This window comes from Methylobacterium fujisawaense, assembly GCF_014138435.1.
Lineage (GTDB): Bacteria > Pseudomonadota > Alphaproteobacteria > Rhizobiales > Beijerinckiaceae > Methylobacterium > Methylobacterium fujisawaense.
Genome location: NZ_JACJIM010000004.1, coordinates 563,904 through 620,882, shown reverse-complemented (window position 1 = coordinate 620,882; position 56,979 = coordinate 563,904). Strand labels below are relative to the sequence as shown.

50 protein-coding genes and 1 tRNA gene (2 of these 51 running past the window's edge) are annotated in these 56,979 nt (G+C 70.3%); 32 read left to right on the top strand and 19 right to left on the bottom strand.

Annotated features, from left to right (window positions below; translation table 11 throughout):
• Positions 1-1,840 carry the 3' portion of a bifunctional diguanylate cyclase/phosphodiesterase gene (locus tag GGQ91_RS15475; protein WP_182592322.1) on the top strand. The gene continues 521 nt to the left of window position 1, outside the view, so the window shows 1,840 of its 2,361 coding nt (coding positions 522-2,361); its start codon lies off the left edge, out of view; it ends in the stop codon at positions 1,838-1,840.
• 341 nt (positions 1,841-2,181) lie between these two features.
• Here the strand turns inward: GGQ91_RS15475 and GGQ91_RS15470 are convergent, their stop codons facing one another.
• Positions 2,182-2,448 (bottom strand): GCG_CRPN prefix-to-repeats domain-containing protein, encoded by a 267-nt coding sequence (locus tag GGQ91_RS15470; RefSeq protein WP_051044832.1) that lies wholly within the window; start codon positions 2,446-2,448, stop codon positions 2,182-2,184.
• Between the two features lie 118 nt (positions 2,449-2,566).
• The gene (locus GGQ91_RS15465; protein ID WP_043352274.1) at positions 2,567-3,589 is read right to left on the bottom strand and encodes a P1 family peptidase; all 1,023 of its coding nucleotides are present in this window, start codon (positions 3,587-3,589) and stop codon (positions 2,567-2,569) included.
• Positions 3,590-3,639: 50 nt separating this feature from the next.
• On the opposite strand from GGQ91_RS15465, the gene GGQ91_RS15460 reads away from it, so the two are divergent.
• Positions 3,640-4,566 (top strand): NAD(P)-dependent oxidoreductase, encoded by a 927-nt coding sequence (locus GGQ91_RS15460; protein ID WP_343066798.1) that lies wholly within the window; start codon positions 3,640-3,642, stop codon positions 4,564-4,566.
• Between the two features lie 45 nt (positions 4,567-4,611).
• Here the strand turns inward: GGQ91_RS15460 and GGQ91_RS15455 are convergent, their stop codons facing one another.
• Entirely contained in the window at positions 4,612-5,469 is an 858-nt protein-coding gene (locus GGQ91_RS15455; protein ID WP_182592320.1) for a S49 family peptidase, read from the bottom strand.
• Positions 5,470-5,688: 219 nt separating this feature from the next.
• On the opposite strand from GGQ91_RS15455, the gene GGQ91_RS15450 reads away from it, so the two are divergent.
• The 8 genes from GGQ91_RS15450 to GGQ91_RS15415 all read left to right on the top strand — a co-directional run bounded on the left by GGQ91_RS15450 (position 5,689) and on the right by GGQ91_RS15415 (position 11,888).
• Positions 5,689-6,006, top strand: coding sequence for a hypothetical protein (locus GGQ91_RS15450; protein ID WP_078947154.1), 318 nt, complete (start codon positions 5,689-5,691; stop codon positions 6,004-6,006).
• Positions 6,007-6,193: 187 nt separating this feature from the next.
• Positions 6,194-8,956, top strand: coding sequence for a DNA gyrase subunit A (gyrA, locus tag GGQ91_RS15445; protein ID WP_043384503.1), 2,763 nt, complete (start codon positions 6,194-6,196; stop codon positions 8,954-8,956).
• Positions 8,957-9,017: 61 nt separating this feature from the next.
• Positions 9,018-9,521, top strand: coding sequence for a pantetheine-phosphate adenylyltransferase (gene coaD, locus GGQ91_RS15440; RefSeq protein ID WP_043352282.1), 504 nt, complete (start codon positions 9,018-9,020; stop codon positions 9,519-9,521).
• A gap of 16 nt (positions 9,522-9,537) precedes the next feature.
• The gene (locus GGQ91_RS15435) at positions 9,538-10,086 is read left to right on the top strand and encodes a peptidylprolyl isomerase (RefSeq protein WP_043352284.1); all 549 of its coding nucleotides are present in this window, start codon (positions 9,538-9,540) and stop codon (positions 10,084-10,086) included.
• A 7-nt stretch (positions 10,087-10,093) separates the two neighbouring features.
• A complete protein-coding gene (locus GGQ91_RS15430; protein WP_075380218.1) occupies positions 10,094-10,591 on the top strand; it encodes a hypothetical protein in 498 nt (165 codons plus the stop codon).
• A gap of 77 nt (positions 10,592-10,668) precedes the next feature.
• Positions 10,669-11,127 carry a peptidylprolyl isomerase gene (locus GGQ91_RS15425; protein WP_043352288.1) on the top strand — a complete coding sequence of 153 codons (459 nt, stop codon included), beginning with the start codon at positions 10,669-10,671 and terminating at the stop codon, positions 11,125-11,127.
• A gap of 94 nt (positions 11,128-11,221) precedes the next feature.
• Positions 11,222-11,587, top strand: coding sequence for a type II toxin-antitoxin system RelE/ParE family toxin (locus GGQ91_RS15420; protein WP_170867502.1), 366 nt, complete (start codon positions 11,222-11,224; stop codon positions 11,585-11,587).
• Positions 11,565-11,888 carry a helix-turn-helix domain-containing protein gene (locus GGQ91_RS15415; protein WP_182592319.1) on the top strand — a complete coding sequence of 108 codons (324 nt, stop codon included), beginning with the start codon at positions 11,565-11,567 and terminating at the stop codon, positions 11,886-11,888. Before GGQ91_RS15420 ends, GGQ91_RS15415 begins: the two co-directional genes overlap by 23 nt.
• On the opposite strand, the gene mobA is transcribed toward GGQ91_RS15415, so the two are convergent.
• The 3 genes from mobA to GGQ91_RS15400 form a co-directional block, all read right to left on the bottom strand.
• Entirely contained in the window at positions 11,839-12,483 is a 645-nt protein-coding gene (mobA, locus tag GGQ91_RS15410; RefSeq protein ID WP_182592318.1) for a molybdenum cofactor guanylyltransferase MobA, read from the bottom strand. The two genes, GGQ91_RS15415 and mobA, sit on opposite strands and share 50 nt — an antisense overlap.
• 4 nt (positions 12,484-12,487) lie before the next feature.
• A complete protein-coding gene (gene apbC, locus GGQ91_RS15405) occupies positions 12,488-13,636 on the bottom strand; it encodes an iron-sulfur cluster carrier protein ApbC (RefSeq protein ID WP_043352298.1) in 1,149 nt (382 codons plus the stop codon).
• A 168-nt stretch (positions 13,637-13,804) separates the two neighbouring features.
• Positions 13,805-14,077, bottom strand: coding sequence for a hypothetical protein (locus tag GGQ91_RS15400; RefSeq protein WP_182592351.1), 273 nt, complete (start codon positions 14,075-14,077; stop codon positions 13,805-13,807).
• Positions 14,078-14,220: 143 nt separating this feature from the next.
• Between GGQ91_RS15400 and GGQ91_RS15395 the strand changes: the two genes are divergently transcribed.
• From GGQ91_RS15395 to GGQ91_RS15360, 8 genes are all read left to right on the top strand, one after another.
• Positions 14,221-14,724, top strand: coding sequence for a pyridoxamine 5'-phosphate oxidase family protein (locus tag GGQ91_RS15395; protein WP_043352302.1), 504 nt, complete (start codon positions 14,221-14,223; stop codon positions 14,722-14,724).
• Positions 14,725-14,846: 122 nt separating this feature from the next.
• On the top strand, positions 14,847-16,139 hold the full coding sequence (gene pncB / locus GGQ91_RS15390; RefSeq protein ID WP_043352305.1) for a nicotinate phosphoribosyltransferase: 1,293 nt from the start codon (positions 14,847-14,849) through the stop codon (positions 16,137-16,139).
• Positions 16,140-16,252: 113 nt separating this feature from the next.
• Positions 16,253-17,707, top strand: coding sequence for an MmgE/PrpD family protein (locus GGQ91_RS15385; RefSeq protein ID WP_182592317.1), 1,455 nt, complete (start codon positions 16,253-16,255; stop codon positions 17,705-17,707).
• A 114-nt stretch (positions 17,708-17,821) separates the two neighbouring features.
• Positions 17,822-19,876, top strand: a complete 2,055-nt coding sequence (locus tag GGQ91_RS15380; RefSeq protein ID WP_182592316.1) for an AI-2E family transporter — start codon at positions 17,822-17,824, stop codon at positions 19,874-19,876.
• Positions 19,877-19,982: 106 nt separating this feature from the next.
• On the top strand, positions 19,983-20,771 hold the full coding sequence (gene hisN, locus GGQ91_RS15375; RefSeq protein WP_043384389.1) for a histidinol-phosphatase: 789 nt from the start codon (positions 19,983-19,985) through the stop codon (positions 20,769-20,771).
• Positions 20,772-20,910: 139 nt separating this feature from the next.
• Entirely contained in the window at positions 20,911-22,047 is a 1,137-nt protein-coding gene (locus GGQ91_RS15370) for a hypothetical protein (protein ID WP_182592315.1), read from the top strand.
• Positions 22,048-22,119: 72 nt separating this feature from the next.
• The gene (locus GGQ91_RS15365) at positions 22,120-23,565 is read left to right on the top strand and encodes a YcjX family protein (protein ID WP_182592314.1); all 1,446 of its coding nucleotides are present in this window, start codon (positions 22,120-22,122) and stop codon (positions 23,563-23,565) included.
• Between the two features lie 31 nt (positions 23,566-23,596).
• The gene (locus GGQ91_RS15360; RefSeq protein ID WP_043757359.1) at positions 23,597-24,628 is read left to right on the top strand and encodes a YcjF family protein; all 1,032 of its coding nucleotides are present in this window, start codon (positions 23,597-23,599) and stop codon (positions 24,626-24,628) included.
• Positions 24,629-24,632: 4 nt separating this feature from the next.
• Here GGQ91_RS15360 and GGQ91_RS15355 read toward each other — a convergent pair whose 3' ends face one another.
• From GGQ91_RS15355 to GGQ91_RS15345, 3 genes are all read right to left on the bottom strand, one after another.
• A complete protein-coding gene (locus tag GGQ91_RS15355; protein ID WP_012319110.1) occupies positions 24,633-24,860 on the bottom strand; it encodes a hypothetical protein in 228 nt (75 codons plus the stop codon).
• 149 nt (positions 24,861-25,009) lie between these two features.
• On the bottom strand, positions 25,010-25,567 hold the full coding sequence (locus tag GGQ91_RS15350) for an RBBP9/YdeN family alpha/beta hydrolase (protein ID WP_043384382.1): 558 nt from the start codon (positions 25,565-25,567) through the stop codon (positions 25,010-25,012).
• 46 nt (positions 25,568-25,613) lie between these two features.
• On the bottom strand, positions 25,614-26,687 hold the full coding sequence (locus tag GGQ91_RS15345) for a UV damage endonuclease UvsE (RefSeq protein ID WP_043354434.1): 1,074 nt from the start codon (positions 26,685-26,687) through the stop codon (positions 25,614-25,616).
• Between the two features lie 113 nt (positions 26,688-26,800).
• On the opposite strand from GGQ91_RS15345, the gene GGQ91_RS15340 reads away from it, so the two are divergent.
• From GGQ91_RS15340 to GGQ91_RS15330, 3 genes are all read left to right on the top strand, one after another.
• The gene (locus GGQ91_RS15340; protein WP_043384377.1) at positions 26,801-27,991 is read left to right on the top strand and encodes a YihY/virulence factor BrkB family protein; all 1,191 of its coding nucleotides are present in this window, start codon (positions 26,801-26,803) and stop codon (positions 27,989-27,991) included.
• A 100-nt stretch (positions 27,992-28,091) separates the two neighbouring features.
• Complete coding sequence (msrB, locus tag GGQ91_RS15335; protein WP_043354431.1) at positions 28,092-28,502, top strand: peptide-methionine (R)-S-oxide reductase MsrB; 411 nt, start codon at positions 28,092-28,094, stop codon at positions 28,500-28,502.
• A gap of 319 nt (positions 28,503-28,821) precedes the next feature.
• Positions 28,822-29,796 (top strand): CYTH domain-containing protein, encoded by a 975-nt coding sequence (locus GGQ91_RS15330; protein WP_043757354.1) that lies wholly within the window; start codon positions 28,822-28,824, stop codon positions 29,794-29,796.
• 186 nt (positions 29,797-29,982) lie between these two features.
• Here GGQ91_RS15330 and GGQ91_RS15325 read toward each other — a convergent pair whose 3' ends face one another.
• Positions 29,983-30,411 (bottom strand): L,D-transpeptidase, encoded by a 429-nt coding sequence (locus tag GGQ91_RS15325; RefSeq protein ID WP_236961407.1) that lies wholly within the window; start codon positions 30,409-30,411, stop codon positions 29,983-29,985.
• A gap of 244 nt (positions 30,412-30,655) precedes the next feature.
• Here GGQ91_RS15325 and GGQ91_RS15320 point away from each other — a divergent pair, with 244 nt between their 5' ends.
• The 3 genes from GGQ91_RS15320 to GGQ91_RS15310 all read left to right on the top strand — a co-directional run bounded on the left by GGQ91_RS15320 (position 30,656) and on the right by GGQ91_RS15310 (position 34,078).
• A complete protein-coding gene (locus GGQ91_RS15320; RefSeq protein WP_043354440.1) occupies positions 30,656-32,029 on the top strand; it encodes a dicarboxylate/amino acid:cation symporter in 1,374 nt (457 codons plus the stop codon).
• On the top strand, positions 32,029-32,967 hold the full coding sequence (locus GGQ91_RS15315; protein ID WP_053609806.1) for an ROK family protein: 939 nt from the start codon (positions 32,029-32,031) through the stop codon (positions 32,965-32,967). The genes GGQ91_RS15320 and GGQ91_RS15315 overlap by 1 nt, the downstream gene beginning before the upstream one ends.
• A gap of 214 nt (positions 32,968-33,181) precedes the next feature.
• A complete protein-coding gene (locus GGQ91_RS15310; RefSeq protein WP_043384367.1) occupies positions 33,182-34,078 on the top strand; it encodes a bestrophin family protein in 897 nt (298 codons plus the stop codon).
• A gap of 9 nt (positions 34,079-34,087) precedes the next feature.
• On the opposite strand, the gene GGQ91_RS15305 is transcribed toward GGQ91_RS15310, so the two are convergent.
• A complete protein-coding gene (locus tag GGQ91_RS15305) occupies positions 34,088-34,669 on the bottom strand; it encodes a histidine phosphatase family protein (RefSeq protein WP_111473925.1) in 582 nt (193 codons plus the stop codon).
• A 131-nt stretch (positions 34,670-34,800) separates the two neighbouring features.
• Here GGQ91_RS15305 and GGQ91_RS15300 point away from each other — a divergent pair, with 131 nt between their 5' ends.
• The 3 genes from GGQ91_RS15300 (at position 34,801) to metH (ending at position 40,841) form a co-directional block, all read left to right on the top strand.
• The gene (locus tag GGQ91_RS15300) at positions 34,801-35,808 is read left to right on the top strand and encodes an ArsR/SmtB family transcription factor (protein ID WP_043384360.1); all 1,008 of its coding nucleotides are present in this window, start codon (positions 34,801-34,803) and stop codon (positions 35,806-35,808) included.
• A 57-nt stretch (positions 35,809-35,865) separates the two neighbouring features.
• Complete coding sequence (gene metF, locus GGQ91_RS15295; RefSeq protein WP_043384357.1) at positions 35,866-36,786, top strand: methylenetetrahydrofolate reductase [NAD(P)H]; 921 nt, start codon at positions 35,866-35,868, stop codon at positions 36,784-36,786.
• A 302-nt stretch (positions 36,787-37,088) separates the two neighbouring features.
• Positions 37,089-40,841 (top strand): methionine synthase, encoded by a 3,753-nt coding sequence (metH, locus tag GGQ91_RS15290; RefSeq protein ID WP_182592350.1) that lies wholly within the window; start codon positions 37,089-37,091, stop codon positions 40,839-40,841.
• 227 nt (positions 40,842-41,068) lie between these two features.
• Here metH and GGQ91_RS15285 read toward each other — a convergent pair whose 3' ends face one another.
• The 6 genes from GGQ91_RS15285 to GGQ91_RS15260 form a co-directional block, all read right to left on the bottom strand.
• Complete coding sequence (locus GGQ91_RS15285) at positions 41,069-41,413, bottom strand: HVO_A0114 family putative DNA-binding protein (RefSeq protein ID WP_043346238.1); 345 nt, start codon at positions 41,411-41,413, stop codon at positions 41,069-41,071.
• Positions 41,410-41,697: a toxin-antitoxin system TumE family protein gene (locus GGQ91_RS15280; protein WP_182592349.1), complete on the bottom strand. Its 288-nt coding sequence runs from the start codon at positions 41,695-41,697 to the stop codon at positions 41,410-41,412. Before GGQ91_RS15280 ends, GGQ91_RS15285 begins: the two co-directional genes overlap by 4 nt.
• 202 nt (positions 41,698-41,899) lie before the next feature.
• Positions 41,900-42,904: an SMP-30/gluconolactonase/LRE family protein gene (locus tag GGQ91_RS15275; protein ID WP_244447769.1), complete on the bottom strand. Its 1,005-nt coding sequence runs from the start codon at positions 42,902-42,904 to the stop codon at positions 41,900-41,902.
• Between the two features lie 51 nt (positions 42,905-42,955).
• Complete coding sequence (gene araD / locus GGQ91_RS15270) at positions 42,956-44,686, bottom strand: L-arabinonate dehydratase (protein WP_182592313.1); 1,731 nt, start codon at positions 44,684-44,686, stop codon at positions 42,956-42,958.
• A 16-nt stretch (positions 44,687-44,702) separates the two neighbouring features.
• Entirely contained in the window at positions 44,703-46,061 is a 1,359-nt protein-coding gene (locus GGQ91_RS15265; RefSeq protein WP_182592312.1) for an MFS transporter, read from the bottom strand.
• An 81-nt stretch (positions 46,062-46,142) separates the two neighbouring features.
• On the bottom strand, positions 46,143-46,862 hold the full coding sequence (locus GGQ91_RS15260) for a ribonuclease activity regulator RraA (protein ID WP_043384349.1): 720 nt from the start codon (positions 46,860-46,862) through the stop codon (positions 46,143-46,145).
• Positions 46,863-47,054: 192 nt separating this feature from the next.
• On the opposite strand from GGQ91_RS15260, the gene GGQ91_RS15255 reads away from it, so the two are divergent.
• From GGQ91_RS15255 to GGQ91_RS15240, 4 genes are all read left to right on the top strand, one after another.
• Complete coding sequence (locus GGQ91_RS15255) at positions 47,055-47,756, top strand: GntR family transcriptional regulator (RefSeq protein ID WP_053609809.1); 702 nt, start codon at positions 47,055-47,057, stop codon at positions 47,754-47,756.
• Between the two features lie 129 nt (positions 47,757-47,885).
• Positions 47,886-49,556, top strand: coding sequence for a thiamine pyrophosphate-binding protein (locus GGQ91_RS15250; RefSeq protein WP_182592311.1), 1,671 nt, complete (start codon positions 47,886-47,888; stop codon positions 49,554-49,556).
• Between the two features lie 61 nt (positions 49,557-49,617).
• The gene (locus GGQ91_RS15245; RefSeq protein WP_182592310.1) at positions 49,618-51,195 is read left to right on the top strand and encodes an aldehyde dehydrogenase (NADP(+)); all 1,578 of its coding nucleotides are present in this window, start codon (positions 49,618-49,620) and stop codon (positions 51,193-51,195) included.
• Positions 51,196-51,278: 83 nt separating this feature from the next.
• Positions 51,279-51,353, top strand: a tRNA-Gln gene (locus GGQ91_RS15240).
• A gap of 1,004 nt (positions 51,354-52,357) precedes the next feature.
• On the opposite strand, the gene GGQ91_RS15235 is transcribed toward GGQ91_RS15240, so the two are convergent.
• Positions 52,358-55,558, bottom strand: a complete 3,201-nt coding sequence (locus tag GGQ91_RS15235; protein WP_182592309.1) for a glycosyltransferase family protein — start codon at positions 55,556-55,558, stop codon at positions 52,358-52,360.
• A gap of 32 nt (positions 55,559-55,590) precedes the next feature.
• Positions 55,591-56,586: a glycosyltransferase family protein gene (locus GGQ91_RS15230; RefSeq protein ID WP_182592308.1), complete on the bottom strand. Its 996-nt coding sequence runs from the start codon at positions 56,584-56,586 to the stop codon at positions 55,591-55,593.
• Between the two features lie 218 nt (positions 56,587-56,804).
• Here GGQ91_RS15230 and GGQ91_RS15225 point away from each other — a divergent pair, with 218 nt between their 5' ends.
• Positions 56,805-56,979: the beginning of a class I SAM-dependent methyltransferase gene (locus GGQ91_RS15225; protein WP_246410695.1), read on the top strand. It continues 1,472 nt past the right edge of the window; the window shows 175 of its 1,647 coding nt (coding positions 1-175); it begins with the start codon at positions 56,805-56,807; the stop codon falls past the right edge of the window.

The window sequence follows — 56,979 nt, the reverse complement described above, 5'->3', positions numbered from 1 at the left end:
GTTTCTCATCGTGTCCGCGGTCTGCGGCACGCACTTCATCTCCATCGCCGGCACCACCCTGGTCGGAGCGCGGTCCGATCAGCTCCTGCCGATCATGCAGGTCCAACTCGCTGCCCTCGCCGCGACGGGCGCCGCCATCCTCCTGCTCGGCACATTGCTCGCCCTGCTGGTTGCCAAGCGCTTCGAGGGGCAGGAGGCCACGCACGCGCGAATCCTGGCGACGACATTGCAGAACATGTCGAACGGGATCCTGAAGGTTTCCGGCGCCGAAGTCGTCGAGTTGTACAACGAGAAACTGTGCACGATGCTCAACCTGCCGCCGGGAAGCATGGCCCGAGGCATGAGCTTATCGACGTTTCTGGATGTGACCGGCCGCGCCAATGCCTGGGACGAAACCCGCATCGCGCGGGTGCTGGCGAATCATCGGACCTGGATGGCCCGGAGCGAGGAGACGCTCGTCGAGCATACCTTCGACGACGGCCGGATCCTGTCCATCGCCTGTCAGCCCATCGACGATGGCGCGGTGCTGACCTTCGACGATGTTTCGCGGGAGAAGCAGGCGCAGCGAGAGATCCTGCACCTCGCCTACCGTGATCCCCTCACGGGTCTGGCAAATCGCCGCTCGCTCATCGAACACATGGCGCTCGTCCATGAGACCGGACAGGCCTTCACGCTCCTGCTGATCGATCTCGATCGGTTCAAGGCGGTCAACGACACGTTCGGTCACGGCGTCGGCGATCGCCTGCTCGTCACCGTTGCCGCGCGCCTTCGCGCCCTAGCGGGCGCGTCAGGGTTCGTGGCGCGCCTGGGCGGCGACGAGATGGCCGTGGTCACACAGGCGGATGCCGATGCAGCGAGCCGCCTGGCCGAAGACATCATCGTGGACGTCGAGAAGCCGTACGCCTTCAACGACCTCACGGTCATGGTCGGTTGCAGCATCGGCTTGAGCGACAACGCGGATCGGTCGAGTCCGGAAGAGCTGCTGCAGCGCGCCGACATCGCTCTGTACGAGGCGAAGCGTCACGGACGAGGACGCGCAGCGCATTACGCGTCGGGCATGATGGAGGCCGTCGCCGAGCGCCACACCCTGGAGAACGACATCCGGATCGCCTTGACGGAGGGGCAGTTTCATCTCGCCTACCAGCCCATCATGGCGCTCGCCGATGACGCTGTCGTCGGCTTCGAGGCGCTGATCCGGTGGCAGCATCCGACGCGGGGTCTCGTCGCGCCGGCAAGCTTCATCCCGGTGGCGGAGGAGACGGGGCTGATTGTGCCGATCGGGACCTGGGTGCTGGGCGAGGCGTGCCGCCAAGCCACCCGCTGGCAGCCGCATCAGCATGTCGCCGTGAACGTGTCGGCCGTCCAGTTCCGCTCGCCGATGCTTCTCGCCCACATCACCGCAGCTCTGGCCGAGAGCGGGTTGCCGCCGCACCGGTTGGAGATCGAGTTGACGGAGACGGCGCTGGTCGAGGACGGGCGTCAGATCGCCCACACCCTCTCCGCCCTGCGCCAGCTCGGTCTGAAGATCGCGATGGATGATTTCGGGACCGGCTACTCGTCCCTCGCACACCTGCGCGATCTGCCTCTGGACCGGATCAAGATCGATCGCAGCTTCGTAGCGGCCGCGCTGACGGACAACCACTCGATGGCGGTGATCAAGGCGATCACCCAGATGGGCCGCGACATGAACATCCTCACCCTTGCCGAAGGGGTCGAGGATGCGGATCAGCTGGCGCTTCTCAGACGACTGGGCTGCGATGCCGTCCAGGGCTACCTGATCGGGCGCCCGGAACGACCAGCGTCATCGCCGCCGCCCGCAAGGGCGAGCGGCGCTCTCTAAAGTCGGTCGGACCGTCGGTCCCGCTCGGCTCCTCCGAAGGCGGGCCACCGATCCGCAGAAGATGCCCGAGCCGGCCTCCACGCAGACGCGCCGCCTCGAGACCGAAACGACCGGCCTGAGCGCGGGGACCGGCACCGCCGCCGACATGGCACGCGGGGCGCAAGACACCGGTCCCGCAGTAAGCCCGGGGCTCGGGACCGCGTCCGAGCCGCCACGCGGGTCCGAGCCTCCCGGCGTCTCGCAGCGTGCGGTTCCGTTCAGCTCGCCCCGGGGGCACTCCAGTCGGACCCGACGCTGTCGTGCGTCGGCGCCGCCCCGGCGGGCGGCACCGACGCCATCGCTCAGCGGTGGCAGAAGCCCCGCGGGCCGCGGTAGAGGCCGGGCGGGCAGCCGCGGGGCGCGCCGGTCATGGCGCGGCGCATCGCACCACGCGGACCGCGGTTCAGGCGGCAGCCGCCATACGGCCCGCGATGCGCGCCGAACCCGCACCCGCCGCGCACGAGGGTGACCGAGGCGTCGCCGCCGGACAGCGGCGCCACGGGCATCGCCTGGGCGCCGCCGGCGAACAGTGCGACGGACGCGGCGATGATCAGGCCGGTCATTTTCATGAGGAATCCTCCCGTTTGGCACAGGTCGCGGCCCGGCGCGATCCGAGCCACGACACGGCCTTCGGCCGCGCCCTGTAACCCCGGTCCTGCCGCTTCGTTCCGGAGCGGGCGTGGCGGATCAGGCGCCGTAGAGGTCGCGCCAGGCCGGCGGAAGCCCCGCACCCGCCAGGGGCGGCGACGGCGCGAGCCCCGGCAGGCTCGTCGCGGCGAACACCCCGCGCGCCACGGTCCGGGCCAGGACCCGCGCGGCGACATCTCCGAGGCGAGCGAGGTCCACCACCGGGTCGGCGAGGGGCACGGCGCCGGTCGCCACGGCGAAGACCAGATCGCCGTCGAGCGGCGTATGGGCCGGCACGAGGGCGCGGGCGAGGCCGTCCTGCGCCGCCACCGCGAGGCGCCGGCACTGCGCCTTGGTCAGCGCCGCGTCGGTCGCCACCACGGCGAGCGTCGTGGCGGCGCCGGGCAGCGCGCGCATCGGGAAGGCGTGGGCTTCGGCGGGAACGTGGGCCGGCGCGCCCAGGCCGCCGAACTCGTCACCCTCCTCGAAGGGCGCGGCCCAGAAATGCGGGCCGTCGCCGACGGTCGCGTTGCCGAAGGCGTTCACGGCGGCGAGGGCGCCGACCCGGAAGTCCGTGCCCGGTACCCGCGCCGAGGCGGATCCGATCCCGCCCTTGAGCCGACCCGTGCGCGCGCCGGTCCCGGCCCCGACGGAGCCCAGGGCGAAGTCCGCGGCCGCAGCCGCGGCGGCCGCGAAGCCCAGCTCGCGGTAGGGCGGGTAGCGCCCCCAGGCCTTGTCGCCGCCGTTTGGGAGATCGAACAGGATCGCGCCGGGAACGATCGGCACCCGCATGCCGCCGACCGGGAAGCCGCGCCCGGCCTCGGCGAGCCACGCCGTCACCCCGGCCGCCGCGTCGAGACCGAAGGCCGAGCCCCCGGACAGGACGAGGGCGTCGATCCGTTCCACGGTGCGTTCGGGATCGAGCAGGTCGGTCTCGCGGGTGCCAGGCCCGCCGCCGCGCACGTCGACGGAGGCGACCACCGGATCGTCGAACAGGATCGCCGTGACGCCGCTCGCAAGCCGCAGATCGGTGGCGTGACCGACCCGCAGGCCGGGGATGTCGGTGATGCGATTCTGCAGCATGGGTCGAGCTTGCCACGGCCGGCGATCGGCGCAAATCCGGCCGGGCGCCGTTGACCGCCGCGCGGGGTTACCCAGGTTGGCAGGCGGCAGAGCGCGTCGAGGAGCACGGCATGGACGTTGGATTCATCGGACTGGGGCGGATGGGTCGCGCCATGGCCGCCAACCTCGCGCGGGCGGGTCACACGGTCCGCGCCTGGAACCGCTCGCCCGAGGCCGCGCGCGGCATCGACGGCGTCACCCCGGTGGCGAGCGCCGCCGAGGCCTTCGCCGGCGACGCGGTCATCACCATGCTGGCCGACGACGCGGCACTCGAAGCCGTGATCGTGGCCGGCGGCCTGCTCGACCGGCCGGAGCGCCCGGGCCTGCACATCGGCATGAGCACGATCTCGGTGGCGCTCGCCCGGCAGCTCGCTGCCGTGCACGAGCGGGCGGGCGTCTCCTACATCGCGGCGCCGGTCTTCGGGCGGCCGGACGTGGCGGAGGCCGGCAAGCTCAACATGGTGACGGCGGGGGCGGCGGCCCTGATCGACCGCGCGGGCCCGCTCCTCGACGCCATGGGTGCCAGGACCTGGCGTTTCGGCGACGACCCGGCGCGGGCGAACGCCGTCAAGCTCGCCGGCAACTTCATGCTGATCTCGGCGATCGAGGCCATGGCGGAGGCCTGTGCCCTCACGGAGGGCCACGGCGTCCCGGGCGCCGACTTCCTCGACCTGATGACCAACACGCTGTTCGCCGCGCCGGTCTACAAGGGCTACGGCGCCTCGATCGCGCAGAACCGCTACGAGCCGCCGGGCTTCCTCCTCAAGCTCGGGGCAAAGGACATGCGGCTCGCCCTCCAGGCAGCCGAGGGCGCGGGGGTGCCGATGCCCTTCGCGAGCGTGCTGCGCGACGGCCTCATCGAGGCGATCAGCCACGGCGACGGCGAGAAGGATCTCGCGGCGCTCGCCCGCGTCTCCGCACGGCGTGCCGGGCGGTAGCGGATCTCCGAAGGGCACCGAAGCGCGAAGCCCTCCGGCCCCGTCTCAGAGCCCGTAGCGGGCGAAGGCTGCGCGCTCCGCGACGGCGGCCATCGCCCCCTCGGCGAGTTCGATCCCGCCCGGCGCGCCGCCCCGGCGCAGCAGGCGGGAGACGAGGCCGCCCCGGGCCTCGGCCACGAGGCGCAGGTCGACCGTCTCGCCGAAGCGGGCGCGCATCGCGGTGCGCAGGTCGCCGAGCGCATCGACGAGACCGAGGGGCAGCGCCTGCCGCCCGGTCCAGACCGCGCCGGTGAACAGGTTCTCGGTGCGGGCCAGGGTCGGGCGCCGGGCGGTGACGAGGCCGGTGAACAGGTCCTGCACGTCGGCCTGGATGCGCTTCAGGCGCTCCACGTCGGCGGGATCCTCCGGGCGGAACGGGTCGAGCATCGACTTCGCCTCGCCCTGCGTATGAACGCGACGCTCGACGCCGAGCTTCTCCAGCAGGCCATGGAAGCCGAACCCTGACGAGACGACGCCGATGGAGCCGACGATCGAGGTCGGATCGGCGACGATCTCGTCGGCCGCGCAGGCGATCATGTAGCCGCCGGAGGCCGCGACATCCTCCACGAAGGCGATGACCGGCAGACGCTTCTCCTCGGAGAGGGCCCGGATGCGGCGGTGGATCAGGTGCGACTGCGCCGGTGAACCGCCCGGCGAGTTGATCAGCAGCGCCACCGCCTTGACCCCCGGCATCCCGAAGGCCCGCTCGAGGCTGCCCGCCACGCCGCCGATCGAGAGGCCCGGACGGATCGGAGACACCGCCCCGATGGTGCCGGAGAGCCGGACCACGGCGACCCGCGGACGGCGATCCCTGAAGCGGCGCGGCAGGAGGGCGCGGACGGAGTCGGGGAACGCGAACGCCATGGGAGTCTTACGCGGCTCGTCGAAGGACCGGGCGGGGGACGGCCCGGATGCGCCTGTCCGGAAACTGGGCGCTTTGCCGCCGCACGCAAGGGCGGCGCATCTGCGCAGTCAGAACGGATCGAACCGTTTGCCGACCTTGGCCGTTTCCGGCGACGGCGCGAGCCTCGTGCCGGCCCGGATCCGCTGGACTCGGACGGGTGCTCACACGGGAGAGAAACGATGCGACCCTGGCCAATCCTGGTCCTCCTCGCCGCCCTGCTCGGCGGGCTGGCGAGTGCGCCTGCGCGCGCGGCGCCCCTGCCGGTCCCGGCGAGCGCCGAGGCCGCAGCGCCCGCCCCCGCCGTGCAGCAGGCCCGCTGGCACTACCGGCGCCACTGGCACCGGCACCATCATTGGCGCCGCCACTGGCATCATCGCCGCCACCATTGGCACCGCCGTCACCATTGGCACCGGCACCACCATTTCCGCCGTCACTGGCACCGCCACCACGTCTGGCACGGCCGCCGTTTCGGTCCCCGGCACGTGACGTTCTACTGAGCGAAGCCCCCCGCGTCCCGGCCCGATCCGGCCGGGACGCGGCCTCGCGGGCGACCTTGCGGGCGGCCTCGGAAAACCTTATTTAACCGTCTGATATCACTGCTCTTCCGTAAGGCCGTTGCGGCGCATCGCGCGCCGCCTGGCCGCCGCGAGCACCGCCCGTCCGGGCCTCAGAACGGAAATCGACTTGGCCGAGAACGATCCGACTGGCGCCGCCCCGCCCGCCAGCGACATCCGCCCCGTCTCCATCACCGACGAGATGCGCCGCTCCTACCTCGATTACGCGATGAGCGTGATCGTGAGCCGGGCGCTTCCCGACGCCCGGGACGGTCTCAAGCCGGTCCACCGGCGCATCCTCTACTCCGCCTTCGAATCCGGGCACCTGCCCGAGCGGAAATACGTCAAGTCGGCGCGCATCGTCGGCGACGTGATCGGTCTCTACCACCCGCACGGCGACCAATCGATCTACGACGCCCTCGTGCGGATGGCGCAGGACTTCTCCATGCGCCTCATGCTCATCGACGGGCAGGGCAATTTCGGCTCGGTGGACGGCGATCCGCCGGCCGCCATGCGCTACACCGAATCGCGGCTGGCCAAGCCCGCCACCGCGCTGCTTACCGACATCGACAAGAACACCGTCGATTTCGGACCGAACTACGACGAGTCGCGCGAGGAGCCGACCGTCCTCCCGGCCCGCTTCCCGAATCTCCTCGTCAACGGCGCCGGCGGCATCGCGGTCGGCATGGCCACCAACATCCCGCCGCACAATCTCGGCGAGCTGATCGACGCCTGCGTGGCCCTGATCGACGATCCGGGCCTGACCATCGAGCAGCTCACCGAGATCGTGCCCGGCCCGGACTTCCCCACCGGCGGCATGATCCTCGGCCGCGCCGGCACGCGCCAGGCCTACGCGACGGGGCGCGGCTCGGTGATCATGCGCGCCAAGTCGCATGTCGAGGAGCTGCGCAAGGAGCGCGAGGCGCTGATCTTCACCGAGATCCCGTATCAGGTGAACAAGGCGACCCTCGTCGAGAAGATCGCCGAGCTGGTGAAGGAAAAGCGCGTCGAGGGCATCTCGGACCTGCGCGACGAATCCGACCGGACGGGCATGCGCATCGTCGTCGAGATCAAGCGCGACGCCATGGCCGACGTGGTGCTGAACCAACTCTACCGGTTCACGCCGCTGCAATCCTCCTTCGGCTGCAACATGGTGGCGCTGAATGGCGGCCGCCCCGAGCTGATGAACCTGAAGGACCTGCTCGAGGCCTTCGTGGATTTCCGCGAGGAGGTCGTCTCCCGCCGGACCAAGTTCCTCCTCGGCAAGGCCCGCGAGCGGGCGCACGTCTTGTGCGGCCTCGCCATCGCGGTGGCCAACATCGACGAGGTGATCCGCCTGATCCGGACCTCGCCGGACCCGAACACGGCCCGCGAGGCCCTGATGGGCCGCGACTGGCCGGCCCACGACATCGCGCCGCTGATCGCCCTGGTGGACGATCCGCGCCATCGGGTCGCCGAGGACGGCACCTACCGCCTGTCCGAGACCCAGGCCCGCGCCATCCTCGACCTGCGCCTGCAGCGCCTCACGGCTCTGGGCCGCGACGAGGTCGGCGACGAGTTGAAGACGCTCGCCGACGAGATCGCCGACTATCTCGACATCCTGCGCTCGCGGGTGCGCATCCAGACCATCGTGAAGCAGGAGCTGATCGAGGTCCGCGAGCAATTCGCTACCCCGCGCCGGACCGAGATCGTCGACTTCGACGGCAGCGTCGAGGACGAGGACCTGATCGCCCGCGAGGACATGGTGGTGACCGTGTCGCATGCCGGTTACGTCAAGCGCGTGCCGCTCTCGACCTACCGGGCCCAGCGCCGCGGCGGCAAGGGCCGCTCCGGCATGGCGACCCGCGACGAGGATTTCGTCACCCGCCTGTTCGTGGCCAACACCCACACGCCGGTGCTGTTCTTCTCCAGCCAGGGCCAGGCCTACAAGGAGAAGGTCTGGCGCCTGCCGATGGCCGCCCCGAACGCCCGCGGCAAGGCGCTGGTGAACATCCTGCAGCTGCAGGACACCTCCGAGCGCATCACCACGATCATGCCGCTGCCCGAGGACGAGGCGTCCTGGGAGACGCTGGACGTGATGTTCGCGACCGCGAGCGGAAACGTCCGGCGCAACAAGCTGTCGGACTTCACCACGGTGAACCGCAACGGCAAGATCGCCATGAAGCTCGATCCGGGCGACCACATCGTCCATGTTGAGATCTGCCGTCCGGACCAGAACGTGCTGCTGACCACGGCCCTCGGCCAGTGCATCCGCTTCCCCGTCGAGGATGTGCGCGTCTTCAAGGGCCGCGATTCGACCGGCGTGCGCGGCATCCAGCTCGCCAAGGACGACCGGGTCATCTCGATGACGATCCTGAACGCCTTCGACGCCACCGCTGAGGAGCGCGCCGGCTACCTGAAGATGCGTCGCGCCGTGACCGGCGAGGCGGAGGAGAACGGCGAGGCGGAGGCCGAGGACGGCGCCGAGGCCGCGGCGATCTCGCTGGACCGCTACAACGAGATGGGGGCGGCCGAGCAATACGTGCTCACCCTGTCGGAGCGGGGCTACGGCAAGCGCTCCTCGTCGTTCGAGTACCGGACCTCGGGACGCGGCGGAAAGGGCATCACGGCGATGCGGGTCAACGCCCGCAACGGCAGCCTCGTGGCGTCCTTCCCCGTGGAGGCCTCGGACCAGATCATGCTGGTCACCGATGGCGGCCAGCTGATCCGCGTGCCGGTGGACGACATCCGCATCGTCGGCCGCGCCTCGCAGGGCGTGACGGTGTTCAACACCGCCAAGGACGAGAAGGTCGTCTCGGTGGAGCATATCGAGGGCGAGGACGAAACCAACGGCGAAGCCGGGCAGGAGCCCGGCATCGAGGGCAGCATCGAGGGCGGTCCCGAGGAGGCATGAGGCTCCGGCCGTCCCGCCCCGAGGTTCCGTCCCGCGCAAAAATGCTCTAGGTCGGGTCGCGATGACCCGCACCGCCCTCTATGCCGGCTCGTTCGACCCGGTCACGAACGGCCATCTCGACGTGGTCCGCCAAGCCTGCCGGCTGGTGGACCGCCTCGTGATCGCCATCGGCGTGCATCCCGGCAAGGCGCCGCTGTTCTCCGCCGAGGAGCGGGCGGCGCTCCTGACCGAGACCTGCGGGCCGGTGGCGCAGGAGGAGGGCGCGACGCTGGAGATCGTGACCTTCAACGATCTCGCCGTCTCGGCCGCCCGGCGCTGCGGTGCCGCGCTGTTCATCCGCGGCCTGCGCGACGGCACCGACCTCGACTACGAGATGCAGCTCGCCGGCATGAATGGCGCCATGGCGCCGGAGGTGCAGACCGTGTTCCTGCCGGCCTCGATCCAGGTGCGCCCGATCACCGCGACGCTGGTGCGCCAGATCGCCGGCATGGGGGGCGACGTCTCGCCCTTCGTGCCCGCCGCCGTGGCCGCGCGCCTCCGGCAGCGCTTCGCCGCCCATTCCTGAGACTGGAAGGACTTCGATGAACCGACGCCACGCCCTCCTCGCGCTCGCCCTCACGCTCGGCACGGCCCCGGCGGCCTGGGCTGCCGACGCCAACACCGTCTACCTCCAAACCAAGGACGGGCGGATCACCATCGAGCTGCGGCCGGACCTGGCGCCCAAGCACGTCAAGCAGATCAAGACGCTGGTCTCGCAGGGCTTCTACAACGGCCTCAAGTTCCACCGGGTGATCGACGGCTTCATGGCCCAGACCGGCGATCCGAAGGGCAACGGCACCGGCGGCTCCAGCCTGCCGAACATCCCGGCGGAATTCACGCAATCGGCCCAGTTCCGCCGCGGCACCGTGGGCATGGCCCGCTCGCAGGATCCGAACTCGGCGAACTCGCAGTTCTTCATCTGCCTCGGCGACGCGCCGTTCCTGAACGGCCAGTACACGATCGTCGGCAACGTCACGGACGGGCTCGACGTGCTCGACAAGATCAAGAAGGCCGCCCCCGGCGCGCCCGGCGGCGCCGTGCAGGACCCCGACAAGATCGTCAGCATGACCCTCGCCGAGAAGGCCAAGTAGCGGCCGCATGCCGGGTCGGCGCGCCGCCTCGCTCCTCCTGCTGAGCTTGATCCCGGCGGCCGCCGCGGCCTATGACGGCGCCCCCTTCTACGGCTACGCCGTCGAGCCGGGGGGCGGCTATCCGCTGAGCCTGCCCCAGACCCTGCGCGCGACGATCGCGGTGCCGGTGTCGCGGATGGCGACGCGGCCCGCCGACACCCTGGCCGAGCTCTATCCGGCGCTCGCCGCCTGCTGGCAGGCGCCGGGCGGCCTCGCCCGCCCGGGCGACGGGGCCGGCGATATCGAGATCACCGTGCGGCTCGCGCTGCGGCGCGACGGGAGCCTGATCGGCCCGCCGCGCGTCACATACGCGGCGGGCACCGCGGGCGATCAGCGGACCGCTCTGGTGCGCGGCACCCTCGACGCCCTGGCGCGCTGCACCCCGGTCCACATCACGGCGGGCCTGGGCCGGGCCATCGCGGGCCGGCCGGTGGCGCTCCGCTTCGTCTACCGCCCGCCGGCCTGAGGGCCGGCGCACCCGTTACGGGCGCTGGCCGGATCCGGCGCGCGCCGATACAGTTCCCCCAACCGGAAGGAAAGACTATGGCCGACAACGAGACCATCGTACTGGAGACCACCAAGGGCCGCGTCGTCATCGCGCTGCGTCCCGACCTCGCCCCGGGCCATGTCGAGCGGATCAAGACGCTCGCCGCCCAGGGCTTCTACGACGGCGTGCCGTTCCACCGGGTGATCGACGGGTTCATGGCCCAGACGGGCGACCCGACGGGCACCGGCTCGGGCGGTTCGGACCTGCCGGACCTGAAGGCCGAGTTCAACGCCGAGCCGCACGTGCGCGGCACCTGCTCCATGGCGCGGACCAACTTCCCGCACTCGGCGAACTCGCAGTTCTTCATCTGCTTCGACGACGCCCGCTTCCTCGACAAGCAGTACACGGTGTGGGGCAAGGTCGTGGAAGGCATGGACGTCGTCGACACGATCAACAAGGGCGAGCCGCCGCGCTCGCCGGACAAGATCGTGAAGGCGACCGTCGGCGCCGCCTGATCGTCCCTCACCCGCGCGCCCCGCAAGGCGCGCGGGTGAGCCCCGCGCAAGACCCGGATGCCAGCCTCGCGCGGTGTCCGAGTCCGATACCGGAATGCGCACCTTCAAGCCGGCCTGGTTTGCCAAGGCGGCACGAAAGGCCGGCATTGCCGACCGGGAATTGTGCGCGGCAATCAGAGACGTCGCGAAGGGCCAAGACGACGACCTGGGCGGCGGTTTCTTCAAGAAGCGCCTGAACCGGAACCGACACCGGAGCATCATCCTGACCAAGGTCGGCTCCTATTGGCTGTCTCAGTACCTCTTCGCCAAGAACGATCGTGCCAACATCGATGACGATGAGCTGAGAGCCTTCCGTCAGCTAGCCAAGGCACTTGAGAAGACTTCGGAGGTGGATATCGCCCGCCTCGTCTCGACCGGGCACATCACGGAGATCTGCGATGGTGGGGAAGCGGACATTTAAAGGTGACGCCTTCGAGTCGATTCATGCGACCGCCGCAGCCCTCCATGAGGCTGGTGTGACCGACATGGCGACGATGCGCTGGTTCGACGAAGCATGCCTCACCGCGCCGCCCGCGATCGAGCCAGCTCAGATCAAGCGGCTTCGCGAAAGCCTCAACGTGAGTCAGCCGGTCTTCGCCCGCTATCTCAACACGAGCGAGAGCACGGTCGAGAAGTGGGAGACGGCCGCCAAGAAGCCCAGCGGCATGGCGCTCAAGGTCCTGACGATCGTCCAGAAACATGGCCTTCAGATCCTGACCTGAGTCCGAGCGCTTCCGCCGCGGCCAGATCCTCTGGCGTGTTGACGTTGAGGAACGGGTCCACCGGCTCGACCGGCCAGGACGCCACCGCTGCGCCATGGCGGTCGATGAAGGCGCCGACGCGGCGCTCGCCGCGCCCCAGATAGTCCCGCAGGTCGTCGCGCAGAATCGTCGGCCAGAGGGCGATCGTGAAGTGCCGCCGCGCGCCCGAGGCAGCCAGGGCAATGCCCGATTCAGGGCCGGCCGCGCATAGCCGCGCCACCAGATCCTCCGGCAGGAAGGGCGCGTCGCCCGACACGCTCACCACCCGCGCCATCCCATGTCCTGCGGCGTGTTCCAGCCCGGCGAGGATGCCGGCGAGCGGGCCCGGCTGATCCGGCAGCGGATCCGGCAGGACCGGCCCGGGAAACCCGGAAAACCGGGCCGGGTCGCCGTTGGCGCTGAGGGCGAGCCCCGCCCCGCATTGCGGCCCGAGCCGTTCGACCACCCGCTCCAGCAGGGTCCGCCCGTCGAGGCGCAGCAGCGGCTTGTCGCCCCCGCCCATCCGCCGCGCCTGCCCGCCGGCCAGGATCAGGCCCAGGACCGGAGGGGCGGGCACGGTCTCACTCGAAGACGATCTTCGGCGCCGTCCGCCCGGCCGGCGCACCGGACAGGTTCGCCCAGAGCTGGGCGGCGATCTCCCGATAGACCTTCGCGTGCGGCCCGTCCGGGTCGGTGGCCACCACGGGCCGGCCGGAATCCGAGGTCTCCCGGATGGTCATGTCGAGGGGCACCTCGCCGAGGAACGGCACGCCGAGACGCTGCGCCTCGATGCGCGCGCCGCCATGTCCGAAGATGTGCGAGGCGTGGCCGCAATTCGGGCAGACGAAGGTCGCCATGTTCTCGATCACGCCGAGGATCGGCACCGCGACCTTCTTGAACATGGTGACGCCGCGCCGGGCATCGATCAGAGCGAGGTCCTGGGGTGTGGAGACGATCACGGCGCCTGAGAGCGGCGTCGCCTGCGCCATGGTGAGCTGCGCGTCACCGGTACCGGGCGGCATGTCGACGAGGAGCACGTCGAGCTCGCCCCAGAGCACGTCCCGCAGCATCTGGGTGATGGCCGACTGGACCATCGGGCCGCGCCAGATCATGGCCGTCTCGGGCTCGATCAGGAAGCCGATCGACATGACCTTGAGCCCGTAGCCGACCATCGGCTCCATGGCCTTGTTGTCCACGACGGTGGGCTTGCCCGAGAGGCCGAACAGCTTGGGCACCGACGGGCCGTAGATGTCGGCGTCGAGGAGGCCGACCTTCAGCCCCTGGGCCTGGAGCGCCAGGGCGAGGTTGCAGGCGGTGGTGGACTTGCCGACGCCGCCCTTGCCGGAGGCCACCGCCACGATGTGGCGCACGCCCGCGATCTGCGGACCCTGGTTCGGCGGCGCGCCGGGCCGCGGCGGTGCGACCGGCGGCGGCGTCACGGGACGCGGGGCGGCGCTGCTCTGCGCCGGATGGCTCTGGCTCCGCTCGGAGGTGAGGCTCGCGAACACGCCCGAGACGCCCGGCATCTGCAGGACGCGCCCTTCCGCCTGCCGCCGCACCGGCTCGAACCGCTCGGCCTCGCTGGGATCGACCAGGATCGAGAACATCACCCGGTTGTTCGGATCGACCACGACCTGGGAGAGCCGGCCGGAGCCCGGCAGGGTGGTGCCGGCGGCATCGACGGTGACGCTGGCGAGCGCCTTCAGCACGTCGTCGCGGGTAATCGCCAAGATGTCCTCCAGCGGGCAAACAAGTATGCCCGTGCATGTAACCGAGCGGGCCGAGAACACCAGACCCCGCGTCCTCAATCGACGACCGGCCCGATCGCCTGCGTCCCGACGCCCGTCCCGGCCTGATCGGCCCCGCGCCGCTCCGCGGTCGTCTTCGGTCGTCTTCGGTCATCGCGGTCGAACGATGAGGTTACAGTCTTCCATGGGTCCGCGCACCACGGTCCCGTCGCCGCGCCGGTAGACGCCGTGACGCAGGCGGCGGCAGCCGAGGGGGCCACGCAGGCGCTTCACGCGCTCGATATGGACGCTGCCATAGCGCCGGTGCGAGAAGTCATGCCCGCCGATGCGCACGCCCGGGCCGAAGCGCACCTCGGCCGCGGCCGGCCGCAGGCTGAGGCCGAGGGTGACCAGCACCAGCGGCACCGCCGCACGGACGATCATCCGAACGCGTTTCATCCGAACCTCCGTCACCGCACGGGCAAGCTGAACCAACGGGAGATTGATCCGTTGTCGGGGCAGCCTTCGGCGGCCCCCCTCTCGGAGAGGCCCGCCGGGACCGACACGACGCGTAGGAGACCATTTTCATGCATCAGGGCAACCACCGCGACCACGAAGGCGCGAAGAAGCTGTTCGAGCTCATCAAGGACGTGAAGATCGCCATGATGACCACCGTCGATTCCGACGGCACGCTCAACAGCCGCCCGATGTGGAACAACGATGCCGACGAGAACGGCGACCTGTGGTTCTTCACCAAGCTGCACTCGCCCAAGACGACGGAGATCAGCCGCGACAACCAGATCAACCTCGCCTATTCTGACCCGTCGAGCCAGAACTACGTCTCGGTGGCCGGCAAGGCCGAGATCGTCCGCGATCAGGCGATCATCGACGCCAAGTGGAATGAGAGCCTGAAGACGTGGTTCCCCAACGGCAAGAATGATCCCGAGGTGGCGCTGATCCGCGTCCATCCGGAGAAGGGCGAGTACTGGGACAGCCCCAACAGCACGATGCTGCACCTCTACGGCTACGTGAAGGCCTCCCTCACCGGCGAGAGCCCCAAGACCGAGACCAAGAAGGTCGACCTCGCCTGAGGATCGGTCTTCAGGACAGGCGTTCGCACGGGCGGTTTCCGGGAGGAGGCCGCCCGTCTTCTTGACGGGCGCGGGCTCGGCATGCGCTCTGCGCCATCGAAGCGCGGCAGAGTGCGAAAAGAATGCTCGATCTGGCGAAGCGGGTCTACGATCACAGTTTCCGCATCGACCCGATCGTGCGGTCGCTGCTCGACACCGATTTCTACAAGCTGCTGATGGCGCAGACGATCCTGCGCCGGCACCCCGCGATCGAGACCACCTTCGGCATCACCAACCGCACGCGGCGCATCCGCATCGCCGACGAGGTCGATGCCGGCCTGCTGCGCGAACAGCTCGATCATGCCCGGACGTTGCGGCTGAGCAAGAGCGAGATCACCTGGCTGCGCGGCAACGTGTTCCGCGGCCAGGGGCGCATCCTCGGGCCGGAATTCGTGGCGTGGTTCGAGACCTTCCGGCTCCCCGACTACGAGCTCGCCGTCCATGACGGCCAGTACGAGCTGACCTTCCACGGTCCCTGGATCGAGACCACGATGTGGGAGGTCCCGGCGCTCGCGATCCTCAACGAGCTGCGGGCGCGCGCCGTGCTGCGGGGCCTCGGCAAGCTCGACCTTCAGGTGCTCTACGCCCGGGCCATGACCCGGGTCTGGGAGAAGATCGAGCGGCTTCAGAAGCTGCCGGACCTGTCGGTGGCGGATTTCGGCACGCGCCGCCGCCACGGCTTCCTCTGGCAGGACTGGTGCGTGCAGGCCATGGCCGAGGGCTTGGGCGGCGCGTTCCTCGGCACCTCGAACTGCCTGATCGCCGCGCGGCAGGAGGTCGAGCCGGTGGGCACCAACGCCCACGAGTTGCCGATGGTCTACGCCGCCCTCGCCGAGGACGACGGGGCGCTCGCCGCCGCGCCCTACGCGGTGCTGGCCGACTGGCAGGAGGATTACGGCGGCAACCTGCTGGTGATCCTGCCCGACACCTACGGGACCACCGGATTCCTGGCCAATGCTCCCGACTGGGTCAGCGACTGGACCGGCATCCGCATCGATTCGAAGGATCCGATCGAGGGCGGCGAGGAGGTGATCCGGTTCTGGCAGGCGCGCGGGCACGATCCGCGGGACAAGCTCGCGATCTTCTCCGACGGGCTCGACATCGACGAGATCGAGCGCATCCACGCCCGGTTCCACGGGCGCATGCGCATCGGCTACGGCTGGGGCACGCTGCTCACCAACGATTTCCGCGGCCTCCTGCCGGACGGCAAGCTCGATCCGGTCTCCATCGTCTGCAAGGTCACGGAGGCGAAGGGCCGACCCACCGTGAAACTCTCCGACAATCCCACCAAGGCGCAGGGCCCGGCCGACGAGGTCGCCCGCTACCGGCGGGTCTTCGGCGTGGGCGAGCAGGAGGCGCTGCCGGTCCTGGTCTGACAGCGGTGTCAGACCGGGCGCGATGAAACGCCCCGGCTGACCGGACACAATCGAATTCATTATCATGTCGACCAACCGGAGCCGCCGGGAGCGGCCCTGCCTGGGAGAACGCCATGTCGATGAATCGCCGCTCGCTCATCGGGGCCGCGGGGCTCGCCCTCGCGACGCCCGCGCTGCAGGCCGGAGAGGCCGCCGAGGCGGCAAAGCCCGCCGCCAAGACGCCGCCGCCGCACGTCACGAAGATCCTCGCCCAATGGATCCTGGGGTCGTCCTACGACACGCTGCCCGATCCGGTCCGCCGCGAGAGCGTGCGCAGCGTCCTCAACTGGGTGGGGGTGGCGATCGGCGGCTCGCACCATGAGACCGTGGACGTGGCGGTCTCGGCGCTGCAGCCCTTCTCGGGTCCGCCCCAGGCCGGGCTGTTCGGCCGGACCGAGCGGTTCGACATCCTGAACGCCGCCTTCCTCAACGGCGTGTCGAGCCACATCTTCGACTTCGACGACACCCACCTGAAGACGATCATCCACCCCGCCGGCCCGGTCGCCTCGGCGATCCTGGCCTATGCGGAGATGAAGCCGGTCACCGGCAAGGCCTTCCTCGACGCCCTCGTGGTCGGGATCGAGACCGAGTGCCGGATCGGCAATGCCGTCTACCCGAACCATTACGATGCGGGCTGGCACATCACCGGCACCTGCGGGCCGTTCGGCGCCGCGGCGGCCGCCGGGAAACTGATGGGCCTCACCGAGCAGCAGATGGTCTACGCGCTGGGGCTCGCCGCCTCGCAGCCCGTGGGCCTGCGCGAATCGTTCGGCTCGATGAACAAGAGCTTCAACCCGGGCCGGGCAGCCTCCAACGGCCTGTTCGCCGCGATCCTGGCGGCGAAAGGCTTCACCTCGTCGGACGGGATGATCGAGGCCAAGCGCGGCTGGGCGAACACGATCTCCACCAAGCAGGACTGGTCGGAGATCACCGACGGCCTCGGCAGCCGCTACGAGGCGCAGCTGAACACCTACAAGCCCTTCGCCTGCGGCATCGTCATGCACCCGACGATCGACGCGGCGATCCAGATCCGCGACGCCGACCACGTCCGGCCGGAGGACATCAAGCGCGTCGACCTGAAGGTCCATCCGCTGGTGCTGGAGCTGACCGGCAAGACCGCGCCGAAGACAGGCCTGGAGGGCAAGTTCAGCATCTACCACGCGGCGGCGGTGGCCTTCGTGGAGGGCGCGGGCGGCGAGAAGCAGTTCAGCGACCGGGCGGTGAACGATCCGCGCGTGGTGGCGCTGCGCCAGAAGGTGGTCCCGGTGATCACCCCCGGCATCGAGCCCGCGCAGGTCGACATGACCGTGACGCTGAACGACGGGCGGACCGTCCACCGGTACATCGAGCATGCCATCGGCAGCGTCGAGAAGCCGATGTCCGATGCGCAGCTGGACGCGAAGTTCGCCGATCTCGCCGCCGGAATTCTCCCGGAGGCGCAGGCCAAGCGGGTGATGCAGCTGTGCCGGTCGCTGCCCGAACTGAAGGATGCGGGCGACGTGGCGCGGGCCGGCGTGTCGGGGGCGTAGACGGCCGGCGCAGCCCGCGGGATCATTTTCAGCCCCCGTGCCGTTCCCCGTGCGCGTGGCTTCCGTTGCTCCCGGCGGAGGCCCGCACGTCGCGTACGGGATGCGGAACAGCGTATGGGTACCAAAACCCCGGTCGGGGTCGAACCGGCAGCCCGGTCCAGGGCGCCTCTGCTTCCGCCGCGGCCGACCCGCGTCGCCGCGGCCGAGACGCCGCGGGCCTCCATGGCGTCGCCCGTGGTTGTCGGGGCGACCATCATCGCGGCCCTGTATTTCGGTCGCGAGATCTTCATCCCCATCGCGATCGCGTTGCTCCTGTCGTTCGTGCTCACCCCGCTGGTGAACCGCCTGCGGCGGCTGCGGCTGCCCCGGCTGGTGGCGGTCGGCGTCAGCGTCGGTCTGACCCTGGGCATCGTGGCCGCCCTGGCGACCCTGATCGGCATCCAGGCGGCGGATCTCGCGGGCGACGTCCCGCGCTACCGGGCCACCATCGAGCGCAAGATCAACGGGCTGCGCGACTCGCCCGTCGGACACGCCACGGAATACGTCGCCAATATCGGGCGGGCGCTCCATGGCGGCGCCAAGGAGGTGAACAACCCGGAGGCGCAGCCGCCCGCGCCGCCGACACCGCCCCCGACGCCGCCGGGTCCCGAGCAGCCCCAGGCCGCGCCGAAACCCGTCCTGGTCGAGGTCGCCGCGAGCCCGCCGGGCCCGATCGAGATGCTGTCCACCGTGCTCTCGCCGGTGATGCATCCGCTGGCGACGGTCGGCATCGTCTTCGTGGTGCTGCTGTTCGTGCTGATGCAGCGCGAGGATCTGCGCGACCGCATGATCCGGCTGGCGGGATCGAGCGACCTGCACCGGACCACCGTGGCGATCGACGACGCCGCCAAGCGGCTCAGCCGCTACTTCGTGGTGCAGCTCGCCCTCAACGCCGCCTTCGGGATCGTGATCGGCATCGGCCTCTACGTGATCGGCGTGCCGAATCCGGTGCTCTGGGCGATCTTCGCGGCCCTGATGCGCTTCGTGCCGTATCTGGGGGCCGTCCTGTCGGCCCTCCTGCCGATGGCGCTCGCCGCCGCGGTCGATCCCGGCTGGAACATGATGATCGCCGTGGCGATCCTGTTCGTCGTGCTGGAGCCGCTCACCGGCCAGGTCTTCGAGCCGATCGTCTACGGGCAATCCACCGGGCTCTCACCCTTCGCGGTCCTGGTCTCGGCGCTGTTCTGGACCTGGCTGTGGGGACCGGTCGGCCTGCTGCTCTCGACGCCGCTCACCGTCTGCCTCGTCGTGCTCGGCCGCTACGTGGAGCGTCTGGAATTCCTGGACGTGCTGTTCGGCGACCGGCCGGCCCTGACCCCCGTCCAGAATTTCTATCAGCGGGTCCTGGCGGGCGATGCCGAGGAGGTGCTGGGCCATGCCGAGCTGATCCTGCAGCAATGCTCGCTCTCGTCCTATTACGACGACGTGGTGCTCAAGGCCCTCGAACTCGCCGCCCAGGACGCGGCCCGGGGGGTGCTGACCGCCCAGCAGAAGGCGGCGATGCGCGCGGCCCTCGCCGAGCTGATCGCCGACCTCTCCGACCGGAGCGACGCCGTCGCGGCCGCGTCCGGCGACGGGGAGGAGGGCGCCTGCAGCGCGCTGCCGATGGGTCCGACCCCAGAGGCGCTCTCCGAGGACTGGACCCGCGCGGGCGCGGTCCTGTGCGTCGCGGGCCGCGGCTTCCTGGACGAGGCCGCGGCTGCGATCCTCGCACAGATCCTGGAGAAGCGCGGCCTCGGCGTCCGCACGATCCCCTTCGCCGAGACGGCTTCCGCGCGGATCGGGCGATTCGATCCGGGGACGGCGCGCATGGTCTGCGTGGTCTCCCTCGCCCTCGACGGCGAGCCGACCCATCTGCGCCGGCTGATCCGCCGGCTGAAGGGTCGGTTGCCCGGGGTGCCGATCCTGCTCGGCCTGTGGCTCGCCCAGGATGACGGGGCGAGCCGCCTCGCCGGCGGACCGGGGGGCGCCGCGGAGGCCGATGGGCAGGTGGGGTCGCTGCGCGAGGCCGTCGAGGCGGTCCTGGCGCAGGCGGACGCCACCGGTGCAGCCGGACCCGGCGCGGCGCCGGACGGCGCCCCGGACCCGGAACGCGGGGCGCCGCGTCTGCCGGCCTCGGCCGACGCATGAGCCCGGGGGGCTTGACGGGCGGGGGGGCGCCCCGGTTTCGTCGGGATCGGGCAGTCGATCGGGCAGTCGGTCGGGCGGCCTTCGGGCACAGCAGGGAACGGAACGGATGAGCGTCGTCGAACTCGGACGGTTCATGGACGACCTCGCGGACGCGTCCGGCAAGGCGATCCTGCCTTTCTTCCGCGCCCAGTTCGGCCTCGACGACAAGGCCCGCGGCGGAGCGCCGTTCGACCCGGTCACCGAGGCCGACCGGGCCGCCGAGGTCGTGCTCCGGGCGATGATCGGCCAGACCTTTCCGGGCCACGGCATCCTCGGCGAGGAATTCGGCTCGGAGCGCACCGACGCCGAATGCGTCTGGGTCCTCGACCCGATCGACGGCACCCGGGCCTTCATCGGAGGCCTGCCGACCTGGGGCACGCTGATCGGGCTGAGCCGCAACGGCGTCCCGGTGCGCGGAATGATGCACCAACCCTATCTGGCGGAGCGCTTCACCGGGGACGGGCGCAGCGCGCGCCTGCGTGCGCCGTCGGGCGAGCGGACACTGCGGACACGGCGCTGCGCGGACCTCGCCCAGGCGATCCTGGCCACCACGGATCCGCGCCTGTTCGCGGCGGGCGCGGAGGCCGAGCGCTTCCGGTCGCTGGAGGGGCAGGTGCGGATGTCCCGCTACGGCGCCGATTGCTACGCCTACTGCATGCTGGCCGCCGGCCAGATCGACCTCGTCGTCGAGGCCGGGCTGAAGCCCTACGACATCGTCGCCCTCATCCCGATCGTCGAGGGGGCCGGGGGGCGTGTCACGGCCTGGGACGGCGGTCCCGCCGCGGGCGGCGGGCGCGTGATCGCGGCGGGCGACCCGCGGCTGCACGAGGCGGCGCTCAAGGTGCTGAACCCGTGAGGCGGCGGCGGCGCACGGCCATGTCTTTGAGCGGGGAAACGGACGGGCGCGCCGCGGTCGGAGGCACGCGCTCTCCCGCGCCCCTGTGCAGGGGGCGGGAGCGCGTGGGGACTCCGATCCGCCGACAGGATCCATCCGCGTGCTGCTGAACGCGCTGATCCTGTTGACGACCCTGGTCCCCCGAGCCGAGGCCGGCGCGGCAGGCCTCGCGCACGCCCTGCCGCCCCTCGCCGCGGCCTCCGCCCCGGCTGAAAGCCCGCCCCCGCGCTTCGATCCCGCCACCCGCTCGGTCTCCAACTGGCACGCCCAGACCGGCGCGCGGCTGATGCCGCGGGCGCTGGCGGTCACGGCCTCGCTGGCGGAGGATCCGCCCTACGTCGCCCGCTGCGTGCGGCTCAACAACGGCTGGTGCATCAAGTCCGCCCGCTGGTCCGGCGAGATCGGCGCCGACGGGGAGGGCCACACCGCCTTCGCCACCCTCGAGGACGGCGCCGATGCCGCCGCGAGCCTGCTGCGGCGCTACTACCGCGATTACGGCCGGCGTACGGCGCTGGCCATCGTGCGCCGCTGGGCGCCGGCGGAGTGCCGCGTCGCGTCCGCACCCGCGCGGCCGGGGCGCTCGGCCGTGACCCCCGCTGTCTCGGCGGCCCTCGCGCCGCGGGGCCTCGGGCGGACCCTCCGGGCCCGCTATCTCGCCGCGCACCGCCCCGGCGGGGCGCCACGGGGCCGAGCGGCCCTGCGGGTGCAGCCCTGGTCACCCCTCGCCCGGATGGCCGGCCGTCCCGCCCGCCGCCCAGCTGCCGTGCCGCGCGTGGCGATGCTTCAGCCGGTGCCCGACATCGCGGCCGGGATCGCCTCGTCGGCCGAGCCGGCGCGGCCGGCCCGGAGCGTCGCCGATCCGACGGCGCTCCTCGAGCGGAAGACGGCGAGCCGGGTTCCGAGTGCCGAGCGGATGGTGGCCGAATCCGCGCTGCTGCCGGCGATCGCCGCCGGCCTGCCAGTCCTCGACCTGCGCCTGCCGGCCCCGCTCTGCACCGGCGACGAGGTCCGGATCCAGGCCTATGCCGGTCGGATCAGCGCCAGCGTCGGCCTGAAGCCCGGCGACGACCTCGACCTGTTCGGGCCGGACGGCACGCCGCGCGCCAATCTGGCCCCGGTGATGCAGGTGATGTCGGCGGTGGAACTCGGCACGCTCCGGGCCGGCCCGGACCTCGTCGCCGGAGCGATCGCACGGCTGAGGCCGCTCACGCCCGCCGCCATCGGTGCAACGCCTTAGCGTCAAGCCTTGCGGTTCGGCCCCCGCCGCGCCACCTCTGCCCGGCCTGTTCCCCTCACGACGAGCCCGCCCGTGCCCCTGATCGACCTTGCCGCGCGCGCCGGCTCGGCCGTCAAAGCCTTCGCCGAAGCCTCGCACGACCTGCTGGTCCAGCCGACCCTGCGGCTGGGCGTGACCGGGCTCGCGCGCTCGGGCAAGACCGTCTTCACCACGGCCCTGATCCACCACCTCGTGGAGACGCACGCGCTGCCGGCCTTCGCCCCCGCGCAGGAGGGCCGCCTGCGCCGCGCCAAGCTGGTGCCCCAACCCGACGACGACGTGCCGCGCTTCCCCTTCGAGGAGCATTTCGCCACGCTCACCGAGGCGCGGTGCTGGCCGCGCTCCACCGACCGGATCAGCCAGTTCCGCCTGGAGATCGCCTACGAGCGTGCCGCCGGCTGGCGCACCGGCCCGGCCACCCTGATGCTCGACGTGGTCGATTACCCGGGCGAATGGCTCCTCGACCTCGCCCTGATCGAGACCAGCTACACGGCGTGGTCCCGGGCCACGATCGGCGGCACCCGCCGCCCCGGCCGCGCCGCCGTGGCGGCGCCCTGGCTCGCGGCGCTGAAGGGCTTCGATCCGAACGGCCCCCTCGACGAGGTCGCGGCCGAGCGGGCGAGCGACGCCTTCAAGACCTACCTCGCGGGCCTGCGCGCCGGCCCGGAAGCGGTGGCGACGACGCCGCCCGGCCGCTTCCTGATGCCCGGCGACCTCGCGGGCTCCCCGGCGCTGACCTTCGCGCCCCTCGACCGGCTCCCCGAGGCGATCGCGCCCGACAGCCTCGCGGGGCTGATGGAGCGGCGCTTCGAGGCCTACAAGACCAAGGTCGTGACGCCGTTCTTCCGCGACCATTTCCAGCGGGTCGACCGGCAGATCGTGCTGGTGGACGTGCTCTCGGCGGTCGATGCCGGCCCCACCGCCCTGGCCGAGCTGGAGGAGGCGCTGGACGCGGTGCTGCTCAGCCTCAACATCGGCCGCAACACGGTGCTGTCGCGGCTGTTCGCGCCGCGGGCCGACCGCGTGCTGTTCGCCGCCACCAAGGCCGACCACCTCCACCAGACGAGCCACGACCGGCTCGACGCCCTCCTGCGGCTTCTCGTATCCCGGGCGATGCGGCGGACGGAGGCGGCGGGCGCCCGGGTGGGCACGGTGGCGCTGGCCTCCGTGCGCGCCACCCGCGAGACCACCGTCCATGACGGGTCGGACACGCTGCGGGCGGTGGCCGGCACCCCGGAAGCCGGCGAGGTGGTGGGCGACGAGGTCTTCGACGGCAACAGCGAGGCCGCGATCTTCCCGGGCGAGCTGCCGGCCCACGCCGAGGCGGTGCTGGAGGGCGCGGTGGAGCCGGGCTCGCTGCGCTTTCCGCGCTTCCGGCCGCCGCTGGTCAGGCCCGACGGGCTCGGCCGCCCCGGCCACCTGCCGCAGATCCGCCTGGACCGGGCGATGCAGTTCCTGATCGGCGACCGTCTGGCGTGACGATGTGTGCGACTCCGCGGAGCCTTCGAGCATGACCTCCGGCCAGAAACCCCGCGCCTTCCGGATCACGCCCGAGCTGGCCGCCGAGCCGAGCGTCATCACGACGCCGCTCGCCGCCCGGCCGCCCCAGGCCCGGATCGTGGACGAGCCCTTCGAGATCGTCGATGCCGCCGACGGCGTCGCCGTGCCGGTGGCGCCGCGGTCGCGCTCGCCCTGGGGCACCCTGTTCCTCTCGGCGGTGGGCGGCCTCGTCTCCCTCGGCGTCGGCCTGTCGGTCGAGCGGATGATCGCCGACCTGTTCCAGGCCGCCCCCTGGCTCGGCTGGGTGGCCCTCGCGCTTCTGGGACTTGCCGCGCTGGCGCTGCTCGCGATCGTGGTCCGGGAACTCGCCGGCCTGCGGCGCGAACGGAAGATCGAGCGCCTGCGCCAGTCGGCGCTGGACGCCCTCGCCACCCGCGACCACACCGGCGCGCAGGCGGTGGTGCAGGCGCTCTCGACCTTCTACGCCGACCGCGACACGCTGTCGGCGGGCCGCGCCCGGATCGACGCCGCCGCCGACGCGATCCTCGACGTGGACGACCGGATCGGGCTCGCCGAGCACGAGCTGCTGGCCGGGCTGGACCGGCAGGCGCGCAACGCCATCGCGACGACGGCCAAGCAGGTCTCGGCGGTGACCGCGCTCAGCCCGCGGGCGATCGTCGACGTGGCCTTCGTGGTGTTCGCGGCGGTGCGGCTGCTGCGCCGGATCGCGGCGATCTACGGCGGCCGGCCGGGCTTCCTGGGCTTCCTGCGGCTGGGGCGCGCGGCGCTCGCGCATCTCACCGTCACCGGCGGGATGGCGGTGGGCGAGAGCGTCATGCAGCAGGTTCTGGGGCTCGGGATCGCCGCCCGGGTCTCGGCCAAGCTGGGCGAGGGCGTGCTCAACGGGCTGATGACCGCCCGGTTCGGGCTCGCAGCCCTGAATGTCTGCCGTCCGCTGCCCTTCGTGCGGGAGGCCCCGCCGCGGCTCGCCGACGTCGCCGGCGAGCTGCTGCGCTCGGCCGAGGCCGAGCCGAAATCGTAGCGGGCTACTTGGCGCCCGCGGCGGCGCGGCGGTTGGCGATGCGGGAGAACATGTTGCCGGTATAGTCGGCGGTCTTCGGCTTCTCGGGCTCGCCGAGCTTGGCCTCGAAGGCCTCGATCCGCTTGAGCAGCGTCACGTCGTTGAACAGCGAGCTGTTGAAGTTGCTCTGGGCCCGGGGGCCGAGGGCGGTCTGCACCGCTTCGAGTCGTTCCAGAAGCTCTTTGCGCGTCACGGTGCTCTCCAGGGGCGGCTTCGGGACGAAGGACCGCCCGTACCGCCACTGAAGGGGGCGGTGGTAAACAGCGCGTTAATGCGGTGGCCGCGTCGGGGATCGGAACCTGGTCGTCGGCGGGTTCCGTGCAGTCCTGCCATTCAGGTCCGTCACACGGACAGACCCTTCAGAAACCCGGCAAGCCGCATCAGCCCTTCGGGCCACGGCCCGTGCCCGCTCGCCACGTTGATATGGCCGGATTCGCCGGCATCGACCGTCAGCGAGCCCCAGGCATGGGCGAAGTCGTCGGCCCGGTCGTAGCGGCAATAGGGATCCGTCCGGCTGGCGACCAGAAGCGACGGGAAGGGCAGGGGGTCCCGCGGCACCGGCGCGAAGACGCGCGCCGCCGCGGGCACGTCGGGGTTCTCCTCCACGTCCGGGACGGAGACCAGCAGGGCGCCGCGCACCACCCCCGCGGGGAAGTGCGGCACCGCCTCGACGCAGGCCACGACGCCGAGGCTGTGGGCGATCAGGATGACCGGCCGGGTCGCCGCCGCGACCGCCTCGGCGATGCGCCCGCACCACGCCTCCGGCGTCGGGGCGTGCCACTGGTCCTGCTCCACCACCCGCGCCGTGGCGAGGCGGCCCGCCCAGCGGGCCTGCCAATGGTCTTCCTCGGAACCTCCGAGCCCCGGGACGATGAGGATGTCGCAATCGGCGGTCTTCATGTCGGATTGCCTAGAGCGGACCGGCGGAGACGTCGAGACCGCCCCGTCATTCGGCCGCGATCGGCGCGGCCTGCTCCAGCGCCTGGATGTGACGGGCGATCTGCATGGAGGCGCGGTTCTTCGCCTTGGCCTCGATCTCGAAATCCGCCCAGGCGAGATGGCGGGCGACGAGATCGTTCACCGCCCGGTTCCACATCATGTCGGAATGGGCCGCGAGATCCCGGACCGCGTGACCGGCCCCGCGCAGGGCGGGGAAGTCGGGCAGGGCATCCGGATCGCAGTCGGACGAGACCGCCTCGCGCGACACGCTGATATGGGCCACGGGCCGCACGCCGCGCCACGACTCCGTCACCCGGGCGATCCGGGGGTCGTCCGGTTCGAGGTATGCGCCGCCGCTCTCGACCCAGTGGTGGTGCAGGTCGAGCACCACCGGCACGATGTCGGCGAGTTGCAGCACCGCGTCGAGGCCGAAGACGTTCTCGTCGTTCTCCACGGTGACGAGGTCGCGCGCCACCCGGCTCGCCCGGGGCAGGGTCTCGCGGAAGCCCGCGACCCCGGGGTCGCCGGCGCCGACATGGATGTTGATGTGGGCGCCGTGCGGGTGCCAGCCGCCGCCGTAGCCCATCCGGTCGAAGATCTCGGCGTGGTAGTCGAGTTCCGACAGGCCGTTCGCGATGGCGGCCGGGTTGCGGCTCGCCAGCAGGCAGAACGGCCCCGGATGGAAGCTCAGGCGCACGCCGAGCCGGCGTGCGAGGGCTCCGGCCTCCGCGAGGCCGCGCTCGACCAGCGCCGCCATCTCGGGCTCGGCGTAGATCGCCTGCGCGATGGGGTGGGTGTAGCCCGGCAGGACGTTGCTCGCCATGCGCAGGAGGCGCTCCAGGGGCGGTCGGGCCCCGACCCAGGCGATCTGGCGGGCCAGCGCGGCGAGGTTGTGGGCGACGAGGCCGGCGAGCTTGGCCCGCCGGGCGGCGGGCTCCAGCTTGGTGAGATGGGCCATGGTCACGCTGGTAAGGTTCATGTGCAGCGTGGCCTCCCGCTCCGCCTTGAGGGTGGCGTGGGTGCCGGGAGGCTCGTCCAGGACAAACTTGCAGCAGAATCCGAGGCGGGGCTGAGCGTGCATAACGGGCACAACGCGCGGAGGGCCGCAGCGTCCCCGCCAAATGCGCGGAACGGCCACGGCACGACGACGTTGGGAGTCCCGAGCGCGGCAGTTCCGCGCACTGGCCCCGATACATGCCTCCGTCACCGTCGCGTTCGACCGGACCATCCGAGACCGGCTCGATCCTGTGGATCCTGATGCTCGGTTCGGCTTTGGTCGCCCTCGCGGCGGCGCCGGCGCGGCGCGGCGTGTCGGCGGCTCCCCCCGCGAGCGAACCGCCCAGCGACCGCGAGCCGCCCGCCGGCGATCGGGGTTTGCAGAAGGGCGTGGCCGCGGGCGCGCGCTCGATCTCGGGGCGTGCCGCGCAGCTCACCGCCGCGACGCAGGCCGAGCGGGGCCGCGCCGCCGACAGCCCCACCGAGATGACGCGGTCCGGCTGGAAGGACATCGCCGTCCGGGTCTATCTGGAGTTCAACAAGGACCGGGTGCTGGCGGTCGCCGCCGGGGTGACCTTCTACTCGCTGCTGTCGCTGTTTCCCGCCATCGCCGCGCTGGTCTCCTGCTACGGCCTGTTCGCCGACGTGACCGTCATCAACGATCACCTCGCGCAGCTTCACGCGGTCCTGCCGTCCGGCGCGGTCGAACTCATCGGCGATCAGGTCAAGCGCATCGCCGCCAAGGGCAGCGGATCCCTCAGCATCACGTTCTTCTCCAGCCTGCTGCTGTCGCTCTGGAGCGCCAACGCGGCCATGAAGGCGATGTTCGATGCGTTGAACGTGGTCTACGAGGAGGAGGAGAAGCGCAATTTCTTCTGGCTGAACCTCCGGTCCCTCACCTTCACGGTGGGGGCTCTGCTGTTCATCATCATCGCGCTCAACGTGATCGTGGTGGTGCCGGTGGTGCTGAACTTCCTGGGCCTCGGCTCGACGGCGTGGCTGCTCGCGGCCCTGCGCTGGCCGGCGATCCTGATCGTCCTGCTCGGCGGCCTGTCGGTGCTCTACCGCTTCGGGCCGAGCCGGGAACATGCCCGCTGGCGCTGGGTCGGGGTCGGCAGCGTGGTCGCGGGCCTGCTCTGGCTCATCGCCTCGCTCCTGTTCTCCTGGTACGTCGCCAGCTTCGGCACCTACAACGAGACCTACGGCTCGCTGGGCGCGGTGATCGGCTTCATGACCTGGATCTGGATCTCCTCGACGATCGTGCTGCTCGGCGGCGAGATCAACGCCGAGCTGGAGCACCAGACCGCCCGCGACACCACCACGGGCGCGCCGCTGCCGATGGGCTTGCGCCGGGCGCGGATGGCCGACACCGTCGGCGCGGCCGCCTGACCGCGGCCTCGCCGGCGCCGGACGCGGCATTGCGATACGCTCCGGGACTGCCGAAAACCGTGCGCAATCCCTATATAGCTTCGCGAAAAGGGAGATCGCCATGGCCGACACGCCGACCACCAGCCCGGACACCCGCAGCGACGCGGAATGGCGCTCGACGCTGACGCCGGAGCAGTACCGGGTCCTGCGCGAGCACGGGACCGAGCGGGCCGGCACGAGCTGCCTGCTCGCCGAGAAGCGCGCCGGCACCTTCACCTGCGCCGGCTGCGGGCAGCCGCTGTTCGAGCAGGGCACCAAGTTCGAATCCGGGACCGGCTGGCCGAGCTTCTTCGAGCCCCTGCCGGGCGCCGTCGAGACCACGGTGGACCGCAGCCACTGGATGGTCCGCACCGAGGTCCACTGCGCCCGCTGCCAGGGCCATCTCGGCCACGTCTTCGACGACGGTCCGGCTCCGACCGGCCTGCGCTACTGCATGAACGGCGCGGCGATGAATTTCGAGCCCGCGGAATGAGGCGCGTTCCGGCCTAACCTGGGTTCGGAATTCGGGCTCAAAAGCCGGGATATCGGGGATAGAAGGCGCCGCGGCCGGAGCCTCGACCCGATCCGGTCTTGATTTCGTCGCGTTTTTGCTTAGCGCTCTATAGTCTCAGGTTGTCGCTGTCCGGTGATTGGCGACGGAAGCGGTCAGGCTCTGACGAATACGGTGTGGCAGTCCAGCTTATACGCCGTGCGGGTCGGTTCCACTTGCACCCTTCCGTGCGGCCCGGCGGCGCTGAGGGCTGTCCGCCGGATCGGCGCACTGCCGACCAAGCGGGAGGGGTTTTGAGTTCATGAGCACCGTTCGCCGATTTCTGGTCGCACCGTCCCTGGTCCGCCTGATCCGCAAGGAGCGGGGCGGCGCCCGGATCACCGAAGGGCACTTCGCCCCGCAGGGTGGCCGCGCGTCCTATGTGCGTGTCGACGGCCAAGTCTGCCAGCTGGTCCTGGTGAACAAGGGGGCGGACGGCATCCCGGTCGAGGAGCGCACCGACGTGCCGCGCGCCCACGGCGACGCCCTGCTGGACGTCTGCCCCGGGAAGGCCGCCTACGACCGCACCACCCTGAATGCCGGCGGCCGCGAGATCGCCATCGACCGCTACGTCACACCCGGCAGCCTGGACCTGATCAGCATCACCTTCGACAATGACGGCGATGCCGCGGCCTTCCATGCCCCGAGCTGGTTCGGCCGGGAGGTCAGCAACGAGCCGGCCTTCGAGCGGCAGGCCCTCGCGATCCAGGGCGTGCCGGCCGCCGAGGAGGTGGCGCTGAGCAACGCCGCGCTCGACGCGGTGCTGGACCTGATCGAGCCCCGGTTCGGCTTCGGCCGCTACGGCAGCAGCAGCCGGAGCGCCGAGTCCGACGAGGGTGCGACGAGCGCCATGCGCCGGGCCGTGACGCCGGCCGCCGCGGCTGCCCCGGCCGCCGCGCCGGTCGTTCCGGCGCCCCCGGCCCCGGAGCCGGCTGCGGCCGCGCGCCCGCCCGAACCGGCCCCCGAGCATCACCCCGAGCCGGAGCCTCAGCCGGAGCCCGCGCCGGAGGCGGCCGCGCCCGCCGAGACGCCCGCCGCCCAGACCGGCCCGGGGGACCCCTTGCACGGGGATGCCCGCATCGACGACGTCATCGAGAGCCTGTCCCAGGCGCTCGGCGCTGCGATCCACCAGCAGCCCGATCACGCGGCGGAGAACAAGGACGCGAAGAGCGAGGATCCCGCCTCGATGTTCGAGCGCTGGACCGTCCGGCCCCGCCGGACCCAGCAGCAGACCTGAGCCCACGATAAGGCGCCATGCAGACGGGCCGCAGCGCAGATCGCGCGGCGGCCCGTCCGCGTTTCGGGACCCGGCCCTCCTCGGGCGGTCCCGGGGGATCCGGGCCTCTGTGCCGGGTGCCGACGGCTTGCGACGCAAGCCGCATCTCCGCTCAAGCCTGGGGCAGGGGTGGGGCGGCCCGGTCGCTCAATCGCGGATCACCACCGTCGCTCCGCCGCGGCTGCGGGCGAGGCCGAACAGGGCGGCGGCATGGCCGGGCGACAGGCGGATGCAGCCGTGGCTCGCCCGGCGCCCGAGGGCCCCGGTGGCATAGGTGCCGTGGATCGCGTAGCCGCCGCGGAAGAACATCGCGTGCGGCATCGGAGAGCCGTGATACTTGCGGGAGCGCCACATCGGCGCCATCAGCCCGACGCGGAACCGTCCGCTGGGCGTGACGTAGCCGCGACGGGCCGTGGACACGGGCCATTCATAGGCCGGATAACCGTCGACATAGACGCGCATGCGCTGCCGCGACTGGTCGATCCGCGCGACGACGCCGGCCGAGGCGGGCTCGATCAGGATGCCGGTGAGCAGCACGCCCAGGAACGCCGTTCGGGCCCGGTGGAATCCAGCCACGGACACTCTCCAGAGATCACCGGATGCCGTCGATCGGCCGGCTCAGTCCGCCGGAGACCAGAAACAGCCGCGCTTCTCAGCCTGCGCGCACTTGTCAGACGAGAGAAGTGACTTCGGCCGGGATCGACAGATTTTTGTCACGGATGGTTCCCGGCCCATAACCGTGCAGGCGTTGAGGCGCCGGATGATAATCGCTAGCGTGCCGGCACAATGGGAGGGTGCGCGGTCGTCGCACGGGATGGACATGGCACAGGCAATCCACGCGCCGGCTCCCGCCGCAGCGCCCCGCGAGCCTTGGTACAAGGTGCTCTATATCCAGGTCCTGATCGCCATCGCGCTCGGCGTGCTGCTCGGCTGGTACGACCCGGCCACCGGCAAATCGATGAAGTGGCTCGGCGACGCCTTCATCGGCCTGATCAAGATGATGATCGCGCCGATCATCTTCTGCACCATCGTGCACGGCATCGCGTCGATCGGCGACCTGAAGAAGGTCGGCCGGGTCGGGCTGAAGGCGCTGGTCTATTTCGAGGTGGTCTCCACCATCGCGCTCCTGATCGGCGTCATCGTCGGCGAGGTGATCAGGCCCGGCGCCGGGTTCAACGCCGACCCGTCGAAGCTCGACGCCAGCAAGGTCGCGACCTACGCCAGCAAGGCGGCCGCCGATTCCACCGTCGCCCACATCCTGGCGATCATCCCCAAGAGCTTCCTCGATCCCTTCGCCACCGGCGACCTGCTTCAGGTGCTGCTGATCTCGATCCTCACCGGCGTCGTGGTGACGAACCTCGGAGAGCGGGCGGCCGGCGTAAACCGGGCGATCGACACCGCCGGCCAGATCTTCTTCCGGATCATAGGCATCATCGTGAAGCTCGCCCCCGTCGGCGCCTTCGGCGCCATGGCCTTCACGATCGGCGAGTACGGCATCCAGAAGGTCTACGACCTCGCGTGGCTGGTCGGCACCTTCTACATCACGGCGCTGCTGTTCGTGCTCGTGGTGCTCGGGACGATCGCCCGGATCGCGGGCTTCTCGATCCTGCGCTTCCTCGCCTACATCAAGGACGAGTTGCTGATCGTGGTCGGCACCTCGTCCTCCGAGACGGTGCTGCCGCAGCTCATGACCAAGATGCGCCGGCTCGGCGCCTCGGACTCGGTGGTCGGCCTCGTCGTTCCGACCGGCTACTCGTTCAACCTCGATGGCACCAACATCTACATGACGCTGGCCACGCTGTTCCTGGCGCAGGCCGTGGGTGTGGACCTGTCGATCAGCCAGTACGCGACCATCATCCTGGTGGCGATGCTGACCTCGAAGGGCGCGTCGGGCGTCACCGGCGCGGGCTTCATCACCCTGGCGGCGACCCTCTCGGCGATCCCCAACAGCCCGGTCCCGGTGGCCGCCATGACCCTCGTGCTCGGGATCGACAAGTTCATGTCCGAGTGCCGCGCGCTCACCAACCTCGTGGGCAACGGCGTCGCCTGCGTGGTGGTCAGCCGCTGGGAAGGCGAGCTCGACGTGGCCAAGCTCAACGAGGTGATGGCCCATCCGCTCGCCATCGGCACCCACATCGCCGACGAGGCGCCGCAGCCGATGGGAACCGACAGCAAGGTCGCTGCCGCCGAGTGATGGGGTCGCCCGCGGCAGGATCCGGAGGGCGCCCGCGCCTCGGCATCGATCTCGGCGGCACGAAGATCGCCGGGATCGTCCTGGGCCGGGACGGCTCGACCCTGGCCGAAGCCCGGGTGGCCGCCCCGCGCGGCGCCTATGGGGAAACCGTCGAGGCCGTGGCCGATCTGGTCCTGCGTCTCGAAGCCGAAGCCGGTATGCCCTGCAGCGTCGGAATCGGCATGCCGGGGAGCCTGTCCCCGGCGACGGGCCTCGTGCGCAACGCCAACTCGCACTGGCTCAACGGACACCCGTTCGCGGCCGATCTCGAGCAGCGGCTGGAGCGGCCTCTGCGGATCGAGAACGACGCCAATTGCCTGGCTGTGTCGGAGGCGATCGACGGTGCCGGCGCCGGGGCCCGTGTGGTCTGGGCCGTGATCCTGGGCACCGGCGTCGGCTCCGGCATCGCCCTCGACGGGCGGGTGCTCACGGGCCGCAACGGCATCGCGGGCGAATGGGGCCACGGTCCCCTGCCGGCCCCCCGCGACGACGAGCGACCGGGTCCCGCCTGCTATTGCGGCCGCCGGGGCTGCGTCGAGACTTGGCTGTCCGGGCCCGGGCTGGCGGCGGACCACGCCCGGCGGCACGGCGGGAACCTCACCGCGGAGGCCGTCGTCGCCGAGGGCCGGACCGGCAGTCCGGCGGCGCAGGAGACGCTGGCCGCGCATCTCGAGCGGCTCGGGCGCGCGGCCGCCCAGGTGGTGAACCTGCTGGACCCGGATGTGATCGTGATCGGCGGCGGCCTGTCGCGGATCCCGGAGCTGATCGCCGGCCTGCCGGCCGCGATCGCCCCCCATGTCTTCTCGGACACCTTCGACACCCCCGTGCGGGCGAGCCTGCACGGCGACGCATCGGGCGTGCGCGGCGCGGCATGGCTGTGGGAGGCAGAGGGCGCCTGATCCCGGCCAGGGCCCCGTTGCATGATCGGCCGCCCCTTGCACGATCGGCCGCCCGCGGCCCGCGCGACGGGTCCCGGATGCGCCGTCAGCCGGGCCAGCTCGCACGGTCCGCCCCGCCGGGCTGGGCGGCCGGCGCCCCTTTTCACCAACACGTTCCTTGCCGGCGCGCGGGGGGCAGGGCAGGGCTAGGAAGCCCCCCAGACCCGAAGCCCCGATGATCGTCCGCACCCGGCCCAACCTGCTGACCCTGCTGTTCACCCTGCGCGGCTCGATCCTGCCGCGGGTGGCGCCGAAGCTCGCCGGGATCGTCGCGGTGTCCTGCGCGGTGGTCTGGGCGGAATCGCGATGGCCCGAACTGTTCCCGGTCACCGCGGGGGTCACCCCGTTCACGGTGGTCGGCCTCGCCCTCTCGATCTTCCTGAGCTTCCGCAACAACGCCTGCTACGAGCGTTGGTGGGAAGCCCGGAAGCACTGGGGCAACCTGATCGGCGAGGTGCGCAACCTCGCCCGCATCCTCCCGGCCCTGCTGCCGGAGCGGGAGGCGGCGCGCCAGCTCCGACGCCTCTCGGCCTTCGCCCACGGGCTTCATGCCCGCCTGCGCGCCCTCGACGAGGCCGCCGCGGTGGGCCGGATGAGCCCCGGATCGGACCTGTCGGGCCCGAATCCCACCGACTCGATTCTTGGCGCCATCACCCGGGACCTGGCCGCGCTGATGCGCGCGGGCGGACTCAGCGACATCCAGTTCGGCATCCTCGAAGCCCGGATCGAGGCGCTGTCGGGCGTGCACACCGCCTGCGAGCGCCTCGCCAACACGCCGCTGCCCTTCGCCTACACCCTCTTGGTGTACCGGACCGCGTGGCTCTACTGCCTGCTCCTGCCGGTGGGCCTCACGGGCTCCCTGGGCTGGGCGACGCCCGTCGTGGTGGCGCTCGTGGCCTACACGTTCTTCGGCCTCGACGCCCTCGGGGACGAGCTCGAGGAACCGTTCGGCACCGAGCCGAACGACCTGCCCCTCGACGCCATGGTCCGCGCCGTCGACCGGATCGTGCACCACGCCCTCGGCGAGCCGATGCCGGACGCGCTCGCGCCGGATGGGTATTGGCTGCGCTAGCGTCGGCGCCTAGCCGTTCCAGGCGCGCAGCACCGGCTCGGTGCGGTCGTGTTCGTAGCCGAGCACCGAGACGCTCGCTGTGCCGAGGACGAGAAGCGCCCCTCCCTGCGGCGGCAGCCCGATCCAGCGCGCGGCGAGCACCCGCAGGACATGCGCGCTGGAGAACACGACGAGGTCGGCATCACGGGCGCGGGCCCGGGCGATGATCCGGTCCGCCCGAACGCCGACCGCCTCCGCCGTCTCGCCGCCGGGGCAGCCGTCGCGGAACAGGCGCCAATCCGGCCGCTCGGCCAGGATCGCCTGCGTGGTCCGGCCCTCGTAGGCGCCGTAATCCCACTCCGCGAGATCCGGATCGATCACGCGCCGGTCACCGAAGCCCGCCAGCGCGCAGGTCGTGGCCGCCCGGCTCGACGGGCTCGACCAGACCTCCGCGTAGGAGCGGGCCGCGAGGCGCGAGGCGAGGGCGCGCGCCGCTTCCTCGCCCTCCGGGGTCAGGGGAATGTCGCTGCGCCCGGTATGCTGGCCGGATCGGCTCCAGGCGGTCTCGCCGTGGCGGACCAGCGTGATCTGCGGGAACGGGCTCTCGGACATGCACGCCTCCCCGGGCCCGCCCTCGGCGGCCCTGCCATCAACGCGGCCGCCGCGCTTCGGTCTCATCCACCCGGCAAGCCCCCGCAAGTTCGTGCTTGCGCCCACCGCGAAACGCACATAAACATATCTTTATGTCTATTGAACGCAGGCAAGAGGCGGGATCGATCCCCTTTCCGGAAGCCCTGGGCGTCCTGCGTGCGGCCGCCGAGGAGACGCGCCTGCGCATCCTGGCGCTGCTCGCCGAGGGGGAACTGTCGGTGTCCGACCTGACCGACATCCTCGGCCAGTCGCAGCCGCGGATCTCGCGGCATCTCAAGCTTCTGGTGGAAGCCGGGCTTGTCGAGCGTCACCGCGAAGGGGCCTGGGCGTTCTTCCGGCTGTCCGACGCCCGCGCCGGCCTGGCGGATCCGCTGCTGTCCGGTCTCGACCGGACCGCACCGCCCCTGTCGGAGGACCGCGCCCGTCTCGATGCCGTGCGGGTGCAGCGGGCCGAGGCGGCCGAGACCTTCTTCGCCCGGCTGGCGCCCAAATGGGACGAGCTGCGCTCCCTGCACGTGCCGGAGGCGATCGTGGAGGCGGCGGTGCTGGACGCCCTGGGCGACCGGCCGATCGGCAGTTTGATCGATCTCGGCACCGGGACGGGCCGCATGCTCGGCCTGCTGGCTCCCCGGGCCAGCCGCGCCACCGGGCTCGATTCGAGCCATGCCATGCTGTCCGTCGCCCGGGCCAACCTGGAGCGCCAGGGTCTGTCGCGGGTGGATCTGCGGCAGGGCGACATCCACGCGCCGCCCTTCGCCCGGTCGAGCTTCGACCTCGTGGTGGTCCATCAGGTGCTGCATTATCTCGACGACCCGGCCCGGGCGCTCCGCGGCGCCGCGCGGCTGGTGGCGCCGGGCGGCCGTCTGCTGGTGGTGGATTTCGCGCCGCACGAGCTGGAATTCCTGCGCACGGGCCAAGCCCACCGACGCCTCGGCTTCTCCGCCGAGCAGGTCTCCGGCTGGCTCGCGGAGGCCGGTCTCGCCACGGTCGGCACGCGCGATCTGGCGCCGCGCGAGTCGGGTCAGCTCACCGTCACCCTCTGGCTGGCCCAGGACGGTCTGGCCGACGAGACTGAACAGCCCCGGCGCGCCGTCGCCTGACATCCAGAACCTTCGCAGACTTCGTCTGAACCGATCGACATAGAGGACGAGACCCCGATGCGCCGCTCCACCCACCGCGCCAGCCGCGACGGCTACCACCCGATCCGCGTCTCGATCGAGTTCTTCCCGCCGAAGACCGAGGAGATGGAGAAGATCCTCTGGGGCTCGATCGAGCGTCTGGCGCCGCTTCAGCCGAGCTTCGTCTCTGTGACCTACGGGGCCGGCGGCTCCACCCGGGAGCGCACCCACAACACGGTGGCCCGGATGGTCCGCGAGACCGGCCTGAAGCCGGCCGCGCACCTCACCTGCGTGGACGCCACCCGGGAGGAGATCGACGCGGTGGTCCAGTCCTACTGGGATGCGGGCGTGCGCCACATCGTGGCGCTCCGCGGCGACCCGGCGGAGGGCGTCGGCCACGCCTACCGGCCGCATCCGGGCGGCTACGCGTCGACCGCCGAGCTGGTCGAGGGGATCAAGCGGATCGGCGACTTCAAGGTCTCGGTCTCGGCCTATCCGGAGAAGCACCCGGAGGCGGCCTCGCTCGACGCGGACATCGAGGCCCTGAAGGCCAAGGTCGATGCCGGCGCCGATCAGGCGATCACCCAGTTCTTCTTCGAGAACGAGGTCTTCCTGCGCTACCTGGAGAAGGTCCGGGCCGCGGGGATCACGATCCCGATCATCCCGGGCATCCTGCCGGTGCAGAACTTCAAGCAGGCGGCGAACTTCGCCCGCCGCACCGGCGCCTCGGTGCCCTACTGGCTGGCCGCAAGGTTCGAGGGCCTGGAAGACGACGTGGAGACCCGCCGCCTCGTCGCCGCCGCGGTGGCGGCCGAGCAGGTGCTCGACCTCGTGGACGAGGGCGTCAACGACTTCCACTTCTACTCGATGAACCGCTCGGATCTGGTCTACGCGATCTGCCACCTGCTCGGCCTGCGCGCCCAGGCGCCGAAGCTGGCGGCCGCCAAGGCGGCGGCTTAATTCCCGAGGCCGCGCTCGACACCCCCGATCCGTCCTCGCGAGCGCAGCGAAGCGACCCAGGACAGCGCGACATCCGTGAGCGTGGCGCTGCTGGACGGCTTCGCTCCGCTCGCAGAGACGGAAACGCCTCCGCGCCCATGGCACGGAAGCGTCTGGTAGAATGAAGGTTTTCACCCTCCTGAGGTGCCGCGCGAGCGGCCTCGAAGGCGGGCTCCAGGGAACACCGAGATATCTGGAGGCCTCCTGCGAGGCCTCCGCTTCGCTCCGGCACCTCGGGACGAGGTGATCTGACAGGACGCATGATGACCGATTTTGCCCCCGTCGACGGTACCGCGATCGCACAGGCGCTGCGCCAGCGCGCGGCGGAGAAGATCCTCGTCCTCGACGGGGCGATGGGCACCGTGATCCAGCGGCTGAAGTTCTCGGAAGAGGATTTTCGCGGCGACCGGTTCAAGGATCACGGCCACGATCAGAAGGGCAACAACGACCTCCTGATCCTGACCCAGCCCGACGCGATCCGGCAGATCCACCTCGACTACTTCCTGGCCGGCGCCGACGTCTGCGAGACCAACACCTTCTCGGGCACCACCATCGCCCAGGCCGATTACGGCATGGAGTCGATCATCCACGAGTTGAACCGGGAGGGCGCGCGTCTCGCCCGCGAGGCCGCCAGGCTCGCCGAGGAGACGGACGGCCGCCGCCGCTTCGTGGCCGGCGCCATCGGCCCGACGAACCGCACCCTGTCGATCTCGCCGGACGTGAACAACCCGGGCTTCCGGGCCGTCACCTTCGATCAGGTCAAGCAGGCCTACGTGGAGCAGGTCCGCGGCCTGATCGACGGCGGCGCCGAGCTGATCCTGATCGAGACGATCTTCGACACGCTCAACGCCAAGGCGGCGGTGGCGGCGGCGTGGCAGGTCTTCGACGAGACCGGCATCCGGCTGCCGATCCAGATCTCCGGCACGATCACCGACCTCTCGGGCCGCACCCTGTCGGGCCAGACCCCGGCGGCCTTCTGGCACGCCCTGCGCCACTCCGATCCGCTGACCTTCGGCCTCAACTGCGCGCTGGGCGCCCGCGAGATGCGCGGCCACATCGCCGAGCTGTCGCGGATCTGCGACACGCTGGTCTGCGCCTACCCGAATGCCGGCCTGCCCAACGAGTTCGGCCTCTACGACGAGAGCCCGGAGGCGATGGGCAAGCTGGTCGGCGAGTTCGCCGAATCCGGCCTCGTCAACATGGTCGGCGGCTGCTGCGGCACCACCCCGGACCATATCCGCGCCATCGCGGAGGCCGTCGCCGGCAAGGCGCCGCGGCCGATCCCCGAGATTCCCCGCCTGATGCGGCTGTCGGGCCTCGAGCCCTTCGTGCTCACGCCGGAAATTCCCTTCGTGAACGTCGGCGAGCGCACGAACGTCACCGGCTCGGCCAAGTTCCGCAAGCTCATCACCAACGGCGACTACGCGGCGGCACTGGACGTCGCCCGCGATCAGGTCGCGGCCGGCGCCCAGGTGATCGACGTCAACATGGACGAGGGCCTGCTCGACTCCCAGAAGGCGATGGTCGAGTTCCTCAACCTCGTCGCCGCCGAGCCCGACATCGCCCGGGTGCCCGTCATGGTCGATTCCTCGAAGTTCGAGGTGATCGAGGCGGGGCTCAAGTGCATCCAGGGCAAGCCGATCGTGAACTCGATCTCCATGAAGGAGGGCGAGGAGAAGTTCATCGAGGCCGCCAAGGTCTGCCGCTCCTACGGCGCCGCCGTGGTGGTGATGGCCTTCGACGAGCAGGGGCAGGCGGATTCCTACGAGCGCAAGGTCGAGATCTGCACCAAGGCCTACCGGATCCTGACCGAGCGGGTCGGCTTCCCGCCCGAAGACATCATCTTCGACCCGAACATCTTCGCGGTCGCCACCGGCATCGAGGAGCATAACGGCTACGGCGTCGCCTTCATCGAGGCGACCCGCACGATCCGCGAGACCCTGCCGCACGCCCACATCTCGGGCGGCGTCTCGAACCTGTCCTTCGCGTTCCGCGGCAACGAGCCGGTGCGCGAGGCGATGCACGCGGTGTTCCTGTTCCACTGCATCCAGGCGGGCATGGACATGGGCATCGTCAATGCCGGCCAGCTCGCCGTCTACGACGAGATCCCGGCGGAGCTCCGCGAGCTCTGCGAGGACGTGGTCCTCAACCGGCGCGACGATTCCACCGAGCGCCTGCTGGAGGCCGCCGAGCGGTTCAAGACCGGCGCCTCGGCCCAGGCCAAGACCGCCGACCTGACCTGGCGCGAGGCGCCGGTCGGGAAGCGCATCGAGCACGCCCTGGTCAACGGCATCACCGAGTACATCCTGGCCGACACCGAGGAGGCCCGCCAGGGCGTGGAGCGCCCGCTCCACGTCATCGAGGGTCCGCTGATGGCCGGCATGAACGTGGTCGGCGACCTGTTCGGGGCCGGTAAGATGTTCCTGCCCCAGGTGGTGAAATCCGCCCGGGTGATGAAGCAGGCGGTGGCCTATCTTGAGCCCTACATGGAGGCCGAGAAGCTCGCCAATGGCGGCGACGGCAAGCGCCAGGCCGCCGGCAAGGTGCTGATGGCCACCGTGAAGGGCGACGTCCACGACATCGGCAAGAACATCGTCGGCGTCGTGCTGGCCTGCAACAACTACGAGATCATCGATCTCGGCGTGATGGTGCCGGCCGCCAAGATCCTGGAGACCGCCAAGCGCGAGCAGGTCGACATCGTCGGCCTGTCCGGCCTGATCACCCCGTCGCTCGACGAGATGGTCCACGTGGCGGGCGAGATGGAGCGCGAGGGCCTGGACGTGCCGCTGCTGATCGGCGGCGCCACCACGAGCCGCGTCCACACGGCTGTGAAGATCCACCCGGCCTACGCCAAGGGGCAGGCGGTCTACGTCACCGACGCGAGCCGGGCGGTCGGCGTGGTGTCGAGCCTGATCTCCAAGGAGACCCGTGGGCCCACGATCGAGAAGGTCCGGGCCGAGTACGCCAAGGTCGCCGACGCCCATAAGCGCTCGGAGGTCGACAAGCAGCGGCTGCCGCTCGCCAAGGCGCGGGCCAACGCCTTCAAGGTCGACTGGTCGGGCTACAAGCCGGCCAAGCCGACCTTCACCGGCACCCGGGTCTACGGCTCCTACGAGGTCGCCGACCTCGTGCCCTACATCGACTGGACGCCGTTCCTGCAGACCTACGAGTTCAAGGGCCGCTTTCCGGCGATCCTGGACGATCCCGAGCAGGGACCGGCCGCCCGCGCCCTCTACGAGGACGCGCAGGCGATGCTGAAGCAGATCGTTGAGGAGCGCTGGTTCAACCCGAAGGCGGTGATCGGCTTCTGGCCGGCCAACAGCGTCGGCGACGACATCGCGCTCTACACCGGCGAGAGCCGGTCGGAGCGGCTCGCCACCTTCCACGGCCTGCGCCAGCAGCTCTCGAAGCGCGACGGGCGCGCCAACACCTGCCTGTCGGACTTCGTGGCGCCTTCCGAGACCGGCATCGCCGACTATGTCGGTGGCTTCGTGGTGACGGCCGGCCTGGAGGAAGTGCGGATCGCCGAGCGCTTCGAGCGGGCCAACGACGATTACCGGGCGATCCTGGTCAAGGCGCTCGCCGACCGCATCGCCGAGGCCTTCGCCGAGCGGATGCACGAGCGGGTGCGCAAGGAGTTCTGGGGCTACGCGACGGAGGAGGCCTACGCCCCCGAGGAGCTGGTGCTGGAGAAATACGACGGCATCCGCCCGGCTCCCGGCTACCCGGCCCAGCCCGACCACACCGAGAAGACGACCCTGTTCGACCTGCTGCGGGCCGAGAGCCGGATCGGCGTGAAGCTCACCGAATCCTACGCCATGTGGCCGGGCTCGTCGGTGTCGGGGATCTACATCGCCCACCCGGAGGCGCACTATTTCGGCGTCGCCAAGGTGGAGCGGGATCAGGTCGAGGATTACGCCGTCCGCAAGGGCATGGATGTCCGCGAGGTCGAGCGCTGGCTCGGGCCGATCCTGAACTACGATCCGGCGCGGTATCTGGCGCAGGCGGCGGAGTAGGGGCGGGGGCTCGACGCACCACGAGGCCATACGGTCTTAGGTCGGAGCGCGGGTCCCTCTCCCGAACGGGAGAGGGAGTTGATCGCGCTCCCCGATCAGCGGCAATGTCCACCGGAGATGTGTGAACAGCGCATCCTGTCCGGGGAAGCGGCGTTTCGGATGAAACGGAACCCCTGTCCCGGGCGCCTGCGCCGCCAGCCGAATGCGAGCCTGGGATGGAAGAGTCCTCAGGCCGCCTTCCCGATCGTGAAGTCGACGTGCACGGCGTCGTAGGGAAAGACGATGCGCTCGTCGTCCGTACGATCCAGGATGCCGGCATTCAGGAGCGCGTGCACGTCGGCGTGGATGTTCTTCACGTCCCGGTCCAGCAACCGCGCCACGGCGCGCAGCGACATGGGCTCCTGGCCCGCGAGCGCTCGGATCAGCGCCCAGCGACGGGGCGTCAGGACGGTCCACAAGCCCTCGACGCTGGGGAAAGAGATGAACGCGCCGCGCTTCTCGCCCCGGAAAGCCTCCAGTACGCGGGCACTAGCCTCCTCGACCGAAGAGACGCCGATGGTCACGGTTCTCATGACTCCCTCCAGGGTTCGACATCGGCCCAGAAATCGGCCAGCAGGGCCTCGGGGGTGGTAAAGCGATAGGCGATCTCCGCCTCGCCGACGTGCCTGTGGTCGCCCTTGCCGGCTTCGTTGTCATAGCGAAGCACGCATGCACCATCGACGACGAGGGCGAGCCGGTACTTGAAGGCGTGGCTGCTCTCGCGGACAGGCGTCGGCACGCGCCAGACCACCAGCTCTGCGAACGACCGCCCAGGGATGATTGCGATTCGCTCCTTGAGCAGGAATTCGGCCTTCACGTCAGCGAAAATGCCGGTGGCGACGGCTGTTGGCAAGAGAACCAACACACGTCGGGGAGTCGAGTCGACAGCGTGCCTGCCGCCTCTGGGTCCCGCCTGAGATTCCGCTGGCCCTCACCGGGCCGCGTGCAACGAAAACGGAAATGGAACCCGGGATCCGCCCCGCAAGTCATCGCGGAGCGGTTCGCCGTATGATGCGGCCTCAGCAGGTCCCAGCTCCCCGGGTATTCACGTAGAGCGCGTAGACCGAGTGCGTCGCCGTCATCAGCAGCAGGTTGCGGTTCAGGCCGCCGAAGCACAGGTTGGCGCAGCGTTCGGGCAAGCGAATCCGACCGATCAGCTTACCCTGCGGTGTGAGCACGATGACGCCGTCCTCGGCCTCGCTCATCCCCCAGCCGCACCAGAGATTGCCGTCGACATCGGCGCGGAAGCCGTCCGGCGTGCCGGTGCCGGCGTCGTAGAACACGCGGCCGTTGGCGGTCTTCGTGCCGTTCTCGACCACGTCGTAGACGCGGATCAGGCGGTTGGGCTTGGCCCGGGCCTCGATCAGGTACAGCTTCGTCCCGTCCGGCGCGAAGCACAGGCCGTTCGGCCCGGCCACACCCTCGACCACGACGCTGGCCTGCCCGGTCGCCGGGTCGATCCGGTAGACGTTGCCCGGCAGTTCCGGGGCCGCCATCGCCTCGTGGGGGTTCGGCCCAAAGGCGGGATCGGTGAACCAGACCGCGCCGTCGGCATGGCAGACCACGTCGTTGGGCGAATTCAGCGGCTTGCCGTCGAACCGGTCCATCAGCGTGGTGATGGTCCCGTCATGCTCGGTCCGGGTGACGCTGCGGGTCCTGTGCTGGCAGGTGATCAGCCGCCCCTGCCGGTCGCGGGTGTTGCCGTTGGCATAGTTCGACGGCCTGCGGAATTCCGAGAGCGAACCCGACGCCTCCTCCCACTTCATGATCCGGTCGTTGACCACGTCGCTGAACAGCAGCGCGCCCCGGTCGCCGAACCAGACCGGCCCCTCGGCCCAGCGGAAGCCCGTGGCGACCCGCTCCACCGTCGCCGAGGCGAGGCGGTACTTGGCGAAGGCCGGATCGAGGATCTCGACGGCCGGGTCCGGCACCCGCTGCGACGGCTCCCAGCCGGCCCCGGCCGCCCGCGCGGCGCCGAGCAGGGCCGCTCCGGCGAGCAGGCCCCTGCGTGCGATCATCACCATGTGTCCTCCCTGTGATCGGGCCCGCCGCCTGTTGCCGACGGCTCGGGCCGGTCAGTGAATCTCGGGTTCCGGGATCCCCCCGGCGCCCTCCAGAAAGTCGAAGTCGCAGCCCTCGTGGGCCTGCCGCACGTGCTGGGCGAACAGGCGGTTGTAGCCCCGCGGATAGGCCCGGTCGGGCGGCACGAAGGCCTTCACCCGCGCGGCAATCTCGGCATCGTCCAGGTGCAGGTGGATCCGGCGGGCGGCCACGTCCACGCTGATCAGGTCGCCGTCGCGCACGGCGGCGAGCGGGCCGCCCGCGGCCGATTCCGGCGCCACGTGCAGGATGCAGGCGCCGTAGCTCGTCCCGCTCATCCGCGCGTCCGAGATGCGGACCATGTCGCGCACGCCCTGGCGGAGCAGGACCTTGGGGATCGGCAGCATGCCCCATTCCGGCATGCCGGGCCCGCCGATCGGGCCGGCATTGCGCAGGATCATGACGTGGTCGGGGGTGACGTCGAGGTCGAGGTCGTTCACCGCCGCGCTCATCGCGTCGTAGCTGTCGAAGACCAGCGCGGGGCCGGTATGCTGCAGGAGCCGCGGGTCGGCGGCGGGCGGCTTGATCACGCAGCCGTCCGGCGCGAGGTTGCCGTAGAGGATCGCGGTCCCGCCCATCGACACGATGGGCTTGTCGAGGGGGCGGATCACGTCGTCGTTGTAGACCTTCGCGCCGGCGAGCCCGTCGCCGATCGTGCCGCCGGTGACCGAGCGGGCGTCGAGGTGGAGGAGGGGGGAGAGCCGCGCCATCAGCGCCCGGATTCCGCCCGCGATGTGGAAATCCTCCATCAGCCACTGCCCCGAGGGCCGGAGGTTGGCGATCACCGGGACTTTCTGGGCGACCTCGTCGAACGCGGTGAGCTTGACCGGGATGCCGGCCCGGCCCGCCATGGCGACGAGGTGGATCATCGCGTTGGTGGAGCCGGCCAGCGCGTTGTGGACGACGAGCGCGTTGTCGATGGAGCGCCGGTCGAGGATGTCGGAGGGCTTCAGGTCCTCCCAGATCATGTCCACGATGCGCCGGCCGCAGACGCTCGCCATGCGGGGATGGTCGGCGTCGGCCGCCGGGATCGAGGCCGCGCCCGGCAGGGACAGGCCCAGCGCCTCGGTGATCGCCGTCATGGTCGAGGCCGTGCCCATGGTCATGCAGGTGCCGGCGGAGCGGGCGATGCCCGCCTCCATGTCGTTCCACTCCTGCGTGGTGATGGTGCCGGCCTCCTTCTCGGCCCAGTACTTCCAGACATCCGAGCCGGAGCCGAGGATCTTGCCCCCGAAATGCCCGCGCATCATCGGCCCCGCCGGGAGGAAGATCATCGGCAGGTTCATGGAGATGCCGCCCATCACGGTGCCGGGCGTGGTCTTGTCGCAGCCGCCCATCAGCACCGCCCCGTCCACCGGATGCTGGCGCAGCAGCTCCTCCACCTCCATGGCCAGGAGGTTGCGGTAGAGCATCGTGGTCGGCTTGACGAAATTCTCGGACAGCGACAGCGCCGGCAATTCGATCGGGAAGCCCCCCGCCTGCCAGACGCCGCGCTTCACCTGCTCCACGCGCTCGCGGAAATGCAGGTGGCAGGGATTGATGTCGCTCCAGGTGTTGATGATGCCGACGATGGGCTTGGCGCTGAAATCCGCCCGCTCATAGCCCATCTGCAGCATGCGCGAGCGATGGCCGAAGCTGCGCAGGTCGGTGGCGCCGAACCAGCGCTGGCTGCGCAGGTCGCCCAGGTCCTTCTTGCGCGCGGTCATCGCTCTGTCTCCGGTCTCACGGGTTCGAGCCGGCGGGGCGGAACGCGCCGCCGGTCCCATCGCGCGGGTCCGCCTCCGCCCCGCCTGACCGGACAGACACGACCGTGATCGCCGCCGAGGCGAGCGCGCAAGCGGCCAGGAAATAAAGTCCCGCCTCGTAGCTGCCGGTGTAATCCTTGAGCCAGCCCAGGACGTAGGGACCGACGAAGCCGCCGAGATTGCCGATCGCGTTGATCAGGGCGATCCCCCCGGCCGCCGCGGGCCCGGACAGGAACTCCCCCGGCATCGCCCAGAAGGCGGGCTTGCTGCCGTAGAGCCCGATCGTCGCCACCGACATCGCCGTCAGCGCCCAGAGGCTGCCGAGCAGGGGGCCGGAGGCGACGAGGCCGAGGGCGGCGACCAGCGCGGCGATCACGAAGTGCCATCGCCGCTCGTTGCGCCGGTCCGACGACCAGCTCCAGGCGACCATGCCCAGGGTCCCCACGACGTAGGGTACCGCCGTGGCGACGCCCGTCTCCCAGTCGGTGAGATGCAGGCTCTTCAGGATCGGCGGCATGAAGAAGGTGATGCCGTAGGTGGCGGTGCCGATGGTGAAGTAGATCGCCCCGAGGGCGAGCACCCGCCGGTCGGTGAGGGCCTGTTTGAGGGTGAGATGCCCGTGAGCCCTGAGCGTGCCCGCACGCTCCGCCGCGAGTTCGTCCCTCAGCCAGCGCCGCTCCTCGGCCGCGAGCCACGCCGCCTGTTCGGGCCGGTCCGTCATCAGCGCCAGAACCGCGCAGGCCAGCAGGATCGAGGGCGCGGCCTCCAGGAGGAACAGCCACTGCCAGCCGTGCAGGCCCAGCACGCCGTCGAGCTGGAGCAGCGCCCCCGAGATCACCGCCGTGAGGGCATTCGAGCCCGGCACCGCCAGGAACAGGGCGGCAACCACGCGGGCCCGGTACCGCTTGGGGAACCAGAAGGTGAAGTAGAGGATCACGCCGGGGAAGAAGCCGGCCTCGGCCACGCCCAGCAGAAAACGCAGGGCCAGAAAGCTCACCGGGCCGGTGATGAGGACCATGCTGCCCGCCACCAGTCCCCAGGTGACCATGATCCGGGCGATCCAGAGCCGCGCCCCGGCGCGCTCCAGAAGGACGTTGCTTGGAATCTCGAAGAGGACGTATCCGAGGAAGAAGATGCCGGCAGCCCAGCCGTAGAGCGTGGCGGAGAACCCGAAGTCCCGCTTCAGGCCGAACGCGGCGAAGCCCACATTCGTCCGGTCCATGTAGGCGACGAAGTAGATCAGGACGATCAGCGGCAGGAGTCGCCACGACACCTTGGCAATCGTCCGCCGCTCGATCTCCGGCGCCGCAGCGCCCCCGCGCAACCCCGCCGCCATGGCGTCCCCCCGAGTCGAATCCGACGCGTTCCGGCCCGTTGCCGATCGCGGGCCGGGCTGGAGCGGGCCGGTCCGGCACGCTCAGCGGCCGGTCCGCTTCCGCCAGGCGGCGAAATCGGCGAGGCTCTGTTCGTCGGTGGCAGGGTAGAGGCCGAGGATTGTGCGGCCCTTGCGAACCTCCTCGGTGACGAAGTCCTCGTAGGCGGTCATCTCGACGGCCTCGTCGGCGACGGCGTCGGCGAGATGGGCCGGGATCACCGCCACCCCGTCGCCGTCGCCGACGATCACGTCCCCGGGGAAGACGGGCGCGTCGCCGCAGCCGATCGGCACGTTGATGTCGATCGCCTGATGGAGGGTGAGGTTCGTCGGCGCCGACGGGCGCGCGTGATAGCTCGGCATCTCCAGCCGGGCGATCTCGTCGGCATCGCGAAATCCGCCGTCGGTGACGAGCCCGGCGCAGCCGCGCACCATCAGCCGGGTGGCCAGGATCGAGCCGGCGGAGGCCGCCCGGGCGTCCTTGCGGCTGTCGATCACCATCACGGCGCCGGGCGGGCACTCCTCCACGGCCTTGCGCTGCGGATGCGCGCGATCCCGGAACACCGTGATGGGGTTCAGGTCCTCCCGGGCCGGGATGTAGCGCAGGGTGTAGGCCTCGCCGACCATCGTCGGGCCGCCGGCCTTCAGGGGTAGCACGCCCTGGATCATCTGGTTGCGGAAGCCGCGCTTGTAGAGGGCGGTCATCAGCGTCGCCGTGCTGACGGTCTTCAGCTTGGCGCGCGTCTCAGGGGACATCCCGGACATCCGCTCCTCCTCCCTGGGCCTCGGTCTCGGCACCCGCGAACGGTGACAATCACATGTCGCTTGCGCCGGCCTTGGCTCCCGCCCGCGCTGAACGCGGACTGATATCCCAGATCTTGAGTAGCACGGTGCGCGGCGCCATTGTCAACCGGCACGGGTTGCGACAGACAGGATCCGACATCGACGGGGAAGCCCTTGGCCGGATTGGGATTTGCGGGCGGCGGACAGGTGCCGCCGGAGGATGGGCGCAGGCCGCGCTCCCTCGCCGAGACCGCCTATGACGCCATCGAGCAGATGATCATCAGCCGCCGTCTCGCCCCGGGCGCCATGGTCTCGGAGGGCGAACTCGGCGCGGAGCTGGGCCTCGGCCGGACGCCGGTCCGCGAGGCTCTGGCACGGCTCAAGACGATCGGGTTCGTGGAGGTCCATCCGCGGCGCGGCGTCCTCGTCACCCAGGTGGACGTCATCAAGCATCTCGAATTGCTGGAGGTGCGGCGCCCCCTCGACGAGACCGTGGCCCGCTGCGTTATCGCGCGCGGCACGGCGGAGGACATGGCACACCTGCTGGACCGGGCAGCCGGATTGCGCAGCGCCGCGGAGGCCCGCGATCGGGAGGCCTATTTCCGGACCAAGCGCGGCCTGCACGAGGCCCTCGTCGGCGCCGCCTACAACGCGACGCTCACCGGCACCATGGCGGCGCTCCACGCCCAGTCCCGTCGGTTCTGGTACACCTACGAGCCCACCGCCAGCTTCCTGGATTGCGCCAAGATCCACGGGGCGATCCTGTCCGGCATCGCGGCGCGGGACGAAGCGGCGGCCCTGGCCGGGATCGGAACGCTGTTCGACTTTCTCGACCGGATGACCCGCCGAGCCCTCGACCGGCGGCCCCTGGTCTGACAGGTTGACCGCCCCGAACCCGCCCCTATCCTGAAACTGGGATATCAGCGGCATCCCAGCGGCGGGCGGAACGGTGGCCGATCCCGGCGGAACGCCCCGGATGCGGCCCGAGGGCCAGGGAGGAACGGCTTGAGCGGATTGCCCCCACGCACCGGCGCGCAGGTGCTCGTCGACCAGCTCCGCGCCCAGAGCGTCGAGCGCGTGACCTGCGTCCCCGGGGAGAGCTACCTCGCGGTGCTCGACGCCCTGCGCGACAGCGGCATCGACGTGCTGGTCTGCCGGCAGGAGGGCGGCGCGGCGATCATGGCCGAGGCCGCGGGCAAGCTCACCGGCCGCCCCGGCATCTGCTTCGTCACCCGGGGGCCGGGCGCCACCAACGCCTCCGCGGGCGTGCACATCGCCCGCCAGGATTCGACGCCGATGATCCTGTTCGTCGGCCAGATCGCCCGGCGGATGCGGGACCGCGAGGCCTTCCAGGAGGTCGATTACCGGCAGATGTTCGGCGGGCTCGCCAAATGGACGGTGGAGATCGACGACGCGGCGCGCATTCCGGAGATCCTCGCCCGGGCGTTCCGGGTGGCGATGCAGGGCCGTCCCGGTCCCGTCGTGGTGGCCCTACCGGAAGACATGCTCGACGACGTCGTGGCGGTGTCCGACGCGCCGCGCGTCGTCCCGGCCGCCCCGGCCCCGTCCGGGGACGATGTGGAGCGTCTGCGGGCGATGCTGGCGGAGGCGCAGCGGCCGATGGTGCTGCTCGGCGGCTCCCGCTGGACGCAGGGCGCCGTCGCCACCCTGGCCGCCTGGGCTGCGCGCCACGACCTGCCGGTGGCGGTCTCGTTCCGGCGGGCGCAGCTCTTTCCCGCCGACCATCCGAACTTCGCGGGCGAGCTCGGGATCGGGCCGAACCCGGCGCTGCTGGCCCGGATCCGGGAGGCCGACCTGCTGCTGATGGTGGGCGGACGCCTGTCCGAGATGCCGGCGCAATCCTACGGCCTCCTCGGCATCCCCAATCCCGGGTTGCCCCTGGTCCACGTCCATGCCGACGCAGCGGAGCTCGGGCGGGTCTATCAGCCGGTGCTGGCGATCGAGGCGGCGCCCGAGACCTTCTGCGCCGCCCTGCCGGATTTCACGCCGACCGGGAGCGGTCGCGCCGCCGAGGCCCATGCCGCCTACCGCGCGTGGTCCGAGACGCCGGAGCCGAAACCCGGCGCGTTCCAGTACGGGGAAGCGATCACGTGGCTGCGGGAGCGGCTGCCGCGGGACGCGGTGATCTGCAACGGCGCCGGCAATTTCGCCACCTGGGTCCACCGCTACTACCGGTTCCGCGCCTTCGGCACGCAGCTCGCGCCGACCTCGGGTTCCATGGGCTACGGCCTGCCCGCCGCCGTGATGGCGAAGCGCGGCCGCCCGGAGCGGATCGTCGTGGCGCTCGCGGGCGACGGCGACGTGATGATGACCGTGCAGGAATTCGCCACCGCCGTGCAGTACGGGATCGCCGTCGTGGTGGTCGTGCTCGACAACGGCATGTACGGCACGATCCGGATGCACCAGGAACGCGAATATCCCGGCCGCGTCTCGGCGACCGAGCTGCGCAACCCCGACTTCGCGGCGCTCGCCCGCGCCTGCGGCGGCCATGGCGAGCGCGTGGAATGCACCGCGGACTTCGCGCCCGCCTTCGAGCGCAGCCTCGCCTCCGGCCTGCCGGCGATGATCCATTGCCGCGTCGATCCCGAGGCGCTCACCCCGACCATGACCCTCGCGGCCATCCGCGAGAAGGCCCTGGCGGCGCAGCGGGGCTGACCGCCCGTCACGCGTCCGTCCCGGTGCGGCCCGCCCGCACCCCTACGAAGAGGAGCAGCTCATGACCCTGCGCGGCGAGAACCTGATCGGCGCCGAGGCACGGCGCGGCACCGAGGCGGCCGTCCGGGCCGTCGCGGCGGCCACCGGCGAATCCCTGGAGCCGGATTTCCCCGGCGCGAGCCTCGGCGATCTCGACCGGGCCTGCGCCCTGGCGGAGGCCGCCTTCGACACCTACCGGGAGACCGATCCGGAGACGCGGGCCGGCTTCCTAGAGGCGATCGCCGCCAACATCCTGGAGACCGGCGACGCCCTCGTCACCCGCTGCATGGAAGAGACGGGGTTGCCCCGGCCGCGGATCGAGGGCGAGCGCGCCCGGACGGTGGGCCAGCTGCGCCTGTTCGCCGGCGTGGTCCGCGAGGGCAGTTCCGTCGCAGTGCGGATCGATCCGGCCCTGCCGGACCGCAAGCCGCTGCCCCGGCCGGACCTGCGCCTGCGCCGGATCGCCGTCGGCCCGGTGGCGGTATTCGGCGCCTCGAACTTTCCGCTCGCCTTCTCGGTGGCGGGCGGCGACACCGCCTCGGCCCTGGCGGCGGGCTGCCCGGTGGTGGTCAAGGCGCACCCGGCCCATCCCGGCACCTCGGAACTGGTCGGCCGCGCCATCCAGAAGGCGGTGGCGTCCTGCGGCCTGCCCGAGGGGACCTTCTCGCTGCTGTTCGATGCCGGCCAGTCGATCGGGCAGGGGCTGGTGGCCGATCCCCGGATCGCCGCCGTGGGCTTCACGGGCTCCCGTCGGGGCGGCACGGCCCTGATGGCGATCGCGGCCGCCCGCCCGGTGCCGATCCCGGTCTATGCCGAGATGAGCAGCATCAATCCGGTGCTGCTGTTCCCGGGCGCGCTGGCCGCGCGGGGCGCCGAGATCGGCCAAGCCTTCGCGGCGTCGCTGACGCTGGGTGCCGGACAGTTCTGCACCAATCCGGGCCTGATCCTGGCGCTGCCCGGCCCGGGCCTCGACGCCTTCCTGGAAGCGGCCGGCGCGGCCCTGCGCGACAGCCCCGCCGCGACCATGCTGACGCCCGGCATCCAGCGCGCCTACCGGGAGGCCGTCGCGCGGGTGGCCGGGCACGCCGCCGTCACCCGCATCGCCGAGGGTGCGGAGGGCGGGGTGACCCAGGGCCGGGCCAGCCTGTTCGCCACGGACTCGGACGTGTTCCTGGCGGATCCCGCGCTGCAGGAGGAGATGTTCGGGGCCTCGGGCCTCGTGGTGCGCTGCGCGGATCTCGCGGCGATGCGGGCGGTGCTGGAGCATCTGGAAGGCCAGCTCACGGCGGCGCTGCACCTCGCGCCGGAGGATCACGCGGCGGCGCGGGACCTGCTGCCGCTCCTGGAGCGCCGCGTCGGCCGCATCCTGGTCAACGGCTTCGGGACCGGGGTCGAGGTGGCGCACGCGATGGTGCATGGCGGCCCCTATCCGGCGACCTCGGACGGGCGCACGACTTCGGTGGGCAGCCTCGCCATCGACCGGTTCCTGAGGCCGGTGAGCTACCAGGACGTTCCCGACGCGCTGTTGCCGCCAGCGCTTCAGGCCGCCAATCCGCTGGGCCTGCCCCGCCGGATCGACGGCGTCCCCGAGCGCCGGTAAGCCGCTGCGGGCGGGGGGTTAGACGGCCGCGATCCACCGCTTGCCAGGGGCGGGCGCGGCGTCTAGACAGCCTCCGCTCACCTTGGGGCGTCGCCAAGTGGTAAGGCAGCGGTTTTTGGTACCGCCATTCCCAGGTTCGAATCCTGGCGCCCCAGCCAATTTTTCCAAGCAAAACAGCACCTTCGGGACCGGGACATAACCGCCCCCCCGAAACAGAAGGTGTTTTTCCGGCGCACAAGGGTCGGCACAAACCCGAATGGCCGAGCGATTCCCGGCGCCGGTGACCTGTGCCGTAAGTCCGAGGTGACGGACGAGGAGATCAAGCAGGCCACCGAAGCCGACCTTAAGGACGAGACCGCGAAGCCCTCGCCTTCAAGTCGGGTCACACCGTCGATATGGCCAAGGCAATCGAGACTCACCCACAGGCAAAGACACTGCTCGCGGACAAGGCAACCATCCCCGGCTTGCGCCGCACGATAGTGATGACCGCCCTGATCAGGGGCTTCCCGGACTAGGGATGATTCACAACGACGCCCGCCCGATCAGGGAGGCGGTCGATGCGCTCCGGGCCGCCGCGCCGTCCTCGCGCCGATCGGCGACGAACTGGAACACCGGCAGATTGGCGACCTCACCTTGTCGGATTCGGAGTTGTGGCGCTCCGCCGCCAGCCGCGGACGGGTCGAGGACAGCACTTCGCTACAGCCAGGCCCATCCAGAAGGCCCCTGCACCTCGAGGCGCCAGGCCACGTCAGAACATCCACCCGCACGTTCTAACAGTCTGGGGACTGACCTGATCGGCTTTTGCGTCGCGTGGCTGCGTTCGACCCAACGCGGCCGTTCACGCGCGGACCCCGGAAGCGGACGTATGGTCCGCCGCGACACTGGCAGTGTTGCGCCCGATCCAGCCAATCAGGCCGCTTTGGCATCTTCTCCAGAAGAGACAATCAAGCTGTCCAGCGCCACGACAGGCCCTGGGCCGCCGAGATCTATCCGGACGTGTGTCGTTCACGCGTATGGCAGATGATCTTGGACAAGGCCCGTCAGTATGGTTCGATCGGACAGTCAGGGCCGTTCAGTCGTGTCAGCGCGACCTCGCAGAAATGGTAGGCTTTAAACGGACCTGCTTTCGAAAACGACGCGTTGTGCCGCGTCGCGGGCCCCATCACGAGGGAGCAGCGATCCGAGTTTGGAACAAGGTCGCGAGTATCCGTAGATTCCTGCTGTGCGGCTCAGCGAGCAGAACCGTGCAGGTACTTGGATCGATGTTGGGAATAGACGCGACGATGCGCACGGTCCGCTTATCGATCCTGAGAACCGGCGCGCGCCATGCTTCGCCGGCTGATGACCGAAGGACGGCGAATAACTCCTTCGGAAGTCTGGGAGACGCGTCCGAAAACTCCACCTCCGCAGCCCAGAGCTGACCGGGCGAAATCGTCGTCGCATCCATATCTTCCGGTAGGCTGTGGCGCAGCGTGATGTTCTGCAGCGGCCCATTGAGGATCTTGCGGGGTTCAGGAACAAAGCGCGCCAGAGCCTCTGTGTCGGGCGCGATGAATACCGATGCGATGTCATCCAAGACCCGCAATTGATGATCGGCGACTTGGATAAGGGCGAGCGCGTAGTGCCCGAATGCCATTCCCGCCACCTCGATCTGTCCGGTGAAACCGGATGTCGCGGCGGCCGGTTCTCCGTACCATTTGGCGACGTCCGGCCGGAGATCGCTCTGCAGGGTGACCCACGATGTTCCGCATCTTCCAGTCAGCCGCAGGTAGAGCGCCTTGGGCGCGGGTCCGGAGATGTGCAACCATCCGCGCAGGAAAATGGACCCTTGCGCCACCGGCGAGAGATCCAGACTTCTGTTGAGGCGATCGTCGGCGCGCATCACGTCGAGGCTCCAGCCGCATTCGCTGCGTCTGATCGGCCTGAGAGGCAGACGGCGGAACGCATCGGGCAGGTCCGGCATCGGCCGAACGTGCGTGCTCGCGACGGCAGCGAGCGGCGTGGCCGCGGGGTGGGCCGCCTCGTCCCACTGGATCGCGGCGCTGGTCCACGACGGCGCGTTCGTTCGGAAGCCGAGGCTTTCAAGCCGCAGGTCGAACCCGTTCCGCAAGTGGCTGGGAATCCTGTTGTGGCGAACGGGCCGTGCCGCGATCAGGCGATCATAGAGCGCGCGGACCGTTTCGAGATGGTCGTCCACGGAGGGGAAGGACTTCTGTGCGATGGCTGCCTGCATCCGGGCCAAGCGGGCACGATCGTAGTGGAGCCCGATGAGGCGGTTGCGGACGGAGCCGGGATCGTCTGGCGACACCTTGTACCCGTCGACGCCATCCTGAACGCGCTCGGCCAAGGCACCGATATCGGTGACGATCGGGACGAGGCCGGCCTGCCACGCCTCGGTCAGCGCGATCACGAACGTTTCCGGCCACGTCGAGAGATGCAACGAGACATCGCACCCGGCCATCAGACCTCCGATGGCATGCTGCTCGTAGGAACCCGTGACGCTGACCTGATCCGGCCGGAAGGTCGCGATCAAATCGCGGTACTGGTCCTCGATCCTGCCGATCACCTTGAAGTGGATCGGATAAGCCTCACAACTCCGGATCAGGTTGATCGCCTGCAGGCCGCCTTTGTGGGCCGCGAAATTGCCCAGGATCGCTACGGTCAGCCGATCGGTGTCGCGCTTTCGCTTCAGACCGGACCCCACGCTTGGGACTGGGGCACTCGGTGCCACCATTGCGATCTCGCAGAGCCGCTCCGCGGGGAGGCCGGGGAAGAAGCGCTGGAGGTAGCGCGCCGTCTTGGGGGTACTCGTGACGAAGGCATCGATTGCCTCGGTCACCAAGGTCATCATGCCGTCGCGCCGGGCCTTTGAGCCGGGCGGGTAGTTGTTTGCCGCCACCAGGCAGGCGTCGCACTGATCCGCGCCACGGTTGACCACGTCGCAGAAGCGGCCAGCATGATCGAGAAGCAGCCAGCGCTCGCAGATCAGGAAATGATCGTGCAGGTGGTAGACGGTGGGAACGCCGCAGGCCCGCGCGATGAGAGGCAGCGACAGCGGGACATGCATCAGGTGATGGATGTGGACGAGGTCGATCTGATGCTCGAACAGGATTCGCTGGAACAATCCCTCGACGAACGGATCCGTCGAGAGCGGTGGCGTGACGGCGCCGCAGGCGTACGATTCCGCGATCCCGGGGCCTTCGAGCCGCAGCGACCAGCATCCATCGTCGACCACGGGAAACAGGAACAGGATCCGATAGGGCTCCCCGAGTTCGGTCAGCAGTTCCTGGTAGACTTCGACACCGCCGCCGGGGCGATATCCCATTCGGTTGTGGGTGAGCATCAGGACCGTGCGGACGGGCGTCGTCCCGTGGAGGGGCCGTAGCGTCTGCGTCCGCCGGTCTTCCACTACGGCATCCAGGATGGTCGCGACACGGTGATCATAAAGATGCTCGGCCTGGGTCCGCGCCTGAGCGGCACGCGCGCGTTCGATGCGGCGCTCAGGCGAAGTCAGGGCCGCCTCAATCGCCTCGATGGCCGCAGCTTCGTCGCTGCAGAGTGCAATCTCAGAGCCGGGCGCATAATATTCGGCTGTCTCCGGTTCGGGCGAAACCACGACCTGATAGCCGCCAGCGAGGGCTGTCTCGAATAGCCGCGGCGGCGGCGTTGAGCCGGTCGCCTGATCGGCGCGCGCGGATGAGAAGCTCCGCGGCAGGGTCAGCACGACCCGGCTGCGGTTGGCCAGCAGAGCGAAGTCGCGATTCCCGCACCGCCAGTCGGTGACGAGGGTCTCATCCTCGAGTGCGGGCTGTCCGATGTGCTCGTTCCACGGCAGGGCCAGTTTGAATTTCACGTCCCGCGGCAGTCTCGCCGAGAGTGCGTTCAGCGTTGCGACCCGGTTCGGCCACGCCGTTCCGATGAAAAGGAGGTCGTAGCGGTAGCGCGTGTCGTCATCGAGCACTGCCAGATCGTGAAAGATCGACGAGGCGGCCAGCGGGAGGTGTCGTGCCCGCCCGCCATAGGCCGGAACGCTGGCCCGGTCATTGGTGAAGACAAGATCGAAAGTCTTCGCGCCGCGCACGTTCGCCTCAAGCTCGTACGGGTCTTCTGTGGTCCAGAGCACGCTGGTTCGGGCGAGGCCTGCGAGCCGGCCGACGACGTGCGCATGCGCTCGGGCGCCCCCAAAAGCGACCAGCGTGTCGAACCCCTGCTCGGCGAAGGTGATCAAAGCGTCCGCATGTCCGGCGACATGGACGCGTCTAACGGCAGGATGACGGCGGAGCGCGTCCGCGATGGCAAGCACGAGATAGCGATTATGCGTCCGCGGCTCAGTATCGAGCAACAGGATCGACAGGTCGGACATGTTAACGTTCGTCTGTGTACGCGGCGACGGGCTCAGGCCGGAACCGTCAGGCGGCTGAAATCGAGCAGACGCGCCGCGCGATGCCGGTATGTGTGCTCGCGGAGCGCGCGCGCCTGCGCGCGACGCGCAATCGTCTCAATCGCCTCGGGCTCATCGAGCGACCGCTCGATGGCACGCGCGATGTCGCCTGCGCCATCAACCAGCAGAATCTCCGTGTCCGGCTCGAAATGCTCGCAGATCTCCAGGCCCGTGACGAAGAAGGCCTGCGTGGAGCCCGACAGGGCGACTTCGAAGGTCCGCGGTCCCGGCGTCGCCTGCGGGAGCGACAATCGGCGATTGGCCACGTCGAGGTCTCGGCCGATGTTGAGCGTCAGCCGGGCCGCGGCGGCATAGTCCGCCATCTGCGCGGGTGTCAGTCGGCGATTCACCGCGCAACGGAGTGTGTCCGGCCATCCGGCACCCAGGATCTCGACGACGTGGCGGGATAGGAAGTCGTCGATCCGACGCATCAGGGCGATGCGGTTCGGATAGGCGACGCCGCAGAAGAACATGACCGTCTCCCGTTCGGCCACCGGGCAAATGGGCCTGAAATGGCGGTTGGGGGCTGCGGCCAGAGGGAGGTGATGGATGTCGGGGTGCCGATAGTGCTGTGCCGCCCAGGAATCGTTGCTCACGACGATGTCGGCGTAGAGGTCGGCCTTGAAGGCATAGTCGAATTCGTACGGGTCGTCCGTCAGCCAGAATATGAGGACCGCACCGACAGCATCCGCGGCCCTGCGAAGTTCACGCAGGTCCGACAGATCAGGCACGAGACTTCCGACCGCCACCACCACATCCGGGCGGGACGCTCTGATCACGGATACCGCCAGTTCCAGTGGCGACTGGATGACACGCTCGACGCCGAGGAGTTCGGCAAAGCCCTCCGCGAGGTCGCTTCGGATTCCAGGATTTCTGTTGAGCGTATCAGGGAAGGTGCTCGTCACCAGCACGTGCGGGCCGGCCAACGAGATGGCGCTGACGAAATTCATCCCTATTGACCTCGACGGGACAGGCCGGTTTTGCTTGTAGCTTAACGCTTATTATAAGTAGACACGAAACCGTCACATGTCCATTTCGGACTTAGATTCCGCTCAACCAAAGTGCGGCAGGGAAAATTTGGAACAATTGGTATTGGCATTCAGGAAACATGCGGCGGGATAATTTGGCAATATGCCCATCCGTCTTGCCGGACGAGCGGGGCGCGGACATGATGCGCCCATTCTCCTCGTGGTTGACCGGCAGCCTGCTGGTGCTGGGCTCGAAGCCGCACGCCTATGCCAGAGCAGGCTGTGCGCCTGGCGTGTCCGTGCTCACCACAGCGGACGGAAACGACCTATCGGCCTCGGTACGTTTCGACGCGGTCTTGCTGCTCGATTTCCTGC

Bases quoted from the DNA above. Each gene is read 5' to 3' on its own strand.
- GGQ91_RS15415 (WP_182592319.1), top strand. From the start codon at position 11,565: ATGGTGGGGAAGCGGACATTTAAAGGTGACGCCTTCGAGTCGATTCAT.
- GGQ91_RS15285 (WP_043346238.1), bottom strand. From the start codon at position 41,413: ATGAGAACCGTGACCATCGGCGTCTCTTCGGTCGAGGAGGCTAGTGCC.
- metH (WP_182592350.1), top strand. From the start codon at position 37,089: ATGACCGATTTTGCCCCCGTCGACGGTACCGCGATCGCACAGGCGCTG.
- GGQ91_RS15380 (WP_182592316.1), top strand. From the start codon at position 17,822: ATGGGTACCAAAACCCCGGTCGGGGTCGAACCGGCAGCCCGGTCCAGG.
- GGQ91_RS15400 (WP_182592351.1), bottom strand. From the start codon at position 14,077: ATGATCGTCCGTGCGGCGGTGCCGCTGGTGCTGGTCACCCTCGGCCTC.
- GGQ91_RS15420 (WP_170867502.1), top strand. From the start codon at position 11,222: ATGCGCACCTTCAAGCCGGCCTGGTTTGCCAAGGCGGCACGAAAGGCC.
- GGQ91_RS15340 (WP_043384377.1), top strand. From the start codon at position 26,801: ATGCCTCCGTCACCGTCGCGTTCGACCGGACCATCCGAGACCGGCTCG.
- GGQ91_RS15265 (WP_182592312.1), bottom strand. From the start codon at position 46,061: ATGGCGGCGGGGTTGCGCGGGGGCGCTGCGGCGCCGGAGATCGAGCGG.
- GGQ91_RS15450 (WP_078947154.1), top strand. From the start codon at position 5,689: ATGCGACCCTGGCCAATCCTGGTCCTCCTCGCCGCCCTGCTCGGCGGG.
- GGQ91_RS15275 (WP_244447769.1), bottom strand. From the start codon at position 42,904: ATGGTGATGATCGCACGCAGGGGCCTGCTCGCCGGAGCGGCCCTGCTC.
- GGQ91_RS15360 (WP_043757359.1), top strand. From the start codon at position 23,597: ATGACCTCCGGCCAGAAACCCCGCGCCTTCCGGATCACGCCCGAGCTG.
- pncB (WP_043352305.1), top strand. From the start codon at position 14,847: ATGCTCGATCTGGCGAAGCGGGTCTACGATCACAGTTTCCGCATCGAC.
- GGQ91_RS15230 (WP_182592308.1), bottom strand. From the start codon at position 56,586: ATGAATTTCGTCAGCGCCATCTCGTTGGCCGGCCCGCACGTGCTGGTG.
- araD (WP_182592313.1), bottom strand. From the start codon at position 44,686: ATGACCGCGCGCAAGAAGGACCTGGGCGACCTGCGCAGCCAGCGCTGG.
- coaD (WP_043352282.1), top strand. From the start codon at position 9,018: ATGACCCGCACCGCCCTCTATGCCGGCTCGTTCGACCCGGTCACGAAC.
- GGQ91_RS15305 (WP_111473925.1), bottom strand. From the start codon at position 34,669: ATGTCCGAGAGCCCGTTCCCGCAGATCACGCTGGTCCGCCACGGCGAG.
- GGQ91_RS15470 (WP_051044832.1), bottom strand. From the start codon at position 2,448: ATGAAAATGACCGGCCTGATCATCGCCGCGTCCGTCGCACTGTTCGCC.
- GGQ91_RS15425 (WP_043352288.1), top strand. From the start codon at position 10,669: ATGGCCGACAACGAGACCATCGTACTGGAGACCACCAAGGGCCGCGTC.
- hisN (WP_043384389.1), top strand. From the start codon at position 19,983: ATGAGCGTCGTCGAACTCGGACGGTTCATGGACGACCTCGCGGACGCG.
- GGQ91_RS15300 (WP_043384360.1), top strand. From the start codon at position 34,801: ATGTCTATTGAACGCAGGCAAGAGGCGGGATCGATCCCCTTTCCGGAA.
- GGQ91_RS15320 (WP_043354440.1), top strand. From the start codon at position 30,656: ATGGCACAGGCAATCCACGCGCCGGCTCCCGCCGCAGCGCCCCGCGAG.
- GGQ91_RS15310 (WP_043384367.1), top strand. From the start codon at position 33,182: ATGATCGTCCGCACCCGGCCCAACCTGCTGACCCTGCTGTTCACCCTG.
- GGQ91_RS15330 (WP_043757354.1), top strand. From the start codon at position 28,822: ATGAGCACCGTTCGCCGATTTCTGGTCGCACCGTCCCTGGTCCGCCTG.
- GGQ91_RS15260 (WP_043384349.1), bottom strand. From the start codon at position 46,862: ATGTCCGGGATGTCCCCTGAGACGCGCGCCAAGCTGAAGACCGTCAGC.
- GGQ91_RS15435 (WP_043352284.1), top strand. From the start codon at position 9,538: ATGAACCGACGCCACGCCCTCCTCGCGCTCGCCCTCACGCTCGGCACG.
- GGQ91_RS15430 (WP_075380218.1), top strand. From the start codon at position 10,094: ATGCCGGGTCGGCGCGCCGCCTCGCTCCTCCTGCTGAGCTTGATCCCG.
- GGQ91_RS15465 (WP_043352274.1), bottom strand. From the start codon at position 3,589: ATGCTGCAGAATCGCATCACCGACATCCCCGGCCTGCGGGTCGGTCAC.
- GGQ91_RS15315 (WP_053609806.1), top strand. From the start codon at position 32,029: ATGGGGTCGCCCGCGGCAGGATCCGGAGGGCGCCCGCGCCTCGGCATC.
- GGQ91_RS15245 (WP_182592310.1), top strand. From the start codon at position 49,618: ATGACCCTGCGCGGCGAGAACCTGATCGGCGCCGAGGCACGGCGCGGC.
- GGQ91_RS15455 (WP_182592320.1), bottom strand. From the start codon at position 5,469: ATGGCGTTCGCGTTCCCCGACTCCGTCCGCGCCCTCCTGCCGCGCCGC.
- msrB (WP_043354431.1), top strand. From the start codon at position 28,092: ATGGCCGACACGCCGACCACCAGCCCGGACACCCGCAGCGACGCGGAA.
- GGQ91_RS15350 (WP_043384382.1), bottom strand. From the start codon at position 25,567: ATGAAGACCGCCGATTGCGACATCCTCATCGTCCCGGGGCTCGGAGGT.
- GGQ91_RS15385 (WP_182592317.1), top strand. From the start codon at position 16,253: ATGTCGATGAATCGCCGCTCGCTCATCGGGGCCGCGGGGCTCGCCCTC.
- metF (WP_043384357.1), top strand. From the start codon at position 35,866: ATGCGCCGCTCCACCCACCGCGCCAGCCGCGACGGCTACCACCCGATC.
- GGQ91_RS15395 (WP_043352302.1), top strand. From the start codon at position 14,221: ATGCATCAGGGCAACCACCGCGACCACGAAGGCGCGAAGAAGCTGTTC.
- GGQ91_RS15345 (WP_043354434.1), bottom strand. From the start codon at position 26,687: ATGCACGCTCAGCCCCGCCTCGGATTCTGCTGCAAGTTTGTCCTGGAC.
- GGQ91_RS15235 (WP_182592309.1), bottom strand. From the start codon at position 55,558: ATGTCCGACCTGTCGATCCTGTTGCTCGATACTGAGCCGCGGACGCAT.